This is a genomic window from Stenotrophomonas sp. YJH_SMC_43, assembly GCF_059372535.1.
In genome coordinates, this window is sequence record NZ_JCAFVQ010000006.1 from 55,637 (window position 1) to 111,043 (window position 55,407).

The window sequence follows — 55,407 nt, forward strand, 5'->3', positions numbered from 1 at the left end:
AGCAGGTGCAGGCCGAGCGCCTGCAGGCCAGCGCAGAGCAGCTGCGCGCAGCGGCATCCGCGGTGCATGCGGCGCCGGAACTGGCGCTGTTTGCCGGTGCGGGCGAGCGTGGCAGCGCGCGTCTGCTGGAGGCCGAGGCGCTGGTGCTGCCACATGGCTGCAGCGCCCCGCTGCAGCTGGAGATCCGCCGGGGGCAGCGCATCGCCGTGGTCGGTGACAACGGCAGCGGCAAATCGACCCTGCTGCGTGTGTTGGCCGGCCAGCTGCCTGCATGCAGTGGCACCGTGCAACGGCATGCACCACTGGCCCTGCTCGACCAGCAGTTGCTGGGGCTGTCCGGCGCGCGCAGCATCCTCGACACCGTGCAGGCCGCCAACCCGCGCGCGGACCCAGGCGAGCTGCGCACGCGGCTGGCCCTGCTCGGGCTGGATGCACAGCGCATCCAGCGGGCGGCCCACAGCCTCAGTGATGGCGAGCGGGTGAAGGGTGCGCTGGCCAGCGTGCTGTATGCCGATCCCGCGCCCCAACTGTTGCTGCTGGACGAACCCGGTAATGCGCTGGATCTGAGCGCATTGCAGGCGCTGGAGGAACTGCTTGCGGCGTGGCCGGGCGCGCTGGTGATGGTCAGCCACGACCGGCACCTGCTGCAGGCATTGCGACCGACCCACGTGCTGCAGGTGAACCCCGAGGGTTGGCAGTGGCGAGATGCCTTGTAGATCCACGCCATGCGTGGATTCGATTTTGTAGAGCCGAGCCCACGCTCGGCTGCAATTGCAGTAGATCCACGCCATGCGCGGATGGAATGATCCGCCAGCCGAGCGTGGGCTCGGCTCTACAAGGCGGGCAAAGACCGGTTGAACCGCCATCCACGCATGGCGTGGATCTACAGGAGCCGTTAGCTCAGCGCTTCCACACCGGGAATGCCTGCGGCATCTGCTGCCACAGCAGCGGTCCCGCACGCAGCTCCTGGTCGTTGAGCAGGCACGCATCCAGCTCCGCACGCACCGCGCGCTCATCCATGTGCACGCCAATCACCACCAGCTCCTGGCGCCGATCGCCCCACAACGGGTGCCACAGGCGCTGCATTGCCGAATGCGCGGCCGCGTCCGGAAACTCCTCCGGTCCCGGCAACGGCGCGCTCCAGCAGTCGGCCTGCTGGCGCGCCCATCCGAGGTCGCTGTACGGCAGCGGTGTCGGCGGCAACAGCGGTGTGGTGTCCTCGATGCCCGCACGCACGCGATCGCGCGCGGCGTACCAGAAGCCCGCCGCCTGCGTCCGCGTCGCGGCACCCACGGTGTTCAGCTCGCCCACCCAGTCCATGCGGTTGGCCAGCCAGAACCAGCCCTTGCTGCGGATCACGCCAGGCATCCCCGACTGCAGCGCGCGGGCGAATCGCGCGGGATGGAACGGACGTCGCGAGCGGTAGACGAAGCTACCGATGCCGTACTCCTCGGTTTCCGGTGTGTGCTCGCCCCGCAGTTCCTTCACCCAGCCCGGCGCACGTTGCGCACGCTCCATGTCGAAGCGACCGGTATCCAGCAGCTCGGCCAGCGGCACATCGCCGAAGCTGGACAGCAGCAGCTTCGCGTCGCGGTTCAGGCCACGCAGCACGGCCAGCGTGTCCTGCAGCACTTCGTCATCCACCTGGTCCACCTTGCTGACCACGATCACGTCGGCAAACTCCACCTGCTCGCACAGCAGGTCAACCACGCCGCGATCGTCCTCCGGGCCGGCCTGCTGGCCGCGCTCGGCCAGTCGCGACGTCGAGCCGAAGTCGGCAAGGAACGCGCTGCCGTCGACCACCGTCACCATCGTGTCCAGCCGCGCGATGTCACTCAGGCTGAAGCCGTGCTCGTCGCGCACCGCGAAGGTGGCCGCCACCGGCATCGGCTCGCCGATGCCCGTCGATTCGATCAGCAGATAGTCATAGCGGCCCGCATCGGCCAGGCGCCGCACTTCCTGCAGCAGGTCATCGCGCAGCGTGCAGCAGATGCAGCCGTTGCTGAACTCCACCAGCGTCTCTTCGGTGCGGCGCAGTTCGGCACCGCCTTCGCGCACCAGCTGCGCGTCGATGTTGACCTCGCTCATGTCGTTGACGATGACCGCCACACGCAGGCCCTCGCGGTTGCGCAGGATCTGGTTGAGCAGGGTGGTCTTGCCGGCCCCCAGGAAGCCGGACAGCACGGTGACCGGAAGGCGACGGTCGGCGCGGGAAACAGTGTTCATGTCGGAGCGGGTTGGCTGCGGAACGGAAATGTTACTGTATAACAATTGTTGCGCAAGGAACCTCCCCCGATGAAGTCGCCTTCTGCCGCCCTGCTCGATGCCGGCGCGGTCGCCCTGTCCAGCCTGTGCCTGCTGCACTGCCTGGCGCTGCCCCTGCTGGCCGCCGCGCTCCCCCTGTTCGGCACCTGGGCCGAAGCGGAATGGGTGCATCTGCTGTTCGTGGCCATCGCCCTGCCGCTGACCGGCTACGCGCTGTGGCGGGCCGAGCGCCGTCACCCGCTGCCGGTGCTGGCCTGGGCCACCGCCGGCGCCGGTCTGGGCCTGTTGCTGGCCGGCGCGCTGGCGCTGCCCTCGCATGACTGGGAAACGCCGATGACCGTCACCGGCAGCCTGCTGCTGGCCGCCACGCACATCTGGAACGCACGGCACCGGCACGCGGGGTAGAGTCGACTGTTAGTCGACTCTCGCGCGAAGCGCGGGATCTCATGCCGCCTGGGCGAAGAGCAGTCGACTAACAGTCGACTCTACCGCCCCTCGGCCTATTTGCCGTAGCGGCGCAGCAGCTCGACCAGCACCGCGGCCTCGTCCGCCCGCTGCTGCGGGTCGTCGGCAGCCACCACATGTTCCTGCAGGTGCTCGTGCAGCAGCTCCATCAACAGGCTGTGGGCTGCACCGCGCACGGCGGCGACCTGCACCAGCACGTCCGCGCATTCGCCCGCCTCGCCCTCGGGCTTGTCCAGCGCCTGTTCCAACGCCGCCACCTGGCCGCCGATACGGCGCACCCGGGTCAGCAGCTGCTTTCGATTCTTGTGTACATGGGCCATGACTGGATCATATACCCTATGGGGGTATCCACTCCACCCCTTGGTCCCCCCATGCACCTGGACGCCCTCGCCGCCGCCCGCCGCCACGAACACCGCTTCGACGACGGCAACCCGCTGGCCGAACGCAATACCCGCCGCGCCCTGTGGCTCACCGTCGGCATGATGCTGGTGGAGATCGTAGGAGGCTGGTGGTTCAACTCCATGGCCGTGCTCGCCGATGGCTGGCACATGAGTTCGCACGCGCTGGCGCTGGGCCTGGCGGTGTTCGCCTACCGCTGCGCGCGCCGCTACGCGCACGACCCGCGCTTCGCCTTTGGCACCTGGAAGATCGAGATCCTGGCCGGCTACACGAGCGCCATCGCCCTGCTCGGCGTCGCCGCGCTGATGGCCGTGCAGTCACTGCAGCGGCTGTGGGTACCGGCGCCGATCCACTACAACGAAGCCATCGCCATCGCTGCGGTAGGCCTGGGCGTGAACCTGCTCTGCGCATGGTGGCTGCACGACAGCCCGGGCCACGCGCATCACCACCACGGGCATGACCATGGCCATCATCACGCGCATGACCACGAACACCACGATCACGGCCGTGCGCACGGTCACGACCTCAATCTGCGCTCGGCCTACGTGCACGTGCTGGCCGACGCCGCCACCTCGGTGCTGGCCATCGTCGCCCTGCTCGGCGGCAAGCTGCTGGGCCTGACCTGGCTGGACCCGGTGATGGGGCTGGTCGGCGCCGCGCTGGTCACGGTGTGGGCAGTGGGCCTGCTGCGCGACAGCGGCCGCATCCTGCTCGACGCGCAGATGGACGCACCGGTGGTGGCCGAAGTACGCGAAGTGATCGAACAGGGCCCGTGGCCGGCGCGCCTGGCCGACCTGCACGTCTGGCAGGTCGGCCGCGGCAAGTACGCGGTCAGTGCCAGCGTGGTCACCAGCGACGCAGGTCTGGATGCCGATACCGTGCGCAACGCGCTGGCGATCCATGAGGAGCTGGTGCATGTAACGGTGGAGATCCACCGCAGCTGATCCTGCGCGACTGCGGTCGAATCTGTAGAGCCGAGCCCATGCTCGGCTTGCCGTTGCCTTTGCAGCGCCGAGCCATGCTCGGCTCTCGCAGGCCATCAGCCGAGCACGGGCTCGGCTCTACAGTCAGAGCTTCAGCATCATCCGCAGCAGGTACATGAGCAGCGGCAGCGCACTCAGCACCGCACCACCGATGCCGATCCACGGCCAGCGCTCGCCGCGCACGCGCGACGCCACCGCCAGACCGCCACCCACCAGTGCCGCACCCAGCACGCCCACGCCCAGCCCGGCGGCCATGCCATTGCCGCCTGCGGCCACCGCCGCCTGCGCAGCCAACGTGCCCGCGCCCCAACCCACAGCGATCCCCAGCCAACTGGCCATGCCGCACCACGGTGCCTTGCCCTGCGCCATCCGAAAACCCCTTTGTTCTTGCCGAATTTCTGTACGGGCCGTGCCCGCATGCTGCCTACACTAGCTGCACCTGCCCCGTAGGGACATCCCATGCGCACGCTCCGCCTGCTGCTGCCCGGTGCCCTCCTGCTGCTCACCGCCTGCAGTGGCGACGCCGGGCTTCCTTTCAGCGCCGACCCGTTGCAGGGCTGCTTCGCCACCGGCGCGCGCAAACCGGCCGATTTCCGCATCGACAGGGAAGGCGGCCAGTACTTCGTCTCCTTCAGCCGCGGCGACCAGTGGCAGCGCGAGCCGAATGCCCTGCATAAGGCCACCCGCAGCGAGATCAGCCGCTACTTCCGCGATGACGCCGAGCAGATCGACAGCGCGTTGATCCGCATGGCCGGTGGCTTCGGCATCTTCCACTTCAACAAGGACGCGACATTGAAGGGCAAGGCCAGTGATAGTGACTACATGGCGCTGATGCTGATCGGGGCTGGGCCGGTGTATGCGGTGAAGTGCCCGTAAGACGCAATGATTCTGATGGCGACTCAGAGCACTATGGGCGCATCCTGTCTTCTTTGAGGAGCGATGCCAATGCTGCTGTTTCTGCTGCTTGCGGTAAGCGCGCCGAAGACCCAGGGTGCCTATGACGAAGTCCGGCAGCTGCCCGATGGCCAGACCCTGATAATGCGCACTCTGGATTGGGACCTCGGCGATGGCACGAAGGAGCGCGTCATCGTGCACTGGCTGCTGCAGGAGGACGGCCGCATGCGCTACGACTTCGATCGGCAGCCACCGCAAACCCAGGAGGCCCATCGTCGATCGTGCGCGCGGCAGGGCATGCAGCCGTCGCGTGGCGTCGGCATGATCGCGGGGAAGGGACCACACACGGTTACAGCTGCACCAGCGCTAGCGTCGGGCCCACGCCTGACTCCTCCCTGCCTGCATCCACGCATGGCGTGGACCTACTTTGACATCGGCTTGGCTCTACAACAGCTGCGGTACCATGCCCTCCCCCCGAACCGCCCCGGTACCCGCCGTGCCCCATTACACCGGCCCCCTGCTGACCCGCGACAGCGCTGACACCCTGCGCCGTGCCCATGACAAGGGCGCTGCCGACTGGCAGGGTTCGCTCGACCTCGGCCGCAGCGAGGACAGCGTGGCGCTGGATGCCGACGGCTTCCGCTTCCGTGGCCAGCCCTACCCGTGGCCGGGCAAGCTGAAGGACCGCACGCTGTACTACTGGGACGGCGAGGACTTCGCGCCAATCTCGCGCTACAGCGGCTCGCTGATCAAGCTGGTGCCGACCGAATGGGGCGCACCGACCTTCGAGATCGACGGCATCAAGATGCTGCCGACCTCCAAGCTGTCACCGTTCGAGGATGCGCGCCGCAAGGTCGAGCTGGTCGCTCCGGCCGGCAAGGTCATCCTCGATACCTGCGGCGGCCTGGGCTATTTCGCCGCCTGCGCGCTGGAGGCCGGTGTCGGCCAGATCCGTTCGTTCGAGAAGAATGCCGACGTGATGTGGCTGCGCACGCTCAACCCGTGGTCACCGGATCCGGACTCGGCTGCGGCCGGTGGCCGCCTGCAGTTCAGCCACGGCGATGTCTCGCAGCAGATCGAACAGGTGGCCAGCAACAGCGTCGACGCGATCCTGCACGACCCCCCGCGCTTCGGCATCGCCGGCGAGCTGTACTCACAGGTGTTCTACGACCACCTTGCCCGCGTCATCCGCAAGGGCGGGCGTCTGTTTCACTACACCGGTGCGCCGAACAAGCTGACCAGCGGCCGCGACGTGCCGCGTGAAGTAGCCAAACGCCTGGAAAAGGCCGGGTTCAAGGCCGAGCTGGCGCTTGACGGCGTGCTGGCCGTCAAGCGCTGAGCCTCACTCCGAATCCACCTTGGCCAGCTTCATCACCCACCTTGGCACTTCCGGTTCACCGGCGTAGAACTCCTTCGGTTTCTTCTCCGCCATCGCCCAGCGGTGCAACCAGCTCGGGCCGTAACGGCCGCTGTAGCCTTCGGCACCACGTGCATAGGCCGGGTCACGCATCGCTTCATCCAGTGAGATGAAGCGATAGCCGCGGCGCTTCGTCGCCGCCACCAGTTCGGCAAACGTGGCTGCATTGAGTTCGTTGGCGTGCATCAGCCAGACCTGTGGCAGCGCGTAGCCCAGCAGTGCCTGCGACTGCTTCTCGTAGTAGTCCAGCTTGTTCAGCATGTACGGCACGTAGCCCTTGCGCAGCTGTGCCAGCGTCGCCTCGCGCGCCGGTGAATCCGGCTGCTCGTTCATCACGTTGGCGTAGGCGAACGCCCACACCCACTCGCCGTTGTCGACCGTCACCGGTGCCACGCGGTAGCCATGCTGCTTGAAGAACGCTTCCATCTCCGCGCGTTCTTCCGGCGTGCGCCCGGCACGCAGATAGGGGTGACGCATCCACTGCGGCTTCAGCCCACGCTCGGCCAGCAACGGCCGCAGCACCGTCTCGCCACGCAGGAAATCCTGCTGGAACGCAGGTACGCCCTTGGCGTTCAGATCCATGTGCGAGTAGGTGTGGTTGCCGAGCACATAACCGGCGTCCAGCCAGTCGCGCAGCATCTGCACCCGCGCCGGCTGCACCTGCCCGTCGATCTCAAGCTTGTTCCCGTTGACGAAGCCGACCACCGGCACGTCTGCCTGATGCAGCTGCGCCATCAGCGCTTCATGCCGCGACTGCAGGTCCGGCGGAACGATCTGGTCCACCCGCGCCCAGGGCAGGTCGTCGATGGTCACCGCAATCCGGCGATCCACTTCGGCGGCGTGCACCGCCAACGAACACAGCAGCAATGGCACAGCACGCAGCAACCAACGCATCAGCACATCCTTGCAGGAGCGAAGTGCTGACTTTAGCGCGATTGTGGATGCATGGTCGGCCACGCACCCGCTATGGGCTGCGCGACTGCACCTGACGCTCGCGCACGATCGCCCGCCACAGCATGAATCCCGCAGCCATCGCCATCAGCATCAACGCGACCAGCACCAGGGCAAGGTCATCGGGATTGCGCAGCAGCGGCGCGTGCTCGCGGGTGAGGATGCCGAATACCACCTGTTGCGCCTGTGCCAGCGGCAGCCGGCCATGCTCGCCCAGTTCCACCAGGCACGCCGCTGGGGACAGCTTGGCTACGCTGGTCCACGCCATGTCGTACAGGTGCAATGCCCTGAGGGCCAGCGCCAGGATCGCGGCGTGCAGCGCCATCACCCCCCAGTTGGCGCGTCGCAGGCGTTCCGACAGGCGACCCAGCCGGTAGACGCTGATCGACATCGCGCCCAGCAACGCCAGTACCACGCCCGCCATCGGAATCCACTGCAGCGGTTGCCATGGTGCAAGCGCAGTGGACCGCGCCAGCAGCTGTTCTGCGACCTGCATGCGTGCGACCGGGTCGGGCCCACCGCATGCGTCATCCACCGGCTCCAGCAGCAGTCCCACGCGGTAGTGGAAGAAACCGGCTGCAAGGGCTACCGCCAGCAGCGCCACCACCTGCAGTGCCAGCAGAATCGGGCCAGGACCACAGATACGACAGAAGCGGGCAGCAGCAGAGACCATCGGTTCATCCGTGACAAAAAAGGACCATCCTAACCAAGCGCCCTGTGCTTGTCGGCTGGCGGATACGACAACCGCCGCGTGGTCCCGGTAGGATGTGGATGAGCATGGACGGTCGTATGTAGAGGTGTTGTGGATGGTCACGCTGTATCTGTGGGTGCGAACGCTGCTTCCGCTGCTGGCGTTCGTGATCGCGTGGATGCTGCTGTCGCGCCTGATCAAGGCCCGCGTGGCGCGCCTTCCACGCGTTTCCTTGAACCTGCCCGAGTACAGCAGCAGCCCGCGCCGGAAGGACCGGCGCATCTACGCACGTAAGCTGCGGCGCAGACCGGGCCTGCGCACCGCAACGCGCCCGGCCACCGCGCCGCGCAGCTGGAATCTCGCCGCGGTGTTCGTTTCGTTCTCCGCATTGATCGCCGCCGTGCTGGTCTTGCCGGATGGCGCGCGCTTCCAGGTGATGGTCGAGAGCCTCACTGGCTACCCGGCCACGATTGCAGAAGTACATGTTCCCGCTGCCGGGCAGCCTCTCGTGCTGCAGGCGTGGCAGCCCGCACTGGCGCAGCTGTCGCGGCCGGTAGCGATGCGCTACCCGATCGGGCGCACCGGCGGCGAGCACGACGCGCACGCCACGCTTCCGGTACAGGTGAGGCATCAGGGTGATCGGCTGCAGGTGGCTGCGGCCTTGCCGGTGGATACCAATGTGCTGCGTGCAGAGCTTGCACGCCTGGCTGGGGTACCAGTTGAGGCCATCACCGTCCGCCAGAACAAGATCGCGCCCTGGCTGGAACCCGGCTGGAAGCCGCTGGCCAACCTGTAGAGCCGAGCCCACGCTCGGCTGCTTTTGCAGTAGATCCACGCCATGCGTGGATGGATGCAGAGCGGAGTCGAGCATGGCTCAACTCTACAGATCACGATCCGCGCGGCAGCTTCGCGGCCCACATGTTGTCCACCAGATTCGGGTAACGCCGTCCATTCTCTTCCGCCCGCTGTCGCGCCGCCTCTTTCTGCGCAGGCGACAGCGGCTGCGAGGTCTGGCCCTTGGGGGTGGGCTTCTTCCACGGGGGTGTCTTGGTCTGGCGCATGGCCGCAGCTTACCGCTTCAGGAAGTTCAGCAGCGCCAGATTGAAGTGGTCCGCATGGCTGGTATTGCACCCATGTGGTGCGCCTTCCAGGATCACCACTTCGCTGCCCGGAATGACCCGGTGCGTGCGCTGCCCAGAACCTTCAAACGGCACGATGGCGTCACTGTCACCGTGCAGGATCAGGGTTGGCACCGTGATCTTCTTCAGGTCATCGCGGAAGTCCGTGGTGGCAAACGCCTTCATGCAGCCGAGCGCCGCCGTCTGGTCGGATTGATGGCACAGCGCGATGGCCGCCTGACGCGTCTCTTCGGTCACCATCAACTGGCCATTGGCGCTGAAGAAATCGCGGGTGAAGCCATCGAAGAACGCCTCGCGATCTTTCTCCAGACCACTGCGCATTTCGTCAGCCTTGTCCTGGGTCAGCGGGCCTTCCGGGTTGTCGTCGCTGCGTAGCAGGAACGGCGGCACGGCTGCTGCAAACACCACACTGTGCAGGCGTTCCTGGCCATGGTTGGCCACGTAACGCGCTACCTCGCCACCGCCCATCGAGAAGCCGACCAGGGTGACGTCGCGCAGGTCACGTTCCTCGATCACCCCGGCCAGATCCGCCGCCAGCGTGTCGTAGTCGTAACCTTCTTTCGGCTTGTCAGAACGGCCGAAGCCACGCCGGTCGTAGCTGATCACCCGGTGCTGCGCGTCGCGCAGGATCGACACCTGCGTCTTCCAGGCATCGGCGGACAGCGGCCAACCGTGAATCAGAATGACCGGTCGGCCATCGCCACCGGTGTCTTCAACGTGCAGGCGGACGCGGGAAGCAGGCATGGGAGCTCCTGTGGAAAGGGGAGGATTTCAGGCTATGGGCCGGCCCCTATCGCGACCGTGATGGAATCGCCGGTCGCCATGACACCGCCTGCACAGGGCACGCCACCCGGCCAATCCATAGATGCGGGCATTCACTCCCTGGAAATCCCGTTTCGTCGCAGGCCGGCTGCGGCCCTCGGAGCACCGTGCGAGCCTGCATGAATCCCGCCCTGGAGCCTCGCCATGCTGCTGCTCACCCTGCCCCTGCTGGCCGCCGGCCTCGCCGCCGCACCCGCGCCCTCCGATGAGCTGCGCGAGCAGATCCACCAGGCCGACGCTCAGCTGTTCGCCGCCGCGTTCGACGACTGCGATGCCGACAAGGCCGCAGCCATGACCACTGAAGACATGGAGTTCTTCCATGACAAGGACGGCAAGTCGGCCAGCAGCCGCGAAGACTTCCGCCGCAGCGTGGCCCACATGTGCAGCAATGCGCGCAAGGGCGGCTGGAGCCTGCGCCGCGAACGGGTGGAGCCTTCGTTGCAGGTGTTCCCGCTACACGACGAGCGGGCGCTGGAGATCGGCGACCACCGCTTCCATGAACGCGGCAAGGACGGCGTGGAGCGCTGGGTGGGCCAGGCCCGCTTCATCCAGGTCTGGCGTCGCGTGGACGGGCGCTGGATGGCCGAACGGGTGATCAGCTATGACCATCGGCCGGCAACGAAATGAACCCGTCGGCGACTGTTCACTCGCCCTGACCAAGACCATTCAGCCCACGGTCTCCTCCAGATCGCGGGCGTAGTAGCTTGCTGCCTGAGCCAACTCCGCGCCGATGGCGTCGCACAGGTGCGTTGGGGAATCGACCCGTACGTTGCTCCCGAAGCCCATCAGCCACCAACGCAAGGTCTGGTCGTCCTCCACCGTAGCGCGCAGCCGGATCCATCCATCACCCAGATCACTGATCGTCTGATCTTCGGACAGGGGCGTCTCCCTGAGATGCTCCGCAGCCTGCGCCCGGAAGCGCGCCTCCAGCACGATGCGTCCTTGCCCCTGGAACGCGGTGGCGGTGGTCGTCGCATAGCGCTGGAAGTCGAAGTCCGGCAGGCTCCTTGCCTCCATCTCCAGCACCCGGGTTCCACTCAGGCGATGCAACGCCAGGTGGCGGATGTCCGTATAGTCCCGCAGCATGCAGACAAGGTACTGCGCAGAACCGCGCATCAGCAGCCCCAGAGGATGCATGATCATCTCCTTCGGCTCGTCCTTGCCTTTGCTGCGGTACCAGCCTGACAGGCAGCGTCGGGATGCCAATGCCCTGTGGACATCCACCTGTACGGCCGTTTCCACCTCGGGGGCGAGCAGGTTCGGGCCCATGGGCAGGATCGCGGTCCTGCTGGCCCACTCCCCCCAGCCCGACGTCGAGACTTCCGCCCGCGCCATGTCGAACACGGGCATCAGCTCATTCATGGCCGTTGCCGGGAGCAGCTGACGCAGATGTGCATGCGAAAGCAGCAGTGCAACGCTCTGCGAAATCGACAGCCTGGGCGTGAAGGCGAAGTTCGCTTCCCTGGACCAACTCCAGCCAAAGGGCTTTTCACTGTCGTCGGCAATGAGCTGGAACCGCGTGGACAGGTTCTGGAGGTCCCGTTCAATGGTGCGACTGCTGGTCCTGAAGCCCAGCGGCTCCAGATTCTCCAGTATCTGCCTGACGGATATCCTGCGCGGAGCGCGCGGGATCATGCGCAGCATCTCCCACTGCCGCATCAACGTGTCGTTCGAACGGATCTTCATATCAATCTTCCCTTCCAGAGCCGACAGGCAACAAGAGCCCCACCAGAACGGCGTGGGGCTCTGCCCATCGTCAAGCCGCCTTGGCGGGCTCCTCGCCCTTCATCACCACCATCGCCGCATCCACATCGGCCACGGTCTTCTCGGTCGAAAGCACCAGCGCTCCTGCGTCATCCAGGATCGGGGTATCGATCATCACCTTGATCAGCTGGGCAATCTTCACGGCACGGAAAACCCGCTCCCGCGCCTGCTGGGGGAAACTACTGAAATCGCAGCCGTGCTCCCGGATGACATCACGGATATCGGCTACACCACGACGCAGCGACATGCACAGCTTGGAGAACGTCCTGTTGGCGAGCGTTGTAACGGTCTCGACCGCTGCCAACTGTTCGGCGGCCAACACGGCCTCGTCGTAATGGGTTCGAGCAACCTCTTTGTTACGGCGTGCATCGGCCAGCGCGGCTTCAGCCTTGCTGCCCACCACGTAGCCAAAGATCGCCAGCGCCGGACCGGCAACTAGGCCACCCAGCACCAGGGTGCCGCCAGCCATTCCGAATCCGCCCGCAGCCAACGAACCGCCGCCCAGCCACGCCAGCGTTGCGTTGGTTGCTGCAACACCGCTGAGGGTCGAAATGGCAGTGCCGGTGCTGGCACTGGCCAGCAGCATCGTCCCGTTGTACGCACCAAATGCCAACGCGGCGCCACTTCCCAGCCCGGCGCCCAGGCCCAGGCCCGAGTCCATCAGCAACTGGTAGTCCCGCTTCAGGCCTTCCAGCGACGCCGTGGTGAAATCGCCCTGCACCAGCTTGTCCAGTTCGGGTGAGCCGATCCCCTCAACGTTCTTGAGCTGGCCAAATGCATCGATGAAGTCTGCGATCCCCCCATTGAAAGCACGCAGTTTGCGTGCACCATAGTCCTCAAGCACCGTGTTGGTACGCTTGCGCTGCGTCTCCAGCAACGACGAGCCCTTCTCGATCAGCCCTTTTGCATCGGCGTTGGCGATGCCGGCATCCTTGTGATCGACCACGGCCTTGCCGCCCTTGTAAATGCCATACAGCGCGCTGGCCGCCATCGCGGCCCCGACTACGATTGGAATCATGGGTAACTCCTTTTACTCAAGAATGATGGCAACGGTACGGCTGGCCTCGCGATTGATACTTTCCGCGCGCTCAAGCAGGTCGTTGTAGATGTAGTCGTCAATACCGAAGATATCGGCCAGGCGACGCAGCTGTGCTTCCTCGACACTCGACACTTCACCGTCGGCCAGTGCAAGCAGCATCAACTCATACAGCATCACCTTCGGTACGGCCGGCTGCGCGGCTTCGACCATGGCCTTGTCGATCAGCGAGTCGAGCACCTCGCACGCCACCCGCGCCCGCTCCACCGGGTCGCTCTGGCGCACCAGCGGCATCGTCTGCAGGCGCGTCAACAGTTCCTTCGTCACCCCGTCGGACCGATATACCTTGCCGCACTCACGGGAAAAGCTGTCGAAGATCGCACGTTCGTGTTCGGATTCATCCAGCGAAACCTTGCTCAGGTTGGTATCGCCAGTCACTTCTTCGTGGGTCTTTCCGTCCCACAGCATCGGGTTGTCACTCACGCTCAGCAGGCGCGCAACCTTCAGGAAGGTTGCCTGCTCGGTGTCTGGAAGCAGATAAAGGAACATCGTATCTCCAAGGTCCTGGGATCACACACGGAAGCCGGCGTGGCCAACCTGCCCGGAAGGCCACGACCAGAAATGGGTTCGATTGATCAAAGCCGAAGCGGCTCGTCACCCGTCATGAACAGATCAAACTCCTGCAGCGAAGCAAACTGCAGGCGGCTGCCCAGCAGAAGGGCAAAGCGGTTGATTGCAGCCGCGAATCCATCGGCGTCAATCTCCGGCTGGGTGGTATCGAGTGCACACAGCAACTGGGCCGTCTCGTCATTCAGCACTGGAAGCTCGGCCGCAATGAACTGCGCCAGCGCCAAGCGCTGCGCCAGAATTTCTTCACGGGCAGCTTTATTGAGCTCGATTGCCAAGGCCAGCCTCTCGGCAGCCAGATCTGCACTCCGGGCCGCCTCCAACGTTTCCCGATAGAAGATCGATGAAAGCGTGCAGCCAATCATCCCGCCGATGGCGGCGCCAACCACCGGGACCGGAATCGCGATCTGGCCCAATGCCGCCATCATGGCCGAAGCCATCATGCCGGAACCCTTCTCACCGATCTCATCCAGGAACTGGACGCCGTCGATCTCACCCCTGGCGTAGCGGCGTATGCAGCCGGTCATGGTCACGCAGACGTCGACCACCATGGCCGGAGCGGCTGTACGGGAAAGGACCTGCAGGCTCTGTCGGCCTGACTGCTGCATCACTGCGGTCAATGCGGCCCCGGACGCAGCCGTTGCGTAGCCCATGCCGGCAGAGACGGCACCATCCACCAGGACTGCGCGGCCCGCATCAATCATCCCCCTGCGCTCGGTTGCCACCGCATAGGCATTGGTCGCCATGCTGATCGCCGCGCCAACCATGAACGCCCCGCGCGCGCCTTCAAGACCTGCCCTGTGGCTGGTATGCGCGATATCGCGCACCGTCGCCATCCGCGGATGGGTACGATAGAACTTCGCATCGTCACTGGTCAGCCCCGTATCCAGAAGGTTGCCGGCCAGCTGCTCATAGTTGTCTGCCTTCGCACGAAGATGCAGTGCGACCTCAGGCTTGCCCCTCGCGTCGACCACGTCCGCCTGACGGCGCAGATCTGCTGCCTGCGCCCGGCAATATGCCTCGGCATCGACGTACTGCTCCGAGGGCAGCTCCAACTTCAGCCCACGATAGCGCGAGAACTCTCCATCGGGCGCAGCGATCTTCTCAAGGAGCCGGTCACGGTTGCCCACGAACTTCATCTGTGACTGGCTGCCTTCAATGATCTGGCCATCCAGCACCCTTACCCGGTCAACGCGATCATCGTTCCGCCGGTACTGGGGATGGTCATCACTGCGCACCGTGCGAACGGGTGACCCACTGCTGATGGCCTCGGCATTGTCACGACTGGTCGCTGCGACCTCAGCCGCATAGCCGGCCTGCTGGGCAATGCTGTTTTCCGGACGTACCGGATCAAGCTTGTACCCGGAGATCTTCTTCAGGCCATGGGTAAATGTCTGACCGGTCAGTTCGTCTCTTCCGGTATACCCTTTGATGTATTCGGCATTAGCATTGCCATAACGTTGGACAGTCTCCAGCGTTGACATCGTCGTCGCTGCGTCCAGGATCTGCCTGCCCGACGTTTCGCGGGCACTGTCATCTGCATTTGCATTGGGTTCCATTGCGTTTTCCTCCGTGACGCAAAGCATCCAGCTGTGGGCCAATACCCAGGCATGCTTCGCCGGCGGGTTTGGCTGGGAGATCCATCTTCGGCGTGCATAGCGACAAACCATGTCGTAACGCCTGATCCCCCGGATCATCGACAGCACTTCCGAAAACTTTAGGCCTATTGCGAACTTTTCGTGGCCGATTGCGACGACACATCGCACTGCGACACAGATTGTCGGGGGAATCCGCATATTCCTCTCCGGGGAGGCCACGCAGGTGCTGGGCCTCCCTTCCTTCCATCACCTGACGAGGAACGCCATGTTCAGAATCATCGGTGCAACCGTGGTGTACGGGCTCGCGCTGTATGGCCTGGGATGCTGGGTACGTGACAGCCACGAAGTACGTGACACGAGGTAGACCTTTACTCCTGTCGAGACCCGGACGACCTCAGCGGTCGACAGCAGGCAATCCCCTCACCGGACAGCGAGGGAACACAGATCAGGATGATGGAACCCCCAAAAGAGAGATTGATGAACAAGCGTCATTCCGAGCTCGTGATCTTCATTGACAATGTCGTCGCAGAACTTCGCCCGGTGCTGGCCTGGATCGAGCGCCATCCGGTCCTTATTGCGTCGATTGCCGTACTTCTGCCCAGCGCAGGCATCCTCTACTACGCCGTCAGGGAAGAGCTGCCTCTCAGCCTGCTTTCGTCCGATGCCGTTTCCGCACTCCCCATGATGCTTGCGGTGACCGGGCTGCGCGTCCTTGCCCTGGCCGTCATGTTCCTTTCCCCCATCGTACTGTCCCCCAATCGGTTCTCGTATATCCCAGGCCAGGGAATCAAACTGCTGCCGGACGCTCCGGCGAGCCGGAACAGGACGCTCTGGCGCTGGAGCCTTGCGCTGATCACTCCGGGCGTACTGCATTTCAGCGGAATCTATGTCGCATCCTTCTACACCGAGATTTCAGATGCAGCACTGTGGTTCAGTACGATTGGCTGCCTGCTGATCTTCGTTCTCCTTTCCCGCTGGGCGAAGCCCGATGACAGGAAGCAGAAATGGCTTTCCTTGGATAGCTACTTCCTGCTGGGCATGGGGCTCATGCAACTGCTGTCCATCAACACGATCATGCGGCTCATGCTCGGCCTGGTCTCCAGGGAAAGTGATCTGGTGATTGGCATGTGCCTGCTCACGGCCGCAGTAGCATTGGGCATATTCCAGTCCATCGTCATCAGAGTGGTCGATGAACTGAGTGGACGATACGGCGTTGGTGTACTTGCACTCTCGTTCGCCTCGATCATGGTCACCGTGGCCATGCTCTTCCCTCCGACCGGTGCATACCTGGCCTCGCAGGTTGTCAATCCGCCAAGCGGAAAATCCCGCGGCTGCATGACGCTGGATCTGCGATCGCGTGACAGCGCATCCCGCAAGCTCCTGATCGGTGATGGTACCGCTACCCATCCGGTCAACGTTGTCTACTCGACCAGTTCCGTGCTGCTTGTACGCTTGAAGGATGACGACAGCAGGACCATCCATCGCATCCCCATGGACCAGGTTACCGAGTTCAACCCGTGCCCGCGGGAAACAGACACCGAGAAGTCACCCGGGACATAAGGAAGCTGATGCCCTGATCCGAGCAGGGCCGCCCGTGCCAGACGCACGGCCGGCCCCGTAGCCGGTTACAACTGAATCCGCGCCACACTCTCGTCAGCGCCCTTGTCGTCCTTCTCGCCGTTCTTGATGCTGACGAACAACACGTTGTTCTTAGCATCCAGCGCCAGGCTGTTCGGGTGGGTCGGCACCGTGTAGGTCGCCACCTTCTGGTAGCTGTCACTGTTGTACGCGGTCACCGTACCGGCCTCGCGGTTGGTCACGTACAGGCGCTTGCGCGGTGCATCCAGCAGGATGCCCAGCGGGCCGGCATCGGTCGGGATGCTGGCCAGTTCCTTGCCGGTGCTGCGGTCGAGCACTAGCACGCGCTGGCCCGGGTGCTTGCTGACCAGGCCGCTGCTCTTGGCCTGGTAGCCACGCAGGAATTCCGAGCCCTGGTCGGTCACGAACAGGCGCTTACCGGCGGGGTCCAGCGCGATGTTCATCGGCTGCTCGGCGGCGATCCTGTGCTGCGCCACCACCTTGTTCGACTCGGTGCCCACCACCACCAGGTCGGCCAGCAGGTTGCTGGTGTAGATGCGCTTGTTGGCCGCATCCAGCGCCAGGCCCGGCGCCTTGGCATTGCCCAGGCCGTCGATGGTGTTGATCACCTTCAGCGTGGTGGTATCGATCACGAACAGCACGCTGCTCACGTCTGGCTGGCTGCTGTGGCCGGTCACGTACAGGCGGTTGGCCGCGCTGTCGACCACCAGCTCGCGCAGGTCGTGGGTGTAGGCGGCCTTGCCGTCCTTGCCGGTCTTCTTCTCCATCAACTGGATGGTGCCGACGGCCTTGTTCTGCGCGGTGTCGACCACGGTCACCGACAGGTCCACGGTGTTGCCCACGTACAGGCGGTTGTGGGCGTCATCCAGCACCACGCCGAACGCCTTGCGCTCCAGCGGGATGCGGGTTTCCACGGCGAGCGTGGCCGGGTTCAGGCGCAGCACCTGGGCCGGGCCGGCGTCATCGCCGAAGCCGCCGGACGAGGCCACGAACACGGCGTTCTGCTTCGGGCTGTAGGCCAGCTCGTACAGGCCTTTGGCCACGGCCTGGCGCTGCACAGCGGCGGTGGTGGCACTGGCGGCGGGCGCGTTGTCGGCGAATGCGGAGGGCACGCCGAGGCTGAGCGAAACGGCAACGGCCAGCGCGGCCGAGCGGAAGAGAGGAGTACGGAACATGCGAGCGTCCTTGAATGGGCACGGGAAGGTGTCCTGGCTCGCTGGGCCGTACTGCGACGGCCCGCCCCGCATCTGTCTGCGCGGGGTGGGCTGGCTGGGGTTGCGGGGGGAATGGTAGCAGGTGGGGGGCGTGGCGTGCGCCGACGCGCGTATGGCAGGCGCGCGGATTACTGCTCCTTCAACCGCAGCGAATCGGCCACATCGGTCTTGGCCGCCACCTCGGTGGCGATACTGGCGCGGCGGTGCCCCGGGTCGTTGCGGTCGCCCTGCACGATGAAGATGCTCTCCGCCGCATGGCTGCTCTTCGTCGGCCGGCTGAGCAGCACGTGGTCCACGCGCGAGAGATTGTTCTGCTTGGCCAGCACCAGCAGGCTCGCGCTGATGCGCTGGCTGGCCGCGTCGAACGGGCGACCATGCGCCGCATCCAGCTCGGCCACTTTCTGGATCAGCTGCGAGAACAGGCGGTGGTCTGGATGCGAGGGGTCCAGCAGCGTGCCGGCCACTTCAATCGGTGTCGGCGGCGGCTCATCGCTGGCGCGGTCGCCCTGGCGATGATGCTCGGCCTCGCGCTCGGGCATCGCGTGATGGGTTTCGGCATTCAGATCGCTGCCCGGGAACGGCGCGGCAATGCACTGTATTTCCGGCAGGTTGAACAGCACCGCGAACTCGCCCAGGTTGCTGCCGCCGTCCAGCGGGGCCGGCAGCGGATGCAAGCCCGCATAGTGCAGCGCCGCCCAGACGAAATCGCTGCAGCGGTTGATGGTGGCCGGGCGATCCACATCGAATTCGAACTCGGCCGGCTCCTCGGCGAAATCACGCAGGCAGCCGTAATGCTCCTCGGTGATTTCCAGGGTGCGGCTGTAATACGGGTTCAGATGCTCGTCGGCATCGTCGTGGCGCACCTGCGCGTACTGCGCACCCGTGGGGGCTTCGCCCGGCGCGTAGCGCGGCGGTGCGAAGCCGTAGCTGTGGGCCTCGTCGCCTGCTGCCACCTGCAGGTACATGTGGCCGCGCGGCGAGATACCCCCGCTCTTAAGTGGTGTGCCGGGGGCGGCCAGGTACAGCGTTGCGGTGTAGCGTGTTGCCTGCTCCATGCCTGCTCAGCCTTGTTGGGTACTGCGGTCCTGGGCGGATGATGGCATAGGTGGGATGGGGGACAGGTAGAGATGGAGGCAGTTTCGAGGCCGAGGCGCTCGAAACTGTGATCTTCCGTGCAGTCGCTGGAAGTCAGCCCATCTGCAGCGGCGCCCGGGTTTGTTCCAGGGCCGGCTCCTGCGGCGCCAACGAGGCGCGCTCCTGCTGGGCCTGCGCAATCTGCTCGACCTTGGCGAATGACTGCTCCACCGGTGTTCGCGCAGCCTCCTCCGCCGTCATCGAAGCTCGCACATGGGCAGGATCGTTGAGCTCCCCCTGCACGACGAACAGTCGCTGCGGCGAACCATCGCTTGGAGCATTGCCCAATACCACATGGTCGACATGCTCCAGCCCGCTCTCCTTGGCCGTGGCCAACAAGCCCACTGAGATCCGCTCGCTGGTCCCATCGTAGGAGCGGCCATGCGCCTCATCAATGCCCGCTATTCCCTTGCGGATGGAATCGAGCATATCGCGATCGCCCCGCGGCAGTTGCTCATCGCTGATGATTCGCTGCATCAACGTTCTCTCCGGCATTTTGTTGTAGTGCTCGCTATTCAGCGCGCTATCTGGAAAGGGCGCGCGGATGCTGCGGATGTACTCCACATTGCTGAGCGGTTTCAGGCCACCTTCGAAGCTCTTGTCCTGCATGAAGAGAAGGTTGGTTCGATGAAGGCCGGCGTGATTCAGTGCGCCCCACGTGTAGTCGATACAGCTGTTTTCCACCCCGTGATACTCAGTATTGAATCCATGCTCGCCGGGCTTTGTGCCAAATTCCACCAGCTTGTCGTACTGCCGCTGGCTGATTTCCATCGTCCGCGTGTAGTACGGGTCTTTGTACTGCTCGGCGTCATTGTTGTAGACCATTCCAGGCCCAGTCACGACGCCATGCTCGATGGGTGCAAAGCCAAAGCTCACCTCGTCCTTGCCATGTGCCACTTTGTAGTAGACGTGGCCGGCGCTGGATGTCCCTCCAGCCAGCAGCGGCGTGCCGGGAGCGGCAACGAAGATTGTGACTGTGTACTTGTCGTCCATGACGCACTCCTACTTCGACTTGTTTACGTAGGCCACCAGCAACTCGGCTTGCGTGGCCGCCAATCGATCATCAGGCTTCAGTATCTGCATACTCAGCCTGTAGTGGCCAGGCTGCAGTTCCTGAGCCCAAGCGAGGGCAAGTTGTGTGTGGTGACTGTCAGGCGCCTCCAATCCTGCTGACTGCAGAGACTGATGATCGACGTCATCCAACCACCCGCCTTCCACCCGGCCCGTGGGTCCGATGGGCTCAATACGCGCGGGCGTGCCTGCCACCGACTCCACCCTCACCAACGGAACAGGAATGCGCTTTTGCGCCTCCAGCCGCTCCAGTTTCACCTCGGCGGGTAGGCCCATACTGCGGATCTCACGGCTCGTATTCAGTGATTTCAGCCCGTCTTCTCCACCCACCCGGATTCCAAGAAACAAGGTTGGCGAGGAACTTTTCCCTGGGGGCGGTAGGGTGAACTCGACCACCATGGGTGTGGTCATTGCCACCAGCGGCAGCGGCCTGACGAAGGGCACCAGGGTCCCGTTCTCTGCCGGAGCACGCGACCCGGGTACCGCCTCCGAGCTGGCTCGGCAGCCGCTCAGCAGGGAACCTGACAGTATCAAGGCCAGGCAGACCAACCATCTTCCTTGTCGAAACATCGCTTTTCCTCTTCCAAGGCTCATCGAAGCCGTTGAAGGCGCCTTCGCCCGTACTTATACACCCCGGCCGCAGATGATTCTGCGACGAAGTTCGCTGCGTCGCGGCTCCTGCGACTGGGAGTGATCAAAGTCGACCACGCGCAATGGTGCGCTTACCGTACACGCATAGGGGGTAGTAAATGGACCGCTACTTTGTGAACAGAACGCCGCAGGCCAATGGAGACCATGAGGTGCATAAACAGGGATGCTATTGGCTTGCTCGCGCCCAGTCCACACAGGACCTCGGCTTGCACACCAGCTGTAGGACGGCCGTGGCTGAAGCCCGGAGGTGGTACCGGCAGTCGAATGGCTGTGCCACTTGCGCTGCAGCCTGCCATACGAGTTGATCAACGGCCGAAAGCGAAGCGGATGCGGCCCCGCCAAATTTGGGCGGGGCCGCACCGTCACAGCCGCTGAGACAGGCCTAAGCCTCCCCCCGTCCTCACTGGAGGATGCCCATGACCAAGATCCACCCCACATGGCTGGAAGCCTTCGACAAGAAGCTCCTCCACCTGTTCGCCATCGACCATAGCGACGCCGGCATGGATGAGTATCTGCTGGGCTGCTACGCAGACCTCCCACCGCGTGAGGCTGCGCTGGCGTTCGGCGGCGACTACGACCTGGAGCGCGACGATGCACTGTGGCCACGGCCGGGCGCGCCTATGTAATCCGCGCAGCAATCCCGCACGCAGGCATTCAAGGCAAGCGATGCCAGGGGATGGCCGCTATGCTGGCAGCGCACCGGAATGGAAACCACGTATGCCCCGTTTGAACACCGCCCTGGCACTGAACCTCGTTCTGATGCTGCTGGGCGCCACACCTGCCATGGCCATGGCGGCAGACCCGCAGGTTTCCACCGAAGTGTTCGTAGAGCGCGGTGACAACCCCACTTTCGAGCTGCAGCAGGCGCCTGCCGTTGTGTATTCAACGGCCCCTGCCACGCCGCCCGATACCTTGCTGCAGGCTCCCATGGAGGTGCTGCTGGTTGCTCAATTGGATGAGCTGGGCCACGTTTCCAACGTGATGGTGGCGCGGTCCAGCGGACTGCGGGAGATTGATCGTGCGGCCTTTACCGCAGTGGACCAGTGGCGCTTCGAACCGGTTGTGATTGAGGGCGTCGCGCTGCACGCGCGGGTTCGGGTCCGTATGACCTTCGTGCCCACGGCCGAGGCGCCGCCCGGCTGAACCGCTGGTGCAATCTGTCGTGATTGGTCCTACGCCGTGGGCCTGGCTGTGGGCATCCTGCGCTTGGGGCCAATAGCGCCAAGCCCTTCAAGACCGTTGCGGCGCAATCGCTTGCCGGCTTAACACCGTGTGCGACAATCCCGAAAGCGTCAGGACTGGCAATCGTCAGTTCTGCAGTTTCTTGGCATTTGGCAGCTGCGCGGGTATCTCTTGGCGTGCCACCGGAAAAGGGTGGCGCGGGTTCGAAAGCCCGTTCAGTAACCATGTGTTTTACGCTTGTCAGCCGGCGTCACCTTTGCGTGGCGCCGGCTGGCAATCCGTTCGCGTTCCATGGCGGGCGGTGCGTGGGGGTCTTCGGACCCACCGGCTTGGTTACTGTCCGGCTTTCGAACCACGCATCGTCCGCCGCCTTTATCTGGTGGCGCTGCTATCTGTCCTGTACGGAGCATTGCCATGAACACATCGGACTTCCGTTCCCTGCACGCGCAGTACGATCCGGACAACACCGAACCCGACCGCGAACGGTCCATCGATCCCAACGCCTTCGTCGCCACGTTGCATCGCATCGGCACTGGTGCGGCTGCGGACGGCCAGCCTTGGCCGGAGCGGCATCAACTGCCTGGGCGTTGTCTTCAGCTGGCGGATGCGGATTGCGCGTTGGCAGGGCTGCGCGTGGTGGCGGAGCTGATGCTGGCTGCGGAGCGCACTCGGCAGAATGGTGCGCCCGAGGAGTACCTGGGGGATCGGGTTATGGAAGGATTGAAGATGGCGTGTGTGGCGTTGACGGCGCAGGTGGCTGAGCGGTTGCAGGTGCGGGAGTAGCGCCCAAAGCTTGAACCTCAAGCAATAGGCTGTGGGCTGTCGTCGCGGCCCCCTTATCCGTTCGCCTCTGATCTGCTGGACTTCCAATGAAGTCTCTGACGTACGCAGTACTGTGCTTGGCAGCGCTGATTGGTTCAGCGCTCGCCCACTTCCACCTGCCAAAAGGCGATTTGGAGCTGAAGACCTACCCCAAGGTCTCGGCTGCAGAGTTTGCTGTCATGCGCGAGGAAGCGCTAAGCCTAGCGGCTGAAGATGCGACGCTCGGCACCGGACGCTTCGAAGCAAGGTACTTCGAGCTCACTTGCCGAGGCGAGCCCGCTCTGCTGGTGGACAACTCATCATCACAGTTGCTCATCCTAGGCTTCACAGGCCGAGCCAGCGAGACGCCTTGCGTTCAACCTCTACTCCAGCGCTGGAGTAGCCGACCACTTCCGACCTACTAGGACTTTGCAGCTGGACTTCACATACAAGGCGTACCGACGGGCCTGAACAGCCTGGGTTTGCGCTGACACGCGACGCTCTTCCGTTCCAAGCCATTAGCAGCTCATTGTGTCGTTTACGGCATACTTTCCCCAGGACGCCACGTGCGTTCGCGGACAGGGGAAGGCTGTGAGTAGGTGGACTGAAGACGAATTGGCTGCTGCCGTTGAGGCGTATCGCCAAATGGAGGCCCGTCTTGCCAATGGATCAGCGCTTGAGAAGACAAGGGTCTATCGGGAACTGGCGGCCCGCCACGGACGCACGTCCAAGGCGTGGGAATATCGCATGCAGAACATCTCCCATGTTCTAGATCAGGCGGGCAAGCCTTGGCTACCCGGGCTTCTTCCAGCATCGAACGTGGGTGCAAATGTTGAGCCGAAACTTGCCAAGCTCCTCGGGCTTTCTGGTGAGACGCTCACGTCGGTCTCTGGTCCCACAAGGGGACTGTTGGAGCAGGAGACCAAAGCGGCGGAGGCAACTGGCAGTTTCTCTCCAGCAGACGATGTGGACGAGAGGCAGCGTGTGCTGGCGGCTATCGTTCGACGCCGCGGGCAGCCTGCGTTCCGTAAGACACTACTGGAGGTGTACGGCGGTTGCTGTGCTATGACGGGATGCGATGTGGTCGATGCGCTCGAGGCGGCCCACATCCAGCCCTACTCAGGCCTAAAGAGCAACGATGTCAGGAACGGTCTTTTGCTCCGTGCCGATGTGCACACTCTGTTCGATTTGTATCTGATAGCCATCAACCCCGGTTCTCTGCGGATCGCCGTGGCGCCTGCTCTCCAGCAATCAGCCTACTTCGAGTTGGATGGCCGTGAGCTGAGATTTTCCGCACTGCCTGAGCTGTCAGCCTGCCAGAAATCAATCGCTTGGCATCGTTCGCAGTGCCAGTGGTAGGAAGCGGTATGGGAACTATGGAACGTTCACTTGCTATCTACCGAGAGTTGAAATAGGCAAGAGTACGCTTCACCCGAGAAGACCTGAGGCAGGACGATGCCCGACATTCTTAGTCCTGAAGCACGAAGCGAGCGAATGTCCAGGATTCGCAGTTCAGATACCAAACCGGAGCTGTGGCTGCGCAAAGCTATGCATGCTCGAGGTTTTCGGTATGTGCTGGGGGGAAGAGGGCTTCCTGGACGACCAGATATCGTGCTGCCGAAGTACAGAACCGTCATCTTCGTGCATGGCTGCTTTTGGCATCTGCACAGTTGCTTGAACGGAAGAAGGCCGGATAAAAACGCTCGCTACTGGTCGCCCAAGCTAGACGCAAATGTGCGGCGCGACCGTAGGTCGGCGCGCCGCTTAAGGGCCGGAGGCTGGAAGGTGATTACTGTTTGGGAGTGCAAGATCAAGCGGGAAGCGGATCGAGCCCGAGAGATCGATCGCATAGTCAGATTGTTGCGGCCCGACTGACACCTCAGGATCACGAGAATTGGGCAGCGGCCAACTATGGGCCGGACACGGCATAGCCTTACGTAAATTGCCCACATTGTGATAGAAGGGCTCAATGAATGGCCTTTTTTCACAAGTTCCTCAGCTGGATGACCCCGCTTTAGAGCAGGTTGCCGCTACTCTCTCACGCGACCCTGCTCTGCTGAGCAAAGTGGGGCAGGCGCTCCGCACTGCGTTCGACGAAGTGATTGACGCGCCCCGTACGGGACGATTTTGCATTGATCAGCTAGAGAAAACAGAAAAGACCTACATCGGCACAAAGGTCGAGATCCTGCTTCGCAAAGCCTTGGCCCTAGAGCGGGGAGTCTTATTGGACAATCTAATTGCCGGCCACGAGGTTGATACCAAATTCACAGTCAAGAACGATTGGATGATCCCGCAGGAGGCGGTTGGGCAGCTTTGCATGCTTGTTCGCGCGGATGATGTGAAGGGGCTTTGCTGGCTCGGCCTGTTGAGAATGGCCCCGGCAGTACTGACCAACGGCCAGAACAGAGACGGGAAGAAGTCCATCTCCGCTGCCGGTAAGGCGCAGATTCGATGGCTTGTAGAAGGTCCAATGCCCAGGAACTTCATGCTGGATCTCCCTGAAGTGGTGCGCTCTGCAATCTTGGCCCAGCCTAGTGGGCGGCAGCGAGTGCGCGCGCTCTTCACCATGGCCACGGGCCTTCTCATCCCACGGGACGTCATCGAACAGTTGGCACAGCAAAGGGATGCGGTGAAGCGGGCTCGCGAGATGAAGGAAACGCTGGGGAGGGAGGGCTACCAGGTCCTTTGTGCCACCTATCTCGCGGACCGCGAGATCATGATCGCCCACGGCTTCACCCCTGCAGCCAAAGATGAATGGTTGAGCCTCAGGATCTCTGATAGCCCTTAAGGCTTTGCTATAGAGGCTCACAGCCAGCAGCTTCCAGGACTCGGTTGACTGCGTTACGCAATGGGCCAGCCCGGGCCTTGACATCTCGGGGATTTCGGAAACGATTTGGCGGAATTGACCTGCAGGGATGGCCTCCCAAGCGCCCTGAACTCCAAACACTTGCACTAGCGATCAGGCTTGGTACGCTGGCAGTTGCCAGAGAAGGGGAATCCAGGCATCTGGACACGCTACGCACTGTCATGCGGCTTAGGGGCACGCCTGCCCTAGTCTCAGCATCTGATACGGCGCCAGCGTGTACTTGCTGACCCCATCGCCCTACCCAACACCTGGCGCTCTAAGGAGCTCGCGCTGTAGCCAGCGCGACACCCTCCTGCCGGGCTCCTTTCTGATCTGAGATCTACATGAGTCAATTCACCTCCCTTGAGATGTGCGCCGGTGCTGGCGGACAAGGCCTTGGCCTAGAGATGGCCGGCTTCGACCACTCTGCGCTCGTGGAATGGGAGCCGGCCGCATGCCAGACGCTCCGCTTGAACCGCCCGAGCTGGAACGTGATTGAGGGTGACCTTCGCGAATTCGACGCATCCCCATACAAGGGTGTGGATCTCGTTGCCGGCGGCGTGCCTTGCCCTCCTTTCTCTAAGGCAGGAAAGCAGCTGGGCGCCGACGACGAGCGCGACCTTTTTCCTGAAGCCATTCGAATTGTTGATCAGGTAAGGCCTCAAGCAATCATGCTCGAAAATGTTCGCGGCCTGCTCGACCCCAAGTTCGATGATTACCGGAAGGGCGTAGAGAAGGAGCTCAAGAAACTCGGATACTTGGGCGATTGGCGACTTCTGCACGCATCCGACTACGGCGTCTCCCAGCTTCGGCCGCGCGTGATATTTGTCGGCATGAAGAAGGAGCTTGCTCCGGCATTCTCATGGCCAGAAGCACTGAAAGAGCCCCCAAAGACGGTAGGTCAGCTCCTGCACGACTTGATGGGCGCGCGAGGCTGGGATCAAGTTGACGCGTGGAGAGAAGGCGCCAACGCGATTGCTCCGACTCTCGTCGGGGGATCCAAGAAGCATGGCGGCCCTGACCTTGGACCAACTCGCGCCAAGAAGGCATGGGCAGCTCTAGGTGTCGATGGCATGGGGCTTTGGGACCAAGCCCCTGAAGCAGATTTTGACGGTATGCCCCGGCTTACCCCGCGAATGACGGCTCGAATCCAAGGCTTTCCTGACAACTGGGAGTTTGCGGGACGCAAAACCGCCGCCTATAGGCAAATTGGGAATGCGTTTCCTCCTCCTGTCGCAGCAGCAGTTGCAAACAAGATCAAAGAAGCACTGCGCAAAAAGCTATCGACAGCTGCATAGCTAATAGAACAAGAAGGCGTCATTAACAGACGCCTTCACTTTTCTAGCAAGAATAACCTCTAGGGAACTCATCTTGATGGGAACTTTTTCTGCAGCCAGTCATACACGGCGCGCTGATCTTCCACGACAGCCCGTCGAATCTCCGTTAGCAGCCTAGTCCTATCCGGCCTAGTTGGAGATGCATTAGAAGCTCCCTCATTGCACCAGGAGCACAACGCTCTCAAATTTGAGATTTCGTCCGTGCCTCCGTGACTCTTGTCCTTAATATGGCCGACCTGAAGCAGCACCTTTCTTTTTTCGAATCTTGGATCAGGTTGCCCGGCTTCCAAACCACACATCTGGCAAGTGTAGCCGTCACGCTCGAGCACCATTGCTCGAAGGTTCCCGGAAATGCTACGTGTACGAGGCTCTGCACGTTCCAAATTCTCTAGCAGATACTCACCAGGCTTGAGTTCACCGAGATCTCGATGGCTCCTGATCGGATATCCATCCTCATCCCTAAGCTCACGCAACCTGCGAGCCCACTCGCTTACGTTGCCAGCAGCCTCTCTCAACTGATCGGATGTCAGCTTTATCCCGACATTGGCAGTTAAATAGGCAAGGAGAAGTTTTTTGGCACCCATTCTGGCGGAAGACTTACTTCCTACCTTCGGGGCATTCAAGCCGGAATGAGCCACATTCGCTGCTCCTAATTTGGCTTCAGTTAGTGCTGGGAAGACCTCGGCCACTGAACGTCGCGTTGCCACACGTTGCTCCAATCTGAAATACGAGCTACCCAAAACGGTACGGACGGAGATTACCAGGCATAAGTTTGGCTTGAATTCTCAAGCATTGACTGTAGGCATCAACCCACAAGAGTCCCATCGCTAGAGTGATCCTGGTAATCCACCTGCTACTTAAGATAATTACCCTCGAAAGGGCAATTGAATAGCAATGCGAAAAGGGCGGCCAATGGCCGCCCCTCCCACGTCAAGCAATTGACCAGTCAAACCCCAACAGGATTAGCCTTCTCCGGATCAATCTTGTACTGCTTGATCGCCCGGGCCACATCCTTCGCGGTCATCTTCCCTTCCTTCGCCAGCGCCGCAATCGCGGCATGGGCGATGTAGTAGCGATCCACCTCAAAGAACCGACGCAGGTTCGCACGCGTATCCGAACGACCGAAGCCATCCGTACCCAGCACGGTGTACGACATCGGCACAAACGCGCGGATCTGGTCCGCATACGCACGCACGTAGTCGGTGGCGGCAATCGCCGGGCCCTGGCGGCCTTCCAGCAGCTCGGTCACGTAGGCCTTGCGCTGCTCACCTTCCGGATGCAGGCGGTTGGCACGTTCCACGTCGAAACCATCGCGACGCAGTTCGTTGAAGCTCGGGCAGCTCCAGATATCGGCGGTCACGCCGAAGTCCTTGTCCAGCAGTTCGGCCGCGGCAATGGCTTCGCGCAGGATGGTGCCCGAGCCCAGCAGCTGCACGCGCAGCTCGCCCTTCTTCGGCTTGCCGGCGTCGGTCAGCAGGTACATGCCCTTGACGATGCCTTCGGCCGCACCTTCCGGCATTTCCGGGTGGGTGTAGTTCTCGTTCATCAGGGTGACGTAGTAATACTCGTCAATCTGATCTTCCATCATCGCCTTGGTACCGTGCTGCAGGATCACCGTCACTTCAAAGCCGAAGGTCGGGTCGTAGCTGCGCACGTTCGGGATGCCACCGGCCACCAGATGGCTGAAGCCATCTTCGTGCTGCAGGCCTTCACCGTTCAGCGTGGTGCGGCCAGCGGTGCCACCCAGCAGGAAGCCGCGGGTACGCATGTCCGCTGCCTGCCAGGCGATGTCGCCCACGCGCTGGAAGCCGAACATCGAGTAGTAGATGTAGAACGGCAGCATCGGCACGTTGCTGACCGAGTAGCTGGTACCGGCCGCCATCCACGAGCTGATCGCACCCGGCTCGCTGATGCCCTGCTGCAGCACCTGGCCGCTCTGGTCTTCGCGGTAGAACATCAGCTGGTCGGCGTCGACCGGCTTGTACTTCTGGCCGAACGGCGCGTAGATGCCGATCTGGCGGAACAGGCCTTCCATGCCGAAGGTACGGGCTTCGTCGGCCACGATCGGCACGATGTGCGGGCCCAGTTCCTTGTCACGCAGGGTGATGTTCAGGCTCTGCACGAAGGCCATGGTGGTGGAGTAGCTGCGCTCGCCGCTGCTCTTCAGCAGGCGCTCGTACGCTTCCAGCTTCGGCGCCACGAAGGTCTTGTCGGCCTTGCGGCGGCGCTGCGGCAGGTAACCGCCCAGCGCGGCACGGCGTTCCTGCAGGTACTGCACTTCCGGCGAATCCGGGCCCGGGTGGTAGAACGGCACCTGGCCGTCGGCCAGCTGCGCGTCGGTCACCGGAATGTTGAAGCGGTCGCGGAAGTGGCGCACCGCTTCGTCGTCCAGCTTCTTGGTCTGGTGGGTCGGGTTCAGTGCCTCACCGGCGCTGCCCATGCCGTAACCCTTCACGGTCTTGGCCAGGATGACGGTCGGCATGCCCTTGGTGTTCACGGCCTGGTGGTAGGCGGCGTACACCTTGTGCGGGTCGTGGCCACCACGGTTCAGGCGCCAGATGTCGTCGTCGCTCAGGCCGGCCACCATCGCAGCGGTTTCCGGGTACTTGCCGAAGAAATGCTCGCGGGTATACGCGCCGCCGAAGGCCTTGCAGTTCTGGTATTCGCCGTCGACGGTTTCCATCATCAGCTTCTTCAGAACGCCATTGGTGTCCTTGGCCAGCAGGGCATCCCAGTAACCGCCCCACAGCAGCTTGATCACGTTCCAGCCGCCGCCACGGAACACGCCTTCCAGTTCCTGGATGATCTTGCCGTTGCCGCGCACCGGACCGTCCAGGCGCTGCAGGTTGCAGTTCACCACGAAGATCAGGTTGTCCAGGCCTTCACGGCCGGCCAGGGCGATGGCACCCAGGGTTTCCGGCTCGTCGCTCTCGCCGTCGCCGATGAAGCACCACACCTTGCGGTCGGACTTCTCGATCAGGCCACGGTTTTCCAGGTAGCGCATGAACTGCGCCTGGTAGATGGCGGCCAGCGGGCCCAGGCCCATCGACACGGTTGGGGTCTGCCAGTACTCCGGCATCAGCCACGGGTGCGGGTACGAGGACAGGCCACCGCCGTCCACTTCCATGCGGAACTTGTCCAGCTGCTCTTCGCTGATGCGGCCTTCCAGGAAGGAACGCGCGTAGATGCCCGGGGCGCTGTGGCCCTGGATGAACAGCAGGTCGCCCGGGTGGTTTTCGCTCGGGGCGCGCCAGAAGTGGTTGAAGCCCACGTCGTACAGGGTGGCGCCGGAGGCGAACGAGGCGATGTGGCCGCCCAGGTCACCCGGCTTGCGGTTGGCGCGGACCACGGTGGCCATCGCGTTCCAGCGGATGATCGAACGGATGCGCCATTCCAGCTCGGCATTGCCCGGGCTCTTGGCCTCGAGCTGCGGCTCGATGGTGTTGACGTACTCGGTGGTGGGAGAGAACGGCAGGTAGGCGCCCGAGCGACGGGTCAGTTCCACCATGCCTTCCAGCAGCTGATGCGCGCGCTCGGAGCCCTCGACATCAATAACGGCCTTCAACGACTCGATCCACTCCTGGGTTTCCACAGGATTCGGGTCGTTGTTCAGCACCTCGTTCAACCAGTTCATTAGCGCTCCCATAACCGCACGCACGCGCGCGACTGTTGTATAGATTTCTAGACCGCAAAGTGTAGCGCACCAAGGGCTTTCGTCACTTGGCTACGCAGGCGTATGGATGCAACCGGCCAGTGTCCGCAAGGGGCTTGCAAGCGCCCTTGACGGCCCTGCGGCGGGCCTTGGCGGCTGCGCGGGCTGTCGCTTGCGGGCCGCTGCGCCCATGTGCAGGACGCAGTGTTACCGCTGCCGATGACGGTTGTAGGGCAGCGCCGGGGCCACGGTGGGCGCCGTTCGGGCTTCGGCACTGAACCGGCGACAACGTGTCGCACCTGCCTCTGGATTGCCGCTGGCCGTGGGCCCAAGGTGGCCCGTGAGTGATGGGCCCGGTGGCCCTGCTCCCTTCCACAGCATCGCCGGGGCGCCTCGCAAGGGGCGCCCCTTTTGCTGTGGGTGGGGCTGGCCGTGGCCCAAATTGCACCTGCTTGTGGCCGGATCGGGTGTTGTCGCTTTCGACATATCGATATATCGTTTGCACACTCGTTTACCGATATATCGAAATGAGCCGAAGCCCCTCTCCCAGAGCCCGTTCCACCGATTCGGCGGTACCCCGTCGCAACGGTCAGCCGCGCGTGCTCAGCCGCGGCGACCTGCGCCTGCTGGTGCTGGCCCTGATCGGCGAGCAGCCGCGCCATGGTTACGAGCTGATGCAGCTGATCAGCAACCAGTTCATGCAGGCCTACACGCCCAGCGCCGGCACCATGTACCCGCTGCTGGCCAGCTTCGAGCAGGCCGGCTGGATCGAGGCCGAGGAAGTGGATGGCAAGCGGATCTTCCGCATCACCGCCGCCGGCGAGTTCGAGCTGAAGGTGCAGCGCACCCAGGTGCGCCTGGCGCAGCGACGTGCTTTCGACCGCGCCCGCGAGATCACCAAGGCCTCGCTGCCGCCGCCGCTGGCCTGCGCCCTGCACGAGTTCAAGCGGGCGCTGGTGCACCACCACGGCCGCTGGGCGGAGGGCGAGGCAGACGAAGTGGCCGCGCTGCTGACCCGGGCCTCGGCCCTGCTCAACGGTATGGCCGGTAACGAGCAACCACCGATTTCAACGACCCAGCCAGACTGATTCCAGCCAGGTCTTCCCCATGCCGCGCACCACTGCGCGACACCTTTACAGGTATCCCCATGACCGAACACAACAACACGCGCCTGCGCCTGGATGTGCGCTTCCGTGAACTGACCGTGCTGCGCACCGAGGAAGTCACCCCGCACATGCGTCGCATCGTGCTGGGCGGCGACGCGCTGGCCGGTTTCGATTCGCCCGGCGCCGACGACCACATCAAGCTGTTCTTCCCCAACGCTGCGGGCGAGATGGTGCTGCCGGTGCTGACCGCCGAAGGCCGCAGCTACCCGGACGGCAAGGAGCCCTCGCCCGCCCGCGACTACACCCCGCGCTGGTGGGACCACGAGACCGGCGAGCTGGCCATCGACTTCGTGCTGCACGACCAGGGCATTGCCGGGCCGTGGGCCGAACGCGCGCAGCCGGGCGACGTGCTGGTAATCGGTGGCCCGCGCGGTTCGTTCGTCGTAGCCGACACCTACGACGCCTATGTGCTGATCGGCGATGAGACTGCGTTGCCAGCCATCGCCCGCTGGCTGGACGTGCTGCCGGAGGATGCCGAGGTGCAGGCCTTCATCGAAGTGAGCGATGAAGCCGAGCGCCAGGACCTGCCGCAGTACGAGAACGTGCGCATCCACTGGCTGGAACGCAACGGCTTCCCGGCGGCCAGCAGCACGCTGCTGGAAGACATGCTGACCGACTTCGAGGCCCCGGAAGGTGATGTCTTCTACTGGATCGCCACCGAATCGCGTCGCGCGCGGATGATGCGCAAGTTCATCGAAGGCCACCTGGGCGTGCCGCGCGACTGGATTCGTTCCACCGGCTACTGGAAGGCCCACCCGGACGAAACCGACGGCGATTGACCGGGCAGCCGGTGGGTGCGGACCCTGCTTGGTGGGTGCGGACCGTTGGTCCGCACGCCTTTGACGCACTTCCTGGGTGGGTGCGGACCGTCGGTCCGCACGCCCTTGACCATGTAGAGCCGAGCCCATGCTCGGCTGCTCTTCGTTCCGCGATCGGCGAACCCTCGCGCTGCGCGCGATGAGCCGAGCGTAGGCTCGGCTCTACAGGTATTCCGCCGCCCGGTTCAACGCATCAGCCGCCAAGCAATGCGACAATCGCGCTCCTTTCCTGCGCAACGAGGCCCACATGGCCAAACTGACCCTGGCCAGCGTGGATGCGCTGCGTACCCGCTTCACCGATGACGCCGCCTGCGATGCGGCGCTGGCCGCCTTCGCCGACACCGTTGCCCTGCGCACGCCGCTGCGCGAACTGGTGGAAGCACAGCACCGCTACCTGCAGGCCGAGTTCGAAGTGGCGCAGGTGGCCGATGTGCTGCGCCGCGACCAGAAGTACGCACCGGTGGGCCGCCCGTCGGTGCACATCGTGCAGCTGCGCAAGCAGCAGGCCGCGACCAAGCAGGCCGCGTTGATCGCACGCCAGGTGGTGGCGCAGGCCGCGCAGACGTTCGTGCGGGTGAGCGGGCTGGCGGTGAAGGCCAAGCAGAGCCCGAGCGAAGCGTGCGTGGCATGGTTGGGCGCGTTGCGCTGAGCGCGCCGCGCACGATGTGATGGAACCGACCAGCGCGTGATGGAACCGGCCAGCGGTAGAGTCGACTGTTAGTCGACTCGCGCGCGCAGCGCGGGGTTTTGGCATCCCGCGGAGAGCAGTCGACTAACAGTCGACTCTACCAAAGCGGCTTTCCGCGCAGTGCGGAGTTTCCGGGCGCCATCGACGCGGATCGCATTCGCAAAAAGAAGGCCCGCTTTTCAGCGGGCCTTCTGCCTTCTCACGACGAGTGAGTTGGGGGCATCAAGCCGCCGGCTTTTCGCCGGTGGCTTCGGTGGTGATGCGGATCTTCACTTCATCGCTGACGTTCGGGGCATACGCGCCGACGCCGAAATCGCTGCGCTTCAGGGTGGTGGTGGCATCGAAGCCGGCCGCCGGAACCTTGGCCATCGGGTGCTCGCCGCCGCCGTTGACGGTGACGTCCAGGGTGACCGGCTTGGTGATGCCCTTGATGGTCAGGTCGCCGGTGACGGTCAGCTTGTTGGTGCCGGCCGCTTCCACCTTGGTGCTCTTGAAGGTGGCATCGGCGAACTTGGCGGCGTCGAAGAAGTCGGCGCTCTTCAGGTGCTCGTCGAACTTGGCGGTGAAGCTGTTCAGGCCGCTCAGCGGCAGCTTCACTTCCACGGTGGACTTGGTCACGTCTTCGGCGTTGTACACCAGGGTGCCTTCGACGTTGCCGAAGTGCGCGCTCGGGTTGGAGAAGCCGAAGTGGCTCCACTGGGCCAGCACGTCGGTGTGGGTCGGGTCCAGCTTGTAGGTGCCCGAGGCGATCTTGATCGCTTCGGCGGCCGGCGCAGCGGCGGCGGCATCGGCAGCCGGGGTGGCGGCCTGCTCGGTGGTGGCCGGGGCGGCGGCGTCGGCAGCCGGGGCAGCGGTGTCGGCCGGCTTGGAGCAGGCGGCGATGGCCAGGGTCAGGGCCAGCGGCAGCAGCAGTTTACGGGTGGCGCTCATCTCAGGAACTCTCCGGATCGTAGGGTGGGTACACGGTGCAGCAAGAGCCCGCCGCGGGACGGCGGGCCCGAAACCGATACAACGACTTACGCGATGCGCGCCGCTTCGTCGAACGACAGGCGCGGCAGACGCGGGAACAGGCCCGCCGAGTCACCGTAACCCAGGTTGACCAGGAAATTCGACTTGATGGAGGTGCCGGCGAAGAAGGCTTCGTCCACCTTGGCCGGGTCGAAGCCGGACATCGGGCCGGCATCCAGGCCCAGCGCGCGTGCGGCCAGGATCAGGTAGGCGCCCTGCAGGCTGCCGTTGCGGATGGCGGCTTCGTGGCGGCCTTCCTGCGGGCCATCGAACCAGGCCTTGGCATCGGTGTGCGGGAACAGGTAAGGCAGCTTCTCGTGGAAGTCCAGGTCGAAGCCGATGATGACGGTGACCGGGGCGGCCATGGTCTTGGCCAGGTTGCCTTCGGACAGGGCCGGGGCCAGCTTGTCCTTGGCGTCCTTCGAGGTGACGAAGACGAAGCGGGCCGGCGTGGTGTTGGCGGCGGTCGGGCCCCACTTCACCAGGTCGTACAGTTCCTTCAACAGGCTCTCAGGAACCGGCTTGTCGAGGAAGGCGTTCTGGGTACGGGCAGTACGGAACAGCTGATCGAGGGCAGCAGCGTCGAGCGCGTGGGACATCGGTGGATCTCCAGGGCGGCGAAGGGAAGTCAGTGCCCGCGGGCGGCGCGGGGCGAATCGACGAGCCGCAGTGTAGAGTGTCGCGACTGTTGCAACACCCAGCAGGGCTGAAACGAATTAATGCCAATGGTGAAACGATCGAGCGCGCCCTGGACGGTCACGGACGGCCGCGCAGGCAATGTCCGCCAGGCGGTTGCGCTGGCCTCGGCGCTGCGCCAGGGCACCCATCGGCCGCTGGTCCTGCAGCCCCGCGCGCCCTGGCGCTGGCTGTCGCCGCGTCGCCTACCCGGCGATGTGAATGGCTACGGCGAGGCCTTCGCGACGCTGGCTGCCGATGCCCCGGCGCTGGCGATCGGTTGTGGCCGCCAGGCTGCGGGTGCCCTGCGCGTGCTGCGTGCCCGTGGCAGCCAGGTGGTGCAGATCCTCGACCCGCGCATCAACGCTCGCCATTGGGATGTGGTGGTGGTGCCCGAACACGACGCCCTGCGCGGCAGCAACGTGCTGACTCTGCTCGGCAGCCTCAACCCGGTGGACGATGACTGGCTGGCCTGGGGCCGCGCCGCGTTCGCCGGCTTCAGCACCCTGCCCGGCCCGCGCACCGCGCTGCTGGTGGGTGGACCGACGCCGCTGGCGCCGTGGGATGAAACGTCGATGGTCGGTGTGTTCCGCGCGCTGGCCGACCAGATCCACAGCGAGGGCGGCAGCCTGCTGGCCACCACCTCGCGACGCACGCCGCCCGCCTTGGCCGAGATCCTGCGCGCGACCTTCGCGGACCTGCCGCACGTGATCTGGGGCGACGGCGGCGACGGCACCAATCCCTATGGCGGCCTGCTCGGCTGGGCCAACCGCGTGGTGGTGTCGCCCGATTCGGTGAACCTGCTGTCTGAAGCCTGCGCCACGCGCATGCCGGTGATGGTGGCGCTGGCCGATACCGCGCAGGGTCGGCTGGCGCGCTTCCAGCAGCAGCTGCGCGAGCGCGGGCGGTTGCAGGCGCACTGGCTGGACTGGCAGTACGACCGCATCGAGCCGCTGCGCGAGACCGCTCGGGTAGCGGCAGAAGTGAAGCAGCGCCTGGCATTGGGGTAGTGCCGGCCGCTGGCCGGCAATCCTGGGCGCCCGGCATCACGGTGGTGCCGGGTGCGCAGCGATTTCTGAACATTTCGATCCGCCCGCACCGTTAGAGTCCAGCTTCCCCAATCACGCTGAACGTCTTCATGCGCACCCTGCTCCTGCTGCCCCTGACCCTGCTCGCTGCCTGCTCCACCGCGCCCACCGAACTGGACCCGATTTCCTACCAGTGCCAGCAGCAGCTGGACGCGTATCGCGAACAACCGGCCTTGCGCGATCCGAAGACTGGCGAGCGCCCGCCGCTGCCGATCGCGCCGATCAGCGATGCCTGCGACAGGGAACTCAAGCGCAAGGGCGTGGACCGCCCGCTGCGCTGAGCGGCGTATGATCGGCGCGCGGGCCTGCCCGCCGTTGAAGGTATCGACATGGATCGTTTCTCCCGCCTGCCCCGCGCCGCCCTGCTGATCGCCAGCCTGCTGGCGACCGCACCGGCATGGGCCAACAGCACCGAGTGCCGCGAGCGCTACCCGAGCGTGGCGTCGCAGGCGGCGATGCTGGACGTGGCCTGGACCACCGCCGAGCGCCTGGATGCGCTGCCCGATGTGGACGTGGTGGTCGCCGCACGCGGTGGCCAGGATCTGAGCCGCTACGGCCTGCGACACAGCCACCTGGCCTTCCTGCTGCGCGAGGACGATGGCCGCTGGCGCGCGATGCACCTGCTCAACCGCTGCAAGACCGACAGCTCGCAGCTGTACCACGAAGGGCTGGGCAACTTCGTCGGCGAGAGCGGCGGCCATACCGACCTGCGCATCGGCGTGCCGGCGGCGCCGCTGCGTGCCGCGTTGAAGGCGATGCTGGTGTCGCCCTCGATCCAGCCCAAGGCGCTGCACGAAACCAGGTACAACGTGGTCGCCTACCCGTTCGCCACCGACTACCAGAACTCCAACCAGTGGGTGCTGGAAGTGCTGGCGGCGGCGATGGCGCAGGCCGAAGGCGCGCCGGCCATCGTCAAGCGCGAACAGGCCCAGCAGTGGCTGCGCCAGCAGAAGTACCAGCCCAGCGTGCTGCATATCGGCCTCGGCAAGCGCGTGGGTGCGCGCCTGTTCGTGGCCAACGCCACCACCACCGACCATCCGGCCGGCGAACGCATTTCCGGCAACTATTCGGTGGTGACGGTGGAATCGGTATTCGACTTCCTGCACCAGCGCAGCCAACTGCAGCAGGAACTGGTGATCCCCCATGTACCGGTGGCCGGTGCTGCCGCCGCCACGCCCTGAATCCTGCGAGGAGAACGAGATGCGCGCATTGCCTGTTTCCCTGATGTCGATGGTGATGGTTGCCGGTCTGCTCGGCGCGAACACTGCCCATGCAGAGCGCCGCATCGTGATCATCCATGACCCGGGTCCGCAGGGGCCAAGCCTGGAGATGTCCTCGCAGATGGTGAACTCGGCCCGTGCGGCGGCGGCGAAGGAAGCCCAAGATGCCGCCGATGCTGGCCAGCCGCTGGCCCGCCCGCAGCAGATCAAGCTGCCGCAGATGCAGGTGAGCGCCATCGCCACCACCGTCGACGGCCGCCGCGAAGTGCTGCTGCGTGATGCCAACGACCCGCAGAACACCGCGTCGATGCAGTACCCGCGCGGCATCGGCGATCCCGCCGTGCAGTTCACCGTGGGCCAGACCGTGAACTTCGAGCCCACTGGCAACGACCAGGGCTGGCAGCTGAAAGACAACCAGGGCCGCCCGCTGGAATACCTGCCCGAGGCCACCGGCCCGCGCGACATCTTCGATACCCGGCGCTGAGCCGCCGTCCCCACCCTGACCAGGAGGTCTCCATGTTCCGTTGCCTGCGCGTTCCCGCCACTGCCCTGCTGCTTTCGGCGCTGGTGGTGCCCACCGTCCATGCCGGCGCCGCGCCACAGTTGAACAGCGGCCAGACCAGCGTGCTGGTCACGTCGCTGATCGTGCTGTCGATTCCGTTGGCCACGTCGATGGGATTGGCCGAACTGTCCAAGGCCCCGTTCAAGGCCAGCGAGCGCAACGGCAAGGTCGCCGCACGCACACCGGCGGTTCCGCTGCCGCCGATGGAGGTGAAGCAGGTCGCCACCACGCCAGCCGGTGATCGCCAGGTGCACCTGCAGGTACCCGGCAAGGCCGACCAGACCGCAACGCTGCAATGGCCGGCGGCTGCAGGCGATGACCCGGTCGCCGGCTTCGTCGTTGGCCAGCAGGTGCATTTCGACCCCACCGAAGCCGGTGCCGGCTGGACCGTGAAGAGCGCGCAGGGCCAGGCGCTGGCCTATGTGCCGACCGCCTACGCCGCCGGCGACGTGATGAGCGAGGTGCTGTAAAGCTGAACGACCGGTTTTGGCTTTGCCGCGGGCCGGGCGGATAATGGGCGATCCCCTTTGTCCCCCTGGCTCGCCATGTCCGTGCGTCCTGCCCCTGTGTTTGCCCCGCTGACCCCGCGCGCCCTGGTGCTGGCGGTACTGGCGATGGGCGCAGTGGTGCTGCTGTCCAACGTACTGGTGCAGTACCCGATCAATGACTGGCTGACCTGGGGTGCCTTCAGTTATCCGGTGGCGTTCCTGGTCAGCAACCTGATCAACCGCCGCTTCGGCCCGGGCCCGGCGCGCCACGTAGCGTGGATCGGCTTCCTGGTAGCGGTACTGCTGTCGATCTGGGTGGCCACGCCGCGCATCGCCATTGCCTCGTGCTCGGCGTTCATCGTGGCGCAGCTGCTGGACATCACCGTGTTCGACCGCCTGCGCCGTGGCAGCTGGTGGCGCGCGCCGATGGTGGCCACCACCTGCAGTGCGACGGTGGATACCACCATTTTCTGGTCGATCGCGTTTGCCGGCTCCGCCCTGCCGTGGGTGAGCTGGGCCGCCGGCGACCTGGCGGTGAAGCTGGCGATCGGCGTGTGCCTGCTGGCCCCGTTCCGCGCGTTGCTGTGGAAAATGGCGCCGCTGCGCGCCACCAGCTGACCGCCATTGCCCTGGTAGGTGCCAACCTTGGATGGCACATGAGCACGGTAGGTGCCGACCGTTGGTCGGCACGCTCCATCAGAGTCCATCACCGCTGACAGATTGTGCCGACCAACGGTCGGCACCTACCAACAGCGGATCATCCCCGGGCAATTGCGCTAATGGGTGCACCCACTCACCCGAACGGCAACGCCGCGGCTCTGCACGCTGCCGTAATCGCGGCACACGCCTCTTCAATCGCGGGCGTGGTCGGTGCCAGTCGCGGACGTCGATCCAGCGTGCAGGCCAGGCCTACGTCCAGCAACGTGGCATGTGCGCCATGCAGCGCCTCTGCGGTGTCTTCCGGCAGGAAACCAGCAACCGCCAGCGCATCGATCAACGACGGCGTATCGCGTGGTTGCAGCAGCCCTGCATGCTGCGCGCTGCGCGCCAGCACGCCGGTCTGCAGCAGGAACTCCAGGTCCACTACGCCACCGGCGCCCTGCTTCAGGTCCAGCCGCGCGGCATCGCTGCGGTCCAGCTCGGTGCGCATGCGTCCACGCATCTTCAGCACATCGGCATACAGCGTGGCCGGATCGCGCTCACGTCCCAGCGTCTGCGCACGCACCTGTTCGAAGTCGGCCAGCAGGCTGGCATCACCGGCCACGCCGCGTGCGCGCACCAAGGCCTGGTGTTCCCAGGTCCATGCGCGTTCGCGCTGGTATTCGGTGTAGCTGGCCAACGAAGACACCAGCGCCCCCTTGCCACCGTCCGGGCGCAGGCGCACGTCGATGTCGTACAGGCGGCCCGCAGCAGTGACCGCACCGAGCAGCGCCATCACCTTCTGCGCCAGGCGCGCATACCAACGCCCCGGCTCCAGCGGACGCGCGCCGTCGCTGGCGTCCACGCCGGCCGGATTGTCGTGCAGGAACACCAGGTCCAGATCGGAGCCGAAGCCCAGTTCCAGGCCACCCAGGCTGCCGTAGCCGATGATCGCGAAGCGGCCACCGGGAATCTCTCCGTGTGCGGCGCGCATGTCCGCCTCGGCCATTGCCAGCACGGTGACCACCACCGCCTGCGCCAGCTCGGCCAGTTGCCGGGTGCTGTCCACCGCCCCCTGGCGCCCGTCCAGCGTGGCCATCGCCATGCGGAAGCTCAGCGCCAGCCGCGTCTCGTTGAGCCAGCGCAGCGCAGATTCGGGATCCTCCACCGCCAGCACCTGCTGGCACTCGGCCAGCATGCCGGCGGCATCGGGCATCGGCCCGGACACGCGCACGTCCAGCAGTTCGTCCAACAGCAGCGGATACGCCGCCAGGCGTTCGGCCAGCAGTGCGCTGCGCGCCAGCACATCGACCAGCCGCGCCAACGCGCTGGGCTGCTCGTCCAGCAGCGCGAGATAGCTGGTCCGGCGCAGCACCGCCTGCAGCAGGCCAAGCACGCGCTTGAGCGCGGCGTCGGGCTGGGGCGAACGCGTGGCGGCATGCAGCAGTGCCGGCAGCACGCGGTCCAGGCGTGCGCGCGCTGCGTCGGACAGTGACTTCACGCCGGTGCCCTGGGCGAAATCACGCAATGACTGGTCAGCGCCGTTGGCATCGAGGAAGCCGGCTTCGGCCAGCAGCGGTGCGTTGCTGCCGTCGGGCAGGCTGCGCCAGTAGTTGGCCAGTGCATCGGGCGCGGCCTGGCCCTTGCGCGGCGCCAGCAGCGCAGCGAACTCGGTACTGACCCGTGCCTGCTGCACGGCCAGCGCCGCGCGCAGCACGTCCCAGTCCGGATAGCCGAGGCCGACGGCGATGCGCTCGCGGTCCAGCGCATCGCTGGGCAGCACGTGGGTCTGTGCATCGCGCAGCATCTGCAGGCGGTTTTCCAGCCGGCGCAGGAACAGGTAAGCCTCGCGCAGCGCGCTGCCATCCTCAGGCGCGATCTGTCCGGCGGCGACCAAGGCGTCCAGCGCCACCAACAGGCGGCGCTCGCGCAGTGCTGGTTCACGGCCACCCCGGATCAGCTGCAGCGCTTGGCACAGGAACTCGATTTCGCGGATGCCACCGGCGCCGCGCTTGATGTCTTCGTGCAGCTCGCGGCGCGCGACTTCGGCGGTGATCGCCGCCTTCATCTCGCGCAGGCCGTCCAGTGCGGTGAAATCCAGGTAGCGGCGGTACACGAACGGGCGCAGGGTCTGCAGCCACGCTTCACCGGCGGCGATGTCGCCGGCCACCGCGCGCGCCTTCAGCCACGCATAGCGCTCCCAGTCGCGGCCTTCGCGCTGGAAGTACTGATCCATCGCTGCGAACGACAGCGCGACGCGGCCGGCGCTGCCGAACGGGCGCAGGCGCAGGTCGACGCGGTGGCTGAAGCCATCGACCGTGGTTTCGTCCAGCAGCTTGGCCAGGCGCTGGCCGAGGCGGGCGAAATACTCTTCGGCGGCCAGCGCGCGCGGGCCATCGGATTCGCCGCCGTGCGGGTAGGCGTAGACCAGGTCGATATCGGAACTGAAGTTCAGCTCGCCGCCGCCCAGCTTGCCGAGGCCAAACACCACCAGCTGCTGCGGAGCGCCTTCGCCATCGCGAACCACGCCGTGGCGCTGAGCGAACTCCTGCTGAAGGGCATCCAGCGCCAGCCGCAGGCAGTCCTCGGCCAGGGTGGTGGCGCCGGCCAGGGTCTGCGCCACGTCGTCCAGCCCGGCCAGGTCGCGCCAGATCAGCCGCGTGGACATCGCCGTTCGCCAGCGCCGCAGCTGTGCCGGCCAATCGCTGGGCTGCAGCGGATCGAGCACGGGTGCGGGGATCGGCGGGCAGCGGGGCGCGGCCAGCTGCGCCAGCAGCGCCGGTTGCCGCACCAGGGTGTCCAGGGCGAAGTCGCTGGTGACCGCCAACCGGGTCAGCAACGGCAGCAGGTCGGCCGGGACGGGCTCGGGCAGGACCTGGGCCAGGCGCGCCAGGGCGCGGTCGACAACGGGCTGGAGGGCGGCGGACAGTTCGGCGGGGGCGAGGGTCATGCCCTGATTCTCGCGGGGTCGGATCCCTTTGCCAACGGCGAAGGGCTCTGCCCCCGAGATGCGGCCGCTTGATGCCGCGGGTGGGGTCAGAGCCTTTTGCCCTTGGCAAAAGGATCCGACCCTGAAGGGGTGCCGCGTATTCACACTGGATGACAGGCAATAAAAAAGCCCGCTTGCAGCGAACTGCCAGCGGGCTCTGCTCCCTCCCCCACGTCGGGATGCAGGGCCATCGTGCGGGCTGCGAAAGCACTTTGCACGCTGCACTGCAAAACAAAACCGGTGGGTTTGGGTGAGCCCCCGGGGAAAAGCCATTCCACGAAGGTAGAACCCCCCGTACGGATGAGGATGGCCGATAATCGGAATTCCCCCCAGCAACACGTGTCGTCATGTCTGTTGATCGCATCGCCAACGCGCGTCTCCGTGACCGCGTGGTCTCCGCAGAGGCCGCAGCCGCGCTGATCCAGCCCGGTGAAACCGTGGCCATGAGCGGCTTTACCGGCTCCGGGTATCCCAAGGCCGTTCCCGTGGAACTGGCCCGCCGCATCGAAGCGGTGCATGCCCAGGGCAATCCCTTCCAGATCAAGCTGATGACCGGCGCCTCCACCGCGCCGGAACTCGATGGCGCGCTGGCCAAGGCCGATGGCATCGCCATGCGCATGCCCTTCCAGAGCGACCCGGATGCACGCAACCGCATCAACGAGGGCAAGCTGGATTACATCGACATCCACCTCAGCCACGTGGCCCAGCACGTGTGGTTCGGCTTCTACGGCGAGATCGATACTGCGGTGATCGAAGTCTCGGCCATCCGCGAAGATGGCTCGCTGGTGCCCTCCACCTCGGTCGGCAACAACAAGACCTGGTTGGACCTGGCGAAGAAGGTGATCGTCGAGGTCAACGAATGGCAGCCGGCCGGCGTCGACGGCATGCACGACATCTACTACGGCACCGCGCTGCCGCCGCACCGCAAGCCGATTCCGCTGGTGAACGCCAACGACCGCATCGGCGACACCGCGCTGCGCTGCGACCCGGACAAGATCGTGGCCGTGGTGCGTACCAACGGCCCGGACCGCAACAGCCCGTTCAGCCCGATCGATGCAACCAGCGAACAGATCGCCTCGCACCTGATCGAGTTCCTCAAGCACGAGGTGAAGAAGGGCCGCCTGCCGCCGAACCTGCTGCCGCTGCAGTCGGGCGTGGGCAACATCCCCAACGCGGTGCTGGCCGGCCTGGCCAAGAGCGGTTTCCGCGACCTGGCTGCGTTCACCGAGGTGATCCAGGACGGCATGCTCGACCTGCTGCGCGACGGCGTGCTGAGCTATGCCTCGTGCACGGGTTTTGCGCTGAGCCCGCAGGCCAACGAGACGTTCAAGGAGAACATCGATTTCTACCGCGAGCGCATCATCATGCGCACGCAGGAGATCTCCAACCACCCGGAACTGGTGCGCCGCTTGGGCTGCATCGGCATGAACGGCATGATCGAGGTGGACATCTACGGCAACGTCAATTCGACGCACGTGATGGGCACCCGCATCATGAACGGCATCGGCGGTTCGGGCGACTTCGCCCGCAATGGTTTCCTGTCGGCGTTCCTGAGCCCGTCGACGGCGAAGAACGGCACCATCTCGGCGATCGTGCCGATGGCCAGCCATGTCGATCACACCGAGCACGACGTGTCGGTGATCGTCACCGAACAGGGCCTGGCCGACCTGCGTGGCCTGACACCGCGCAAGCGCGCGCAGGTGCTGATCGACAACTGCGCGCACCCGGATTTCCGCCCGCAGCTGCAGGATTACTTCGACCGTGCCAGCCGCGAAAGCTACGGCAAGCACACCCCGCACCTGCTGCCGGAAGCGCTGTCGTGGCACCAGCGCTGGCTGGATACCGGCACGATGAAGGGCTGATTATTCTCGGTTCGCCGGGCATGGCCCGGCGCTACCAGCTTCCAGTGGGTGCGGACCTTGGTCCGCACCCACCACGCGCACCAAAGCGGTGCCGATCAGGCGCGCAGCGCCGCCAGCGATTCCGCCTGCAGCCGCTCGTAGATCTCGAACTCGTCATTCACCGCCACGCCCAGCGCCTGCTCGAAGGCCTCGCGGTTGGCGTGCGCGGCATACGCGCGCTGTTCTTCGCCGCCCAGGTTCGACTGGAAGATGCCCGCGGCACTGACCGGCAGGAAATCCTCGTAGACGATCGGATCGGCCGTCGCCAGGCCCGCGGCCACCAGCACTTCAGCCGGCAGATCCGCCACGCGCTCGGGCGCGGCACGGCCGGCGTCGGTCAGCTGGTAGCGGTAATAGCCCAGCCCTTCCTGGCGCAGCGTGTCATGGTCATCCGGGAAGCTGGCGAACACCGCCTGCAGGCGCTGGCCGTAGTCGCCGCCGGTGCTGCCTTCGCCACCGGCATCGCGTGCCTGCGACAGCAGCTGGTCGTACAGCGCGCGGCCCTTCGGGGTCAGCGCAAGGCCGCGCTGTTCGATCTCGCCGAAGCGCGCGGTATGCGTGCCGGCATCGCCACCTTCCGCGTCCGGGAAATGCACTGCCTCTTCCAGCGCCTTGAAGCTTGTCTGGCGCAGCAGGATCGGGCAGGCGCGGCGCGGCGGGCCTTCGATCACCGCCTTGGCCGCCATGCCGTGTTCGATCATCGCCGCCTGCGCAGCGTCGATGTCCAGCGTGCGCGGGGTCAGGTGATTGATGTGCGGGCCGCGGAAACTGACCACGTCGGCCACCAGCCGATGCGCGTTGTGCAGCGCGTGGTAGGTCGGCAGGTCGACCGTGGCATCGCCGTGCCAACGGAAGGTTTCCAGTGCTTGCTCGACGAAGCGCTCGGCATCGGCCTGCGCCAGGCCACCGTCACGCTCGGCCTGGTCGATCAGTGCCAGCGCGCCCTCGGTGAAGATGCGGCGGCGCGCAAGGATCTTCGCCGATTCGGCACGCAGCGCTTCGTCTTCGATCAGCTCCAGGCGCAGCAGCGAGGTGAACACGCGGAATGGATTCTGTGCCAGCGCGGCGCCGGTAAGCGGGCGGAACGCGGTGGAATGCACCGGCACGCCCGCGACCGACAGGTCGTAGTAGCCGACCGGGTACATGCCCATCACGGCGAACAGGCGGCGCAGCGTCGCCAGTTCCTGCACGGTGCCGACGCGGATCGCGCCGTGGCGCTCTTCATCCAGGCGTGCTCGCTCGTCGTTGCGCTGCAGCTGCGCGGCCAGCGCCGGGTCCTGCTCCAGCACCTGCGCGTTGATCCGCTCCACCAGTTCCACCAGCGTGCCGTACAACGGCACTTCGGTGCGGTACATGCGGGACATGGCCTGTGCGAACAGGCGGCGGATCACATCAGGCGAAACGAAAGAGGCGCTCATCAGTCACTCGATTACGGGAACGGGGAACAGCTCGAACCCGTATTGTCGCCGGAGTGCGTGGCGGCCGCGATATGCAGAGCAACATGAAAAATACCGGTTGTGCCGGCCACCGGCCGGCAACCTCCGGATGCCTGGAAGGGTGCAGTTGCCGGCCAGCGGCCGGCACTACCGGTTGAGCTGGCGCTTCAGGGTGGCATCCAGGGTGATCGGCCGGTCCCAGTGCCTGTAGCTGGCCACGATGGCGTGGCGCACCGCACGCACATGCAGGTTCTGCGGCTTCACTGGCATCCGCTTCACCACCGCTTCCCAGCCGCCTTCCCGGTCCTGGCTGAAGGCGCGCACGCTCTCACGGCAGGTCTGGCCGCTGGCCTTGGCCCAGAAACAGGCGAAGTAGATATCCCCAGCCTGCCAACCGTGGGTGGTGAACAGCGCGCTGATGTAGCCACGCGGCACGTCGGCATAGCGCGACACCTCATCGAGAAAGGCATCCGGGTAGCGCTCGGCGTAATGATTGATGTCCTGCAGCTGGGCATCGACCCAGCTGTCGCCGGTGTCCACTTCATAGGTGGCCGAACGCTCGGCCGTCTGCTGGGCCAGCACGGTGGCCGGCGCCAGCAGCAGGGACAACAGCAGCATGCGCAGTCGGTGGTTCATGGCCCGATTCTGCCGCAGCCGCCGGGCCCTGTCAGGCCGCCGCCGCGGCCTTGGCTTCGATCGCCGCCAGTGCGGCCGGCCAGTCGTGGGCGGTATCGGCGGTGACCATGCGCGGTTCATCGTCGGCCACGCCGTGCTGGGTCTCGTGTGCCCAGGTCACTGCATACGGGGTATGCACGCCCCAACCACCCAGGGTCACCACCGGCTCGATGTCCGAGCGCAGGGAGTTGCCGACCATCACGAACTGCTGCATCGGCAGATCGAATTCGGCCAGCACGCGGGCGTAGGTTTCCGGGTCCTTCTCCGAGACGATCTCGATGCGCGGGAACAGCTCGCCCAGGTTGGCGACCTTGATCTTGGCTTCCTGGTGGAACAGGTCGCCCTTGGTGATCAGCACCACCGGGTAGTGCTCGGCGATGGCCGCCACGGCTTCGCGCACACCGTCGATCAGCTCGACCGGATGGCGCAGGGTGTCGTGGCCGATGTCCAGAATGCGCTGGATGTCCTTGGCCCCGATACGCTGGGCGGTGATGTCGATGGCCGCTTCGATCATCGACAGGGTCATGCTCTTCACGCCGTAGCCGAAGGTGCCCAGGTGGCGCTGCTGCACTTCCAGCAGGTGGCGCGCGGTCTGGGTGTCATGCACGTCGACGTAGCGCGACAGCAGGTCAAGGTAATCCTGCTCGGCCTTGCGGTAGTAGTCCTCGCTCTTCCACAGCGTATCGTCACCGTCAAAACCGACCAGGCCGATGGCGCGCGACGGCGCAGGCGTGGAGGTGTTCATCGGCCAAGGATACAGGGGTGGCGATGACGAGAAAAACCCGGGCGGCCGCAGCCGCCCGGGTCCCCATGCCCCGGTCTTCCCGAATCAGGTGTGTATCAGCGGCCCTGGGCCGCGCCGGCACCCGCACCGGCCTGCTGCGCGGCCACGTAGGCCTTGTACTCATCGGCGCTCAGTTCGCCGTCCTTGTTGGTATCGGCCTGGTCGAACACCTGGGCCAGGCCCGCGTTCACCTGTGCCTCGGTCTTGCTGATGGTGCCGTTGCCATCGGTATCGATGCTGGCCCAGGTCTGGCCACCGCCATTGGCCTGCGCCGATGCCGCGGCGGCCGCATTGGTCGCCTGGTCAGCCGCCTGCCCTGCCTGTGCCGCCGACTGCTGCGCCTGCGCGGCTTCGTTCTGTGCCTGCGCGGCCTGCTGCTTGGCCGACTGGGCCATCGCCGGAATGGCCAGCACGCTGCCGGCGGCGACGATCAGGGCGATCAGGGGCTTGCGGTTGCGAATAGTCATCAGGGGTGTCTCCTACCGATTGGGTGGTGTTGCGCGGCGTGTTGTCTCCGCACGGCACCTACCCTGCCACCGCGTTTCTGAATCGATTTTGCCCCGCGACCGGCGTCAACACGCACGATTAACCACTCGCCTCCACGCATGCTTTAGCGCGGTGGTTAGCAGCAAGTGAGCAGCTCATAAGATGCGCATTCAGCGCTGCCGGATTTAACCGGCAACCAACGAAAAACCTGCGTCAGTCGACGTTCTGTGCCGATGACCGCGAACTGAACAACACCCAGCCGAGGGCAACACCGGCGAGCGCGCCGGCGATTTCCAGCACCACGCGGCTGCCGAGTTCGTTCGGATCATGGATGGTGGCGAGGAACAGGCGCGCGTACAGTGGGGATTCCAGCCGCACGATGCCCATGTAGAACAGCTTCCATGCATCGATGCCGGCGGAGATGATCACGGCGATGACGCAGGACCAGCCGATCGCGTGGCCGACTGTCCAGTGCAGGAGCCGGCACAGCTGCGACCACAGGAAGTACACCAGCAGCCCGACCAGCAGGGCGATGGCGCCCGCTTCCAGGGTACCGAGCAGGCCGAAGTGCAGGGGAAGGTTCATCGGGTGGGCAGGGATGAAGAGGCGGCCAGTGTAAGGGATCTGCCCCGGACCCAATCCGGTAGCCACAGTAGATCCACGCCATGCGTGGGTGAATCTCTCGAAATCGAATATCTCGACGATTGAACAAAGAACAGCCGAGCATGGGCTCGGCTCTACAACGGACCGCGCGGGGAATTGTCGAAGGCTGGGTGGGTCCGGTTGCGGGGGCGTGAGCCGCATGGGCCCGAGGCATGCCTCGGGCGGGTTGGGCAGGACGCCCAACCCTGGCCTTGCCGTGCGTGCAGGACTGCGCGCACGAGCAAGCGGCGACCGAGCTTACATGGGTGAGGGCGCTTTGCTTGCGAAGCACTGCTTCGCAAGCGCCCGAACGCACAGCCGCCAGCGGCTGGGCCGGACCCCGGAAGGGGACTTGCAGCGTCCCACGCAACCGGACCCACCCAGCCATCCCACGGAATGCCAGCTGTTGCTTCGGCCGTTGCAGTTGCCTCTGCAGGTGCAGGGCGCAGCCCTGCCGATACCCCTACCGCACTGGGACGTCGTACGCGGTGCCGGGATCCGGTTCCGGCTGGAACGTGTAGTGCCACCACTCCTGCGGATAGTTCACGAAACCACGCCGTGCCATTGCCTGTACCAGTTGCCGCCGGTTCGCCTGCTGCGTCTCACTCAGCCCGCTCGTCTGCGTATGCGCGCGTGGCCCGAAGAAATCGAAGTCGGTGCCCATGTCCAGCGGCAAGCAGGTGCCACTGCGGCAATCCAACAGGCCCAGATCCACCGTGGCACCGCGGCTGTGGCCGGAGCGCTCGGCGATGTAGCCGTCGGCCAGCAGGCGCGGCTTGTCCAGGTCCGGATACTGCTGTGCCTTGCGCGAGAGCTCGCGCGGATCGTTCACCCAGGCCATGAAGGCCTGCACCGAACGCACCGGCCGGTAGCAGTCGTAGAGGCGCAGGCCGAAGCCATCGGCGCGCAGGTCCTGTTCCACCTCGGCCAGCGCCTTCGCCACCGGCGCCAGCAGGTAGCAGGACGACGCCTCGTAGCCGGGCACGCGCGCGCCGGTGAAGTTGTTGGCGCCGGCGTAGCGGATGTCCATGTCGATGCCTGGCGACAACGCGCGGATCTCCACCAAACCAGCGCTGGCCGCGTCGGTGGCCGGTGAAACACGCGGTGGCTCAGCGGCGCTGGCGGTCGCTGCCAGCGCAGTCGCCAGTACGAGTGAAATGCAGGTCCTGGAAGTCATAGCTGAAGTCGATGTCCGGATCGATGGCGCGCAGGTCCAGCGTCGGTACCGGGCCCTCGCCTGGCTGCAACCACGCCTGCGCTTCGTCGCCAAGCGTATCCCAGCGCAGCAGCCAGCGCCCCTGCAACTTCAGCACGGCCGCCTGCAGCGCTGGCGACTTGTCGACGCTGAAGCGCAGGCCGTCCTTGCCCGGGCACAGCGAGGCCGGGCCCAGCCAGGGATCGGCGTAGCGGCCCTGCCAGCGCTGCAGATCGGTGACGGCGGCCGGTTGTGCGCCCCTGGTGGAGGGCACAGGACTCCCCGTGGCGGCGCGCACGGCCCGATCAGCCGCCAGTTCCGCTAGGTAGTACCCCACATGCTGCGCGTCTTCCGGCGCGGTGAACTGTTTCAGCGTCGACTGCATCAGCGCGGTACGCGCGTCTTCGGCCTCGCCGTTGATCAGTATCACCACACCGACCTTGCGGTCCGGCAGCAGCGCCAGCGAGGAATACATGCCTGTCAGGGTACCGGTATGGGCGACTTTCCAGTGCCCGTCCATGTCCGACACCCGCCAGCCCAACCCATAGCCGTAGAAACGGGTGTTGTCCCAGTCGCGTTGGCGCTCGCCCAGCGGCATTGGCATGTGCAGCGTCCACAGCATGCGGCGCTGCTCGGCGCCCAACCACGCCGGTACCAGCGCCGGGTCCAGCAGCACCTGCATCCAGCGGGTCATGTCGCGCAGCGAACAGCGGATGCCACCGGCCGCCATCGACGTCAGATCGGGGCTGAGCGCTCCATCACCAGCGACCACCACGTTGCGGCCATCGCGCCGCACATGCGGTTGGGCGACATTGCCGATCTGCTTCACCGACCATGCGCCCACCTGGCAGCGGGTCATCCCCAGCGGCTCAAACACCCGCTCGCGCATCAGCTGGTCATAGGGCTTGCCACCGGCGGCCGCAGCCACCTCACCGGCAACGACGTACATCAGGTTGTCGTAGGCATAGCCGCTGCGGAAACTGGTGACCGGTTTCAGGTGTGCCAGCCCGGCGATGACGTCGCTGCGGGTGAAGGCATTGGGCTCAGGCCACAGCATCAGGTCGCCGGCACCCAGGCCGAGGCCGCTGTTGTGGATCAGCAGATCGCGTACCTGCAGATGCTCGCCCACCCACGGGTCATGCATGCGGAACGCTGGCAGGTGGCGCTGCACCGGGTCAGCCCAACCCAGCTTGCCCTGCTGCACCAGCGTGGCCAGCAGCGCGGCGGTCATCGCCTTGCTGTTGGAGGCGATCTTGAACAGCGTGTCCTCGTCGATGCGGCCACCGTCACCACGCGCGCCTTCAGTGTGGCGATAGACCACCTGGCCATCCTCGACCACCGCCATCGCCAGCCCCGGCAGGTGCTCGTGCTGGTCCACAAAGGCGATGGCGGCATCCAGTCGTGCGCCATCCACTGCTTGGGCAGCGGGGCTCGCCAGTACAGCGACCAGTAGCAACAGACGATGCAAGGCAGTCTCCGTCAGGCGGTGCCGGATCATATCCGGCGATCACAGACCCGCGCCGCCCGGCAGGGCGGCGCATGGATGCGTCCTCAATAGCTCCAGGTCACCGTCAGCTGTGCGTAGCGCGGTGACTGGAATCCAGTGCCATAACCATACATCGGGTTCGGCGTTCCGATGCTGTCCTGCGGCTCGTAATCCTGGTCCACGGTCACCACGCGCTGCTGGTTAAGAACGTTGTACACCGCCAACTTCAGGCGCAGGTCGGTGGGGATCGGCACTTTGTACGAAACACTCACGTCCAGGTCGTAGGTCCACGGCGTGCGCCCATCGCCACCGCGCGGGGAATGCACGAACACACGTTCGGACGGTACGGTCGCCTGGCAGTTGGACACGCACACGTAGTAGCTGTGGAAGTCGGTGTCGTCGAAAGGATTGCCGGCACCGAAGCGCGTGATCGGGCTGCCCGACTGTACGCCCAGGGTGGCGGCCACGCTCAGGTTCTCGGTCAACGCGTAGCTGCCGCGGAACTTGAACTGGTGGCGGCGATCGTTGGCCAGGTAGCCGTAGCCGCGATAGTTGACCCACGGGTTGTCGAAGTTCTCGGTGCGGCCGGCATCGGCGAAGTCGGTATCGGAGTTGACCGGGCCTTCGGCGTTGCCGCGCCCATAGGCCAGGGTATAGGACGCGTTGAAGCCCCACTTGCCATCCCACGCACGGTCGACCTGCAGTTCCAGCGCCTTGTAGTCGCGCTTGGGCTTTACCCAGCCGCGCTGGCCCACGTAGTTGCCATCATCGTCGTACAGCGCCCAGCCTTCCCTGGATGTGTCGATGTTGATCCAGCCATCATTGGTGCCATCACAGTTGGTGTCGCCCCAGACAGTGTTGGTGCGTCCCGGGTTGCCCATGATCCACACCCCGTCGATGGCACCGCATTGGCCGGTGGCGGTGATGTTCATGTCATCGATGGCGTTGTGCAGGCGGCGGTAAGTCACGCTGGCGCCAACCGACCAAGCCTCGTTGATCATCTGCTGGAAGCCCAGGATCGCTTCATCCTGGTAGACCGGATCCATGTCCCGGTTCACTTCAGCGCGCAGGTCCGGCACGCTGCCATCGCCCTGCGAATTGTCCACCGGTCCGATCTGCGCGCCCAGCACCGGCACATTGTTGGCCGCGCCGCTGTAGCCCAGGAACTCATACCAGGTGCGTTCGTCGAGGAAGCCACCGGCCTGCTTGATGTTGATGACGTTGGCCACCGGCAGGAAGTAGCGCCCCAGGTTGCCAAACACCTTGGTGGTGCCATCGCCACGCACGTCCCACGAGAAGCCGAGACGTGGCGCCACCATGTCATCGATCTTGATGTAGCTGCTGCCATCGCCGCCCTTGTTGTCGAAGGCTTCCAGGCGCACGCCCATGTTCAGCAGCAGGTTCGGCGTCACCTGCCAGTTGTCTTCCAGGTACCAGGCCGAGTTGATGGTCTCAAACGCACCCTCCACCTCATAGCGGCGCGTACGCGCCACCAGGCCACTGGCCGGCACCACGCCGCCGTTGAGTGAACTTCCCGGAGTACGCGCATAGATGTCGTAGCGCAGGCCGCCCGGACCGGGGTAGGCACGGCTGTAGTCGGAGGTATTTTCCTCGCGGTCCATGCCGAAGCGCAGCAGGTGATTGCCCAGTGTCCATTCGAAATCGGCGCGGGCGGCCTTGCGGGTATCCAATGCTGATTCCAGCTGCGAGCTGCTGGTGCAGCTGCGGTCACCCTGCAGCGAGGGTGGCACGCCCTGGCTGGCCGTTCGGTTGTCGAACACACGGTTGCAGTTCTCGTCCATCAACGAGCTCTGCATGCGGTTGCGCTTGTTCTCGCCATACATCAGCTTCATGGTCAGGTCGCTGTTGACCTGCCAGCTATAGGTGCCGGACCAGTTCTTGCCGCCCACCGTGTTGTAGATCTGGTTGCTGCGCTCACCCACAGTCTGTCCCGTGGCGTAGTCGTAATCGTAGACATCGGTGAGCGTCTTGCTCTTGTCCGAGAATCCGAACAGCGACAGCATCTGGTTGTCGGTGATCTGCCAGTCGATCTTGCCGCCCCAGAACGGATCATCGGCCTTGCCCTGGCTCAGGCGGGTGCCAGCGTCGTTGGTCGATGTCGGGCGGTAGTCGCGAGCTTCATACATGCCGAAGAAGAACAAGCGGTCCTTCACCAGCGCACCGGACGCGAATACGTTCAGCGCACTGCGACTGTAGTCATCGCGGCTCGCTGTGATGTAGCGGCTGCCGCTGCCGTCGTAGCGGTCGCGCGCCTGCGACTGCCAGGCACGCGGTTCGAACACCAGTTCGGCACCGGCCTTGAAGTCGTTGCTGCCCGACCGGGTGACTGCGTTGATGACACCGCCGGTACTGCGCCCGAACTCTACCGAATAGCCGCCAGTCTTGACCTGGAATTCCTGGTAGAACGAGAACGGCACCGACGAGAAGCCGACCCGGTTGTAGAAGTCGGTAACGTTCAGGCCGTTGATGTAGACGGTGTTCTCGGCCACCGACGAACCACCGAAGGAAATGCCCTGGCCGCCCAACGAGCCCTTGCCCTTCACCGCGCCGGGCGCGAGCAGTGCCACGGCGGTGATGTCACGGTCCACCGGCAGGCGCGAAAGCTCTTCGCGGGTGATGTTCGTGGCCGATTCGGTGGACTTGACATCCACCATCGACACCACCTGCGGTGCACGTACCTCGACCGTACCCAGCGTGCTGACCGCACCCAGCGGCACGTTCACCGTGGTCGCACTGCCAAGGCTGACGGTGACCTGGCCAACACGGCTGGCCGCTCCACCCGGCAGGCTCACGTCCATCTCGTAGGTGCCGACCGGCAGCAACGGGATACGGTAGCTACCATTGGCGTCGGCCTGCACCGATCGGACAAAGCCCGTGGCGGGGTTGCGTACGGTGACCGTGGCACCGGCCGGCACCTGGCCGGCATCGCTGACCAACCGGCCGACCACCGAACCATCCTGTGCGAATGCGCTGGGCGCGATCACGCCCAGACACGCCCCGAGGGCGACGCACAACGCCGCCCGCTTGATGCTGTAAGCCTTCATCCCCTGCTCTCTCCTGCAAGAATTGAATGGTGTGAGTTGCGATGTGTCGCGCTAGCGTTGCCCGGCTGGCAGTACCCGCCACTGGAAGTCGTAGCTCCATTGGTCGAAGTACAGGTTGCCGCCTGCCCACTCGGCCTCGCCGCGCTGCGAGTCGACCGTTTCCGAGCGGTAATGCTGCTTGGCCGGCACAAAGGGCTGGCCGAAATCGTCGTTGAAGGCGATGCGGTAGCCGTCGAGGCCACCCAGATAGAAATTGCGCAGTGCAGGCACATCGCTGGCCAGCGCGCCGGTGGTCACGTCCATCGGCAGCCAGCCGTACGGCGCCAGGTAGACCTGCCCCCAATCATGCAGGTTGTTGTAGCCGCTGCCATCGTCGGAGAACACCATCCCCGACTGCCAGCGCGCGGGAATGCCGTTCATGCGTAGCAATGCGATCAGCAGCAGGGTCTGCTGGCCGCAGTCGGCATGGCCAGCGCGCAGGGCGTAATCGCTGATGTTGCTGAGCGTGGAGTATTCGCGCGCGCCCGCCCATGGAATGCGATCGACCGCCGCGAACAGCTTGCGCACCACTTCATACGGTCGCGTCTCACCCTGCAGCACCTGGTCGGAGAACAGCTTCAGCGAGGGGGTGAAGCGCACATGCGGCAGCTGTTCGGCCAGGTAGGGCTTCAATGCGGGATCGTTCGGTGTGGCCTGCACCTTGGCGGGATCGATCGCGGTATGCCGCGCGAAGATCGTCATCGCGTAGCGGATCTCGAAGCGGGTCGGCTGCCCGGCCACCGCTTTGGCTTCCAGATAAGCGGTGCGCTGCAGGGTGCTGGCTGGCGCCACGCGTGCCTTACCGGGCGCGCTGCCCAGCCACTGCACCTGCTCCTGCTGGCCCGGAATCTCGCGCGGGTACGGAATCCAGGCGCGCACGGTTTCGCCGGCCGGTACGGCGTCGGCCTTCACCGTGAGCGACTGGGTGAATTCAATGCGCTGCGGCAGTACCGACGCCTGGCCACTCTGTTCGGCCGCGGCAAGCACGCGCGCGTGGTGTGCATTGAGCACCTCGTTCGGGCCCGGCGCCGGCATCGGTGCATCCGCGCGGCGGCGTGCGCGTGCCTCATCGCTGAGCAGGAACAGGTTCGACGGTGCGCGCTTGAAGTACCAGCGCGCGCCATCGATATCGAGGTGTTCAATCAGGCCGAGCTGGTCCCAGCGCGCGAATTCCTCGTCGGTGAGGTCGGGAATCCAGCGGCGCACGGCGGACTTGGCGGCGGTTTCGTCGAGGGAAAAATCCAGGCGGATGCGGCGCATGCGTTCTTCCTGGAACGCGATGTCGTCGAAACTGACGCCAGGCTCCGCCGCGTCGGCAGCCGACCAGGTGTTCAGTTCGCTGTGAGCTTCAAAGAACCGTCCCGCGTCGATCATCTGCACGACGCGCGCAAACTGGATGGCTGAGGGCGGCGGCTCCGCTCCCGCCGACCACGCCCACAGCAGCAGCGCGGCACAGAGACCGGCGGCGGCAGGCAGACACGGTTTGCGAACGGCAGACTCCACAGCGACACTTCCCCAGCGCGGGTGGTATCGGCTGTGTAACACGGGCCGGGATGCCGGTCAATAATTTATTCTTGATTTCGAAGCCGAAAGGAATAAATATTCCAACAGGCATTCGAGGAGGGTGTGCACCGCATGAGCCTGGCTTCCCGCGAACCGCGCCGGCGTTGGCCGCGCCGGTTGACCCTGGCCCTGTGCCTGCTGGCCGCCCCGGCCTTTGCACAGCCTCCCGTGGCACCCGATCCCGGCGCACCGCTGCCCTATGTGATCGGCCTGCACGAGGCCTACCTGACCCCGCAGTACTGGGCCGCGCGCCTGGG

Annotated in this window: 55 protein-coding genes (2 of these 55 only partly in view); 26 read left to right on the forward strand and 29 right to left on the reverse strand. The window is 64.9% G+C overall.

The genetic code is table 11. From position 1 onward, the window contains the following. Positions 1 to 716: the 3' portion of an ATP-binding cassette domain-containing protein gene (locus AC5QAH_RS19725; protein WP_495232525.1), read on the forward strand. 892 nt of this gene lie to the left of the window's left edge; the window shows 716 of its 1,608 coding nt (coding positions 893-1,608); the start codon falls outside the window, past its left edge; the stop codon is at positions 714 to 716. A 184-nt stretch (positions 717 to 900) separates the two neighbouring features. On the opposite strand, the gene AC5QAH_RS19730 is transcribed toward AC5QAH_RS19725, so the two are convergent. After that, positions 901 to 2,226: a GTP-binding protein gene (locus AC5QAH_RS19730; protein ID WP_235652372.1), complete on the reverse strand. Its 1,326-nt coding sequence runs from the start codon at positions 2,224 to 2,226 to the stop codon at positions 901 to 903. Between the two features lie 69 nt (positions 2,227 to 2,295). Between AC5QAH_RS19730 and AC5QAH_RS19735 the strand changes: the two genes are divergently transcribed. Then, the gene (locus AC5QAH_RS19735; protein WP_010484159.1) at positions 2,296 to 2,670 is read left to right on the forward strand and encodes a MerC domain-containing protein; all 375 of its coding nucleotides are present in this window, start codon (positions 2,296 to 2,298) and stop codon (positions 2,668 to 2,670) included. Positions 2,671 to 2,765: 95 nt separating this feature from the next. Here the strand turns inward: AC5QAH_RS19735 and AC5QAH_RS19740 are convergent, their stop codons facing one another. Beyond that, entirely contained in the window at positions 2,766 to 3,050 is a 285-nt protein-coding gene (locus AC5QAH_RS19740) for a metal-sensing transcriptional repressor (protein WP_197602271.1), read from the reverse strand. Between the two features lie 51 nt (positions 3,051 to 3,101). Between AC5QAH_RS19740 and dmeF the strand changes: the two genes are divergently transcribed. Beyond that, the gene (dmeF, locus tag AC5QAH_RS19745) at positions 3,102 to 4,073 is read left to right on the forward strand and encodes a CDF family Co(II)/Ni(II) efflux transporter DmeF (RefSeq protein ID WP_241877890.1); all 972 of its coding nucleotides are present in this window, start codon (positions 3,102 to 3,104) and stop codon (positions 4,071 to 4,073) included. A 123-nt stretch (positions 4,074 to 4,196) separates the two neighbouring features. Here the strand turns inward: dmeF and AC5QAH_RS19750 are convergent, their stop codons facing one another. After that, a complete protein-coding gene (locus tag AC5QAH_RS19750; protein WP_019660881.1) occupies positions 4,197 to 4,481 on the reverse strand; it encodes a hypothetical protein in 285 nt (94 codons plus the stop codon). 90 nt (positions 4,482 to 4,571) lie between these two features. Here AC5QAH_RS19750 and AC5QAH_RS19755 point away from each other — a divergent pair, with 90 nt between their 5' ends. Together AC5QAH_RS19755 and AC5QAH_RS19760 are read left to right on the forward strand one after the other, a co-directional pair. Then, the gene (locus tag AC5QAH_RS19755) at positions 4,572 to 4,988 is read left to right on the forward strand and encodes a hypothetical protein (RefSeq protein WP_049412170.1); all 417 of its coding nucleotides are present in this window, start codon (positions 4,572 to 4,574) and stop codon (positions 4,986 to 4,988) included. Between the two features lie 481 nt (positions 4,989 to 5,469). Further along, entirely contained in the window at positions 5,470 to 6,345 is an 876-nt protein-coding gene (locus tag AC5QAH_RS19760; protein WP_495232526.1) for a class I SAM-dependent methyltransferase, read from the forward strand. A 3-nt stretch (positions 6,346 to 6,348) separates the two neighbouring features. Here AC5QAH_RS19760 and AC5QAH_RS19765 read toward each other — a convergent pair whose 3' ends face one another. Both AC5QAH_RS19765 and AC5QAH_RS19770 read right to left on the reverse strand, forming a co-directional pair. Beyond that, positions 6,349 to 7,317 carry a polysaccharide deacetylase family protein gene (locus AC5QAH_RS19765; RefSeq protein ID WP_495232527.1) on the reverse strand — a complete coding sequence of 323 codons (969 nt, stop codon included), beginning with the start codon at positions 7,315 to 7,317 and terminating at the stop codon, positions 6,349 to 6,351. A gap of 70 nt (positions 7,318 to 7,387) precedes the next feature. After that, entirely contained in the window at positions 7,388 to 8,047 is a 660-nt protein-coding gene (locus AC5QAH_RS19770) for a hypothetical protein (protein ID WP_217014998.1), read from the reverse strand. A 133-nt stretch (positions 8,048 to 8,180) separates the two neighbouring features. On the opposite strand from AC5QAH_RS19770, the gene AC5QAH_RS19775 reads away from it, so the two are divergent. Further along, the gene (locus AC5QAH_RS19775; RefSeq protein ID WP_109814317.1) at positions 8,181 to 8,861 is read left to right on the forward strand and encodes a hypothetical protein; all 681 of its coding nucleotides are present in this window, start codon (positions 8,181 to 8,183) and stop codon (positions 8,859 to 8,861) included. A gap of 91 nt (positions 8,862 to 8,952) precedes the next feature. On the opposite strand, the gene AC5QAH_RS19780 is transcribed toward AC5QAH_RS19775, so the two are convergent. After that, complete coding sequence (locus AC5QAH_RS19780; protein ID WP_191850559.1) at positions 8,953 to 9,126, reverse strand: hypothetical protein; 174 nt, start codon at positions 9,124 to 9,126, stop codon at positions 8,953 to 8,955. Between the two features lie 9 nt (positions 9,127 to 9,135). Continuing rightward, positions 9,136 to 9,948, reverse strand: coding sequence for an alpha/beta fold hydrolase (locus tag AC5QAH_RS19785; protein WP_495232528.1), 813 nt, complete (start codon positions 9,946 to 9,948; stop codon positions 9,136 to 9,138). Positions 9,949 to 10,170: 222 nt separating this feature from the next. Between AC5QAH_RS19785 and AC5QAH_RS19790 the strand changes: the two genes are divergently transcribed. Continuing rightward, positions 10,171 to 10,653: a DUF4440 domain-containing protein gene (locus tag AC5QAH_RS19790; RefSeq protein ID WP_495232529.1), complete on the forward strand. Its 483-nt coding sequence runs from the start codon at positions 10,171 to 10,173 to the stop codon at positions 10,651 to 10,653. A gap of 39 nt (positions 10,654 to 10,692) precedes the next feature. On the opposite strand, the gene AC5QAH_RS19795 is transcribed toward AC5QAH_RS19790, so the two are convergent. The 4 genes from AC5QAH_RS19795 to AC5QAH_RS19810 form a co-directional block, all read right to left on the reverse strand. Continuing rightward, positions 10,693 to 11,712, reverse strand: coding sequence for a helix-turn-helix transcriptional regulator (locus AC5QAH_RS19795; RefSeq protein WP_049397217.1), 1,020 nt, complete (start codon positions 11,710 to 11,712; stop codon positions 10,693 to 10,695). Positions 11,713 to 11,782: 70 nt separating this feature from the next. After that, the gene (locus AC5QAH_RS19800; protein ID WP_043033961.1) at positions 11,783 to 12,808 is read right to left on the reverse strand and encodes a hypothetical protein; all 1,026 of its coding nucleotides are present in this window, start codon (positions 12,806 to 12,808) and stop codon (positions 11,783 to 11,785) included. Between the two features lie 12 nt (positions 12,809 to 12,820). After that, complete coding sequence (locus AC5QAH_RS19805; RefSeq protein WP_033833675.1) at positions 12,821 to 13,375, reverse strand: tellurite resistance TerB family protein; 555 nt, start codon at positions 13,373 to 13,375, stop codon at positions 12,821 to 12,823. A gap of 86 nt (positions 13,376 to 13,461) precedes the next feature. Then, on the reverse strand, positions 13,462 to 15,012 hold the full coding sequence (locus tag AC5QAH_RS19810; protein ID WP_495232530.1) for a hypothetical protein: 1,551 nt from the start codon (positions 15,010 to 15,012) through the stop codon (positions 13,462 to 13,464). Between the two features lie 516 nt (positions 15,013 to 15,528). Here AC5QAH_RS19810 and AC5QAH_RS19815 point away from each other — a divergent pair. Beyond that, positions 15,529 to 16,611: a hypothetical protein gene (locus tag AC5QAH_RS19815; RefSeq protein ID WP_191850551.1), complete on the forward strand. Its 1,083-nt coding sequence runs from the start codon at positions 15,529 to 15,531 to the stop codon at positions 16,609 to 16,611. A 65-nt stretch (positions 16,612 to 16,676) separates the two neighbouring features. On the opposite strand, the gene AC5QAH_RS19820 is transcribed toward AC5QAH_RS19815, so the two are convergent. The 4 genes from AC5QAH_RS19820 to AC5QAH_RS19835 form a co-directional block, all read right to left on the reverse strand. Next, a complete protein-coding gene (locus AC5QAH_RS19820; RefSeq protein WP_191863817.1) occupies positions 16,677 to 17,825 on the reverse strand; it encodes a YncE family protein in 1,149 nt (382 codons plus the stop codon). A gap of 167 nt (positions 17,826 to 17,992) precedes the next feature. Next, positions 17,993 to 18,919: an XVIPCD domain-containing protein gene (locus AC5QAH_RS19825; protein ID WP_495232531.1), complete on the reverse strand. Its 927-nt coding sequence runs from the start codon at positions 18,917 to 18,919 to the stop codon at positions 17,993 to 17,995. A 133-nt stretch (positions 18,920 to 19,052) separates the two neighbouring features. Continuing rightward, the gene (locus tag AC5QAH_RS19830; protein WP_049453048.1) at positions 19,053 to 19,991 is read right to left on the reverse strand and encodes an XVIPCD domain-containing protein; all 939 of its coding nucleotides are present in this window, start codon (positions 19,989 to 19,991) and stop codon (positions 19,053 to 19,055) included. A 9-nt stretch (positions 19,992 to 20,000) separates the two neighbouring features. Then, positions 20,001 to 20,468, reverse strand: coding sequence for a hypothetical protein (locus tag AC5QAH_RS19835; RefSeq protein ID WP_239502352.1), 468 nt, complete (start codon positions 20,466 to 20,468; stop codon positions 20,001 to 20,003). Between the two features lie 668 nt (positions 20,469 to 21,136). Between AC5QAH_RS19835 and AC5QAH_RS19840 the strand changes: the two genes are divergently transcribed. From AC5QAH_RS19840 to AC5QAH_RS19870, 7 genes are all read left to right on the forward strand, one after another. Then, positions 21,137 to 21,346: a hypothetical protein gene (locus tag AC5QAH_RS19840; RefSeq protein WP_191850543.1), complete on the forward strand. Its 210-nt coding sequence runs from the start codon at positions 21,137 to 21,139 to the stop codon at positions 21,344 to 21,346. 91 nt (positions 21,347 to 21,437) lie between these two features. Beyond that, the gene (locus AC5QAH_RS19845; RefSeq protein ID WP_191850541.1) at positions 21,438 to 21,863 is read left to right on the forward strand and encodes a TonB family protein; all 426 of its coding nucleotides are present in this window, start codon (positions 21,438 to 21,440) and stop codon (positions 21,861 to 21,863) included. A gap of 453 nt (positions 21,864 to 22,316) precedes the next feature. Beyond that, complete coding sequence (locus AC5QAH_RS19850; protein WP_495232532.1) at positions 22,317 to 22,685, forward strand: hypothetical protein; 369 nt, start codon at positions 22,317 to 22,319, stop codon at positions 22,683 to 22,685. 633 nt (positions 22,686 to 23,318) lie between these two features. Next, positions 23,319 to 24,062, forward strand: coding sequence for an HNH endonuclease (locus tag AC5QAH_RS19855; RefSeq protein WP_329764796.1), 744 nt, complete (start codon positions 23,319 to 23,321; stop codon positions 24,060 to 24,062). Positions 24,063 to 24,158: 96 nt separating this feature from the next. Next, positions 24,159 to 24,578, forward strand: coding sequence for a very short patch repair endonuclease (locus AC5QAH_RS19860; RefSeq protein ID WP_312250280.1), 420 nt, complete (start codon positions 24,159 to 24,161; stop codon positions 24,576 to 24,578). 94 nt (positions 24,579 to 24,672) lie between these two features. Then, a complete protein-coding gene (locus AC5QAH_RS19865; protein ID WP_312250279.1) occupies positions 24,673 to 25,491 on the forward strand; it encodes a NaeI family type II restriction endonuclease in 819 nt (272 codons plus the stop codon). A gap of 401 nt (positions 25,492 to 25,892) precedes the next feature. Beyond that, entirely contained in the window at positions 25,893 to 26,846 is a 954-nt protein-coding gene (locus AC5QAH_RS19870) for a DNA cytosine methyltransferase (RefSeq protein WP_312250278.1), read from the forward strand. A gap of 68 nt (positions 26,847 to 26,914) precedes the next feature. Here the strand turns inward: AC5QAH_RS19870 and AC5QAH_RS19875 are convergent, their stop codons facing one another. Together AC5QAH_RS19875 and aceE are read right to left on the reverse strand one after the other, a co-directional pair. After that, entirely contained in the window at positions 26,915 to 27,469 is a 555-nt protein-coding gene (locus tag AC5QAH_RS19875; RefSeq protein WP_414610185.1) for an HNH endonuclease, read from the reverse strand. A 362-nt stretch (positions 27,470 to 27,831) separates the two neighbouring features. Beyond that, positions 27,832 to 30,519: a pyruvate dehydrogenase (acetyl-transferring), homodimeric type gene (gene aceE, locus AC5QAH_RS19880; protein WP_049428604.1), complete on the reverse strand. Its 2,688-nt coding sequence runs from the start codon at positions 30,517 to 30,519 to the stop codon at positions 27,832 to 27,834. 545 nt (positions 30,520 to 31,064) lie between these two features. On the opposite strand from aceE, the gene AC5QAH_RS19885 reads away from it, so the two are divergent. The 3 genes from AC5QAH_RS19885 (at position 31,065) to AC5QAH_RS19895 (ending at position 33,170) form a co-directional block, all read left to right on the forward strand. Further along, entirely contained in the window at positions 31,065 to 31,625 is a 561-nt protein-coding gene (locus AC5QAH_RS19885) for a PadR family transcriptional regulator (protein WP_342787561.1), read from the forward strand. 59 nt (positions 31,626 to 31,684) lie between these two features. Beyond that, positions 31,685 to 32,482, forward strand: a complete 798-nt coding sequence (locus AC5QAH_RS19890) for a siderophore-interacting protein (protein WP_049454464.1) — start codon at positions 31,685 to 31,687, stop codon at positions 32,480 to 32,482. Between the two features lie 286 nt (positions 32,483 to 32,768). After that, on the forward strand, positions 32,769 to 33,170 hold the full coding sequence (locus AC5QAH_RS19895) for a hypothetical protein (RefSeq protein WP_164144161.1): 402 nt from the start codon (positions 32,769 to 32,771) through the stop codon (positions 33,168 to 33,170). Between the two features lie 261 nt (positions 33,171 to 33,431). Here the strand turns inward: AC5QAH_RS19895 and AC5QAH_RS19900 are convergent, their stop codons facing one another. Together AC5QAH_RS19900 and AC5QAH_RS19905 are read right to left on the reverse strand one after the other, a co-directional pair. Further along, on the reverse strand, positions 33,432 to 34,139 hold the full coding sequence (locus AC5QAH_RS19900) for a YceI family protein (RefSeq protein ID WP_005407837.1): 708 nt from the start codon (positions 34,137 to 34,139) through the stop codon (positions 33,432 to 33,434). An 86-nt stretch (positions 34,140 to 34,225) separates the two neighbouring features. Then, positions 34,226 to 34,816, reverse strand: coding sequence for a malonic semialdehyde reductase (locus AC5QAH_RS19905; protein WP_049412235.1), 591 nt, complete (start codon positions 34,814 to 34,816; stop codon positions 34,226 to 34,228). Between the two features lie 126 nt (positions 34,817 to 34,942). On the opposite strand from AC5QAH_RS19905, the gene AC5QAH_RS19910 reads away from it, so the two are divergent. The 6 genes from AC5QAH_RS19910 (at position 34,943) to AC5QAH_RS19935 (ending at position 38,868) form a co-directional block, all read left to right on the forward strand. Beyond that, entirely contained in the window at positions 34,943 to 35,902 is a 960-nt protein-coding gene (locus AC5QAH_RS19910) for a mitochondrial fission ELM1 family protein (RefSeq protein WP_010484193.1), read from the forward strand. Positions 35,903 to 36,030: 128 nt separating this feature from the next. Beyond that, positions 36,031 to 36,261 carry a hypothetical protein gene (locus AC5QAH_RS19915; RefSeq protein ID WP_010484194.1) on the forward strand — a complete coding sequence of 77 codons (231 nt, stop codon included), beginning with the start codon at positions 36,031 to 36,033 and terminating at the stop codon, positions 36,259 to 36,261. A gap of 48 nt (positions 36,262 to 36,309) precedes the next feature. After that, positions 36,310 to 37,161 (forward strand): DUF2145 domain-containing protein, encoded by an 852-nt coding sequence (locus tag AC5QAH_RS19920; protein WP_071306533.1) that lies wholly within the window; start codon positions 36,310 to 36,312, stop codon positions 37,159 to 37,161. A gap of 19 nt (positions 37,162 to 37,180) precedes the next feature. Then, positions 37,181 to 37,684 carry a hypothetical protein gene (locus AC5QAH_RS19925; protein WP_049454478.1) on the forward strand — a complete coding sequence of 168 codons (504 nt, stop codon included), beginning with the start codon at positions 37,181 to 37,183 and terminating at the stop codon, positions 37,682 to 37,684. A 32-nt stretch (positions 37,685 to 37,716) separates the two neighbouring features. Next, the gene (locus tag AC5QAH_RS19930) at positions 37,717 to 38,232 is read left to right on the forward strand and encodes a hypothetical protein (protein ID WP_053442433.1); all 516 of its coding nucleotides are present in this window, start codon (positions 37,717 to 37,719) and stop codon (positions 38,230 to 38,232) included. A 75-nt stretch (positions 38,233 to 38,307) separates the two neighbouring features. Beyond that, positions 38,308 to 38,868 carry a queuosine precursor transporter gene (locus AC5QAH_RS19935; protein ID WP_171953741.1) on the forward strand — a complete coding sequence of 187 codons (561 nt, stop codon included), beginning with the start codon at positions 38,308 to 38,310 and terminating at the stop codon, positions 38,866 to 38,868. A 175-nt stretch (positions 38,869 to 39,043) separates the two neighbouring features. Here AC5QAH_RS19935 and glnE read toward each other — a convergent pair whose 3' ends face one another. Further along, a complete protein-coding gene (gene glnE, locus AC5QAH_RS19940; protein WP_312719324.1) occupies positions 39,044 to 41,839 on the reverse strand; it encodes a bifunctional [glutamate--ammonia ligase]-adenylyl-L-tyrosine phosphorylase/[glutamate--ammonia-ligase] adenylyltransferase in 2,796 nt (931 codons plus the stop codon). Between the two features lie 386 nt (positions 41,840 to 42,225). On the opposite strand from glnE, the gene scpC reads away from it, so the two are divergent. Next, positions 42,226 to 43,740, forward strand: a complete 1,515-nt coding sequence (gene scpC / locus AC5QAH_RS19945) for a succinyl-CoA:acetate CoA-transferase ScpC (protein WP_005407828.1) — start codon at positions 42,226 to 42,228, stop codon at positions 43,738 to 43,740. Positions 43,741 to 43,835: 95 nt separating this feature from the next. Here the strand turns inward: scpC and hglS are convergent, their stop codons facing one another. From hglS to AC5QAH_RS19990, 9 genes are all read right to left on the reverse strand, one after another. Next, entirely contained in the window at positions 43,836 to 45,197 is a 1,362-nt protein-coding gene (gene hglS, locus AC5QAH_RS19950) for a 2-oxoadipate dioxygenase/decarboxylase HglS (protein WP_010484201.1), read from the reverse strand. Between the two features lie 165 nt (positions 45,198 to 45,362). Further along, on the reverse strand, positions 45,363 to 45,851 hold the full coding sequence (locus tag AC5QAH_RS19955; RefSeq protein WP_197602006.1) for a hypothetical protein: 489 nt from the start codon (positions 45,849 to 45,851) through the stop codon (positions 45,363 to 45,365). 31 nt (positions 45,852 to 45,882) lie between these two features. After that, entirely contained in the window at positions 45,883 to 46,635 is a 753-nt protein-coding gene (locus AC5QAH_RS19960; protein ID WP_311068879.1) for an HAD family hydrolase, read from the reverse strand. Between the two features lie 95 nt (positions 46,636 to 46,730). Next, on the reverse strand, positions 46,731 to 47,141 hold the full coding sequence (locus AC5QAH_RS19965) for an EF-hand domain-containing protein (protein WP_004139214.1): 411 nt from the start codon (positions 47,139 to 47,141) through the stop codon (positions 46,731 to 46,733). 232 nt (positions 47,142 to 47,373) lie between these two features. Continuing rightward, positions 47,374 to 47,745: a hypothetical protein gene (locus AC5QAH_RS19970; protein WP_010484205.1), complete on the reverse strand. Its 372-nt coding sequence runs from the start codon at positions 47,743 to 47,745 to the stop codon at positions 47,374 to 47,376. 520 nt (positions 47,746 to 48,265) lie between these two features. Further along, entirely contained in the window at positions 48,266 to 48,979 is a 714-nt protein-coding gene (locus AC5QAH_RS19975; RefSeq protein ID WP_241874449.1) for a M15 family metallopeptidase, read from the reverse strand. Continuing rightward, positions 48,912 to 50,465 carry a serine hydrolase domain-containing protein gene (locus tag AC5QAH_RS19980; protein WP_241877912.1) on the reverse strand — a complete coding sequence of 518 codons (1,554 nt, stop codon included), beginning with the start codon at positions 50,463 to 50,465 and terminating at the stop codon, positions 48,912 to 48,914. Before AC5QAH_RS19980 ends, AC5QAH_RS19975 begins: the two co-directional genes overlap by 68 nt. An 83-nt stretch (positions 50,466 to 50,548) precedes the next feature. Next, the gene (locus AC5QAH_RS19985) at positions 50,549 to 53,548 is read right to left on the reverse strand and encodes a TonB-dependent receptor domain-containing protein (protein WP_164194467.1); all 3,000 of its coding nucleotides are present in this window, start codon (positions 53,546 to 53,548) and stop codon (positions 50,549 to 50,551) included. 51 nt (positions 53,549 to 53,599) lie between these two features. After that, positions 53,600 to 55,090, reverse strand: a complete 1,491-nt coding sequence (locus AC5QAH_RS19990; RefSeq protein ID WP_495232533.1) for a transglutaminase-like domain-containing protein — start codon at positions 55,088 to 55,090, stop codon at positions 53,600 to 53,602. Positions 55,091 to 55,222: 132 nt separating this feature from the next. Here AC5QAH_RS19990 and AC5QAH_RS19995 point away from each other — a divergent pair, with 132 nt between their 5' ends. Beyond that, a protein-coding gene (locus AC5QAH_RS19995) for an SH3 domain-containing protein (RefSeq protein ID WP_311068877.1) crosses the window boundary here: on the forward strand, positions 55,223 to 55,407 show its beginning. It continues 1,255 nt past the right edge of the window; the window shows 185 of its 1,440 coding nt (coding positions 1-185); it begins with the start codon at positions 55,223 to 55,225; its stop codon lies beyond the right edge, outside the window.

Coding starts and splice junctions, on each gene's coding strand:
- AC5QAH_RS19740 (WP_197602271.1), bottom strand. CDS start 3,050: ATGGCCCATGTACACAAGAATCGAAAGCAGCTGCTGACCCGGGTGCGC.
- AC5QAH_RS19970 (WP_010484205.1), bottom strand. CDS start 47,745: ATGAACCTTCCCCTGCACTTCGGCCTGCTCGGTACCCTGGAAGCGGGC.
- AC5QAH_RS19860 (WP_312250280.1), top strand. CDS start 24,159: ATGCCCGACATTCTTAGTCCTGAAGCACGAAGCGAGCGAATGTCCAGG.
- AC5QAH_RS19730 (WP_235652372.1), bottom strand. CDS start 2,226: ATGAACACTGTTTCCCGCGCCGACCGTCGCCTTCCGGTCACCGTGCTG.
- AC5QAH_RS19865 (WP_312250279.1), top strand. CDS start 24,673: ATGAATGGCCTTTTTTCACAAGTTCCTCAGCTGGATGACCCCGCTTTA.
- AC5QAH_RS19935 (WP_171953741.1), top strand. CDS start 38,308: ATGTCCGTGCGTCCTGCCCCTGTGTTTGCCCCGCTGACCCCGCGCGCC.
- AC5QAH_RS19735 (WP_010484159.1), top strand. CDS start 2,296: ATGAAGTCGCCTTCTGCCGCCCTGCTCGATGCCGGCGCGGTCGCCCTG.
- AC5QAH_RS19815 (WP_191850551.1), top strand. CDS start 15,529: ATGAACAAGCGTCATTCCGAGCTCGTGATCTTCATTGACAATGTCGTC.
- AC5QAH_RS19790 (WP_495232529.1), top strand. CDS start 10,171: ATGCTGCTGCTCACCCTGCCCCTGCTGGCCGCCGGCCTCGCCGCCGCA.
- AC5QAH_RS19930 (WP_053442433.1), top strand. CDS start 37,717: ATGTTCCGTTGCCTGCGCGTTCCCGCCACTGCCCTGCTGCTTTCGGCG.
- AC5QAH_RS19900 (WP_005407837.1), bottom strand. CDS start 34,139: ATGAGCGCCACCCGTAAACTGCTGCTGCCGCTGGCCCTGACCCTGGCC.
- AC5QAH_RS19780 (WP_191850559.1), bottom strand. CDS start 9,126: ATGCGCCAGACCAAGACACCCCCGTGGAAGAAGCCCACCCCCAAGGGC.
- AC5QAH_RS19875 (WP_414610185.1), bottom strand. CDS start 27,469: ATGGGTGCCAAAAAACTTCTCCTTGCCTATTTAACTGCCAATGTCGGG.
- AC5QAH_RS19795 (WP_049397217.1), bottom strand. CDS start 11,712: ATGAAGATCCGTTCGAACGACACGTTGATGCGGCAGTGGGAGATGCTG.
- AC5QAH_RS19785 (WP_495232528.1), bottom strand. CDS start 9,948: ATGCCTGCTTCCCGCGTCCGCCTGCACGTTGAAGACACCGGTGGCGAT.
- AC5QAH_RS19870 (WP_312250278.1), top strand. CDS start 25,893: ATGAGTCAATTCACCTCCCTTGAGATGTGCGCCGGTGCTGGCGGACAA.
- AC5QAH_RS19885 (WP_342787561.1), top strand. CDS start 31,065: ATGAGCCGAAGCCCCTCTCCCAGAGCCCGTTCCACCGATTCGGCGGTA.
- AC5QAH_RS19965 (WP_004139214.1), bottom strand. CDS start 47,141: ATGACTATTCGCAACCGCAAGCCCCTGATCGCCCTGATCGTCGCCGCC.
- AC5QAH_RS19770 (WP_217014998.1), bottom strand. CDS start 8,047: ATGGTCTCTGCTGCTGCCCGCTTCTGTCGTATCTGTGGTCCTGGCCCG.
- AC5QAH_RS19840 (WP_191850543.1), top strand. CDS start 21,137: ATGACCAAGATCCACCCCACATGGCTGGAAGCCTTCGACAAGAAGCTC.
- dmeF (WP_241877890.1), top strand. CDS start 3,102: ATGCACCTGGACGCCCTCGCCGCCGCCCGCCGCCACGAACACCGCTTC.
- AC5QAH_RS19915 (WP_010484194.1), top strand. CDS start 36,031: ATGCGCACCCTGCTCCTGCTGCCCCTGACCCTGCTCGCTGCCTGCTCC.
- scpC (WP_005407828.1), top strand. CDS start 42,226: ATGTCTGTTGATCGCATCGCCAACGCGCGTCTCCGTGACCGCGTGGTC.
- AC5QAH_RS19910 (WP_010484193.1), top strand. CDS start 34,943: ATGGTGAAACGATCGAGCGCGCCCTGGACGGTCACGGACGGCCGCGCA.
- AC5QAH_RS19960 (WP_311068879.1), bottom strand. CDS start 46,635: ATGAACACCTCCACGCCTGCGCCGTCGCGCGCCATCGGCCTGGTCGGT.
- AC5QAH_RS19955 (WP_197602006.1), bottom strand. CDS start 45,851: ATGAACCACCGACTGCGCATGCTGCTGTTGTCCCTGCTGCTGGCGCCG.
- AC5QAH_RS19845 (WP_191850541.1), top strand. CDS start 21,438: ATGCCCCGTTTGAACACCGCCCTGGCACTGAACCTCGTTCTGATGCTG.
- AC5QAH_RS19835 (WP_239502352.1), bottom strand. CDS start 20,468: ATGGTGGTCGAGTTCACCCTACCGCCCCCAGGGAAAAGTTCCTCGCCA.
- AC5QAH_RS19925 (WP_049454478.1), top strand. CDS start 37,181: ATGCGCGCATTGCCTGTTTCCCTGATGTCGATGGTGATGGTTGCCGGT.
- AC5QAH_RS19800 (WP_043033961.1), bottom strand. CDS start 12,808: ATGATTCCAATCGTAGTCGGGGCCGCGATGGCGGCCAGCGCGCTGTAT.
- AC5QAH_RS19905 (WP_049412235.1), bottom strand. CDS start 34,816: ATGTCCCACGCGCTCGACGCTGCTGCCCTCGATCAGCTGTTCCGTACT.
- AC5QAH_RS19775 (WP_109814317.1), top strand. CDS start 8,181: ATGGTCACGCTGTATCTGTGGGTGCGAACGCTGCTTCCGCTGCTGGCG.
- AC5QAH_RS19805 (WP_033833675.1), bottom strand. CDS start 13,375: ATGTTCCTTTATCTGCTTCCAGACACCGAGCAGGCAACCTTCCTGAAG.
- AC5QAH_RS19825 (WP_495232531.1), bottom strand. CDS start 18,919: ATGGAGCAGGCAACACGCTACACCGCAACGCTGTACCTGGCCGCCCCC.
- AC5QAH_RS19830 (WP_049453048.1), bottom strand. CDS start 19,991: ATGGACGACAAGTACACAGTCACAATCTTCGTTGCCGCTCCCGGCACG.
- glnE (WP_312719324.1), bottom strand. CDS start 41,839: ATGACCCTCGCCCCCGCCGAACTGTCCGCCGCCCTCCAGCCCGTTGTC.
- AC5QAH_RS19820 (WP_191863817.1), bottom strand. CDS start 17,825: ATGTTCCGTACTCCTCTCTTCCGCTCGGCCGCGCTGGCCGTTGCCGTT.
- AC5QAH_RS19810 (WP_495232530.1), bottom strand. CDS start 15,012: ATGGAACCCAATGCAAATGCAGATGACAGTGCCCGCGAAACGTCGGGC.
- aceE (WP_049428604.1), bottom strand. CDS start 30,519: ATGAACTGGTTGAACGAGGTGCTGAACAACGACCCGAATCCTGTGGAA.
- AC5QAH_RS19850 (WP_495232532.1), top strand. CDS start 22,317: ATGAACACATCGGACTTCCGTTCCCTGCACGCGCAGTACGATCCGGAC.
- AC5QAH_RS19755 (WP_049412170.1), top strand. CDS start 4,572: ATGCGCACGCTCCGCCTGCTGCTGCCCGGTGCCCTCCTGCTGCTCACC.
- AC5QAH_RS19920 (WP_071306533.1), top strand. CDS start 36,310: ATGGATCGTTTCTCCCGCCTGCCCCGCGCCGCCCTGCTGATCGCCAGC.
- AC5QAH_RS19895 (WP_164144161.1), top strand. CDS start 32,769: ATGGCCAAACTGACCCTGGCCAGCGTGGATGCGCTGCGTACCCGCTTC.
- hglS (WP_010484201.1), bottom strand. CDS start 45,197: ATGAGCGCCTCTTTCGTTTCGCCTGATGTGATCCGCCGCCTGTTCGCA.
- AC5QAH_RS19985 (WP_164194467.1), bottom strand. CDS start 53,548: ATGAAGGCTTACAGCATCAAGCGGGCGGCGTTGTGCGTCGCCCTCGGG.
- AC5QAH_RS19890 (WP_049454464.1), top strand. CDS start 31,685: ATGACCGAACACAACAACACGCGCCTGCGCCTGGATGTGCGCTTCCGT.
- AC5QAH_RS19975 (WP_241874449.1), bottom strand. CDS start 48,979: ATGACTTCCAGGACCTGCATTTCACTCGTACTGGCGACTGCGCTGGCA.
- AC5QAH_RS19760 (WP_495232526.1), top strand. CDS start 5,470: ATGCCCTCCCCCCGAACCGCCCCGGTACCCGCCGTGCCCCATTACACC.
- AC5QAH_RS19750 (WP_019660881.1), bottom strand. CDS start 4,481: ATGGCGCAGGGCAAGGCACCGTGGTGCGGCATGGCCAGTTGGCTGGGG.
- AC5QAH_RS19765 (WP_495232527.1), bottom strand. CDS start 7,317: ATGCGTTGGTTGCTGCGTGCTGTGCCATTGCTGCTGTGTTCGTTGGCG.